The sequence below is a fragment of the Microbacterium sp. SMR1 genome (assembly GCF_003289625.1).
GTDB classification, from domain to species: Bacteria; Actinomycetota; Actinomycetes; order Actinomycetales; family Microbacteriaceae; genus Microbacterium; species Microbacterium plantarum.
In genome coordinates, this window is record NZ_QMBN01000003.1 from 1 (window position 1) to 55371 (window position 55371).

A 55371-nucleotide genomic window follows, 5' to 3' on the forward strand; every position below is an offset into this window, starting at 1 on the left:
ATCGGACGCTCCCCCAACTGACCTCACAGCCAGCCCAGAGGGCAACTTCACAACCATACCCCACCGACGACCTGTTCCAGAACGAGACTCGGAGACCGAGTCAGTTGTGGGGGTGTGATGGGGACCCTGTGGCAGGTCTTGGACCTGCGACGCTCGGAAGCGTCTGTTTCGGGTTGTTCTCCGCTTGAGGGAGGCGGGACCTTCCGGCCCTCTCGCTCTTCCCTGTGGGGCGAACAAGTAATAAGTTACGCGGCTCCCGGCATCGTGGCAAAGCGACGCGACATCCCGGGCGTGTCGCGTCCGCAGATCCGCGTCATTCCGCGGGAAGACGGGGCACGGCGTCGACGAGCTGCGCGGTGTACTCGTTCGCCGGCGAAGTGAGCAGCCGCGACGTCGAGCCCTCCTCCACGACGCGACCGGCGCGGAGCACCGTCATCCGCTCGCACAGCGCCGACACGATCGTCAGGTCGTGCGAGACCAGCAGCATTCCGATGCCCTGCTCTGCCGCGAGCCGCTGGAACAGCTGGATGACATGCATGCGCACAGACGTGTCGAGAGCACTCACGGGCTCATCCGCCAGCAGCAGTCGGGGCCGCGGCGCGAGGGCGCGAGCGATGGCGACCCGCTGGCGCTGTCCTCCGGAGAACGCGTCCGGGTAGCGGCCCGCGGCATCCGCGTCGAGGTCGACCGCCGTGAGCAGCTCGGCGACCCGGGCGTCGAGCTGCGATCGGTCGCGGGTGATGCCGAGGGACCGCAGCGGTTCGGCGATCGACTGCCCCACCGTCATCCGCGGGTCGAGCGACGAGAACGGGTCCTGGTAGACCGGCTGCACCGCTCGGCGCAGCGAACGCATCTGTGCACGGTCCGCGCCGCGAAGCGGCGCGCCCTCGAAGAGCGCGCGCCCCGATGTCGGCGTCGCCAGGCCCAGCAGCAGCCGGAGTACCGACGTCTTCCCCGCGCCCGACTCCCCCACGAGCCCGACGGTCTCGCCGGGAGCGAGCGACAGCGATACGTCGTGGAGCACATTCGCGCTGCGACCGTAGGCGAAGTCGACATGCTCGAGCGCGAGTGTCGCGCGACCGTCGGCCGTCATCGGGTTCCCTTCGCCGGCAGGAAGTCGTCGAGAGCGCGCGAGGCGGCGACCAGTTGCGCGGTGTACTCGTGCTGGGGAGACCGGAGCAGTTGCGCCGTGTCGCCGAGCTCGACCTGACGCCCGTCACGCATGACGAGGACGCGGTCGGCGATACGCGAGACGACCGGCAGATCGTGGCTGATGAACAGCAGCGTCATCCCTCGCTCGGTCACCTCGCGCTGGAGCAGATCGAGGATGCCTGCCTGGACCGTCACGTCGAGCGCGGTCGTCGGCTCGTCGGCGATGAGGATGCTCGGCCCGGCGGCCAGGGCGAGCGCGATCGCGACGCGCTGTCGCTGGCCGCCGGAGATCTCATGGATGAACGATCGCGCGATGCGCTCGGGGTCGGGCAGCTGCACGTCCGCGAGCGCATCGAGCACGCCGCGACGCAACCCGTCACCACTCAGACCGCGGTGCTTGGCGAGCGGCCACGCCAGCTGTCTGCCGACACGCATGAGCGGATCGAGCGAGGCGAGCGGCTCCTGGAAGACCGCCGAGATCGTCCGGCCGCGCACCCGGTCGAGGCGGCGCGAGGCGGTTCCGACAACCTCGACCCGGCCGTCGGGGGTCGCGATCGTCGCCGAACCGAACGGCGTCAGCGGAAACGCGAGCAGACCGAGCATCGCCAGCGCGGTCAGCGACTTGCCCGAGCCGGACTCGCCGATGATGCCCAGACGTTCGCCGGGCTCGAGCGTCACGTCGACGCCGTGCACGAGCGTGCGGTCGTCGCCGATCCGGACGCCGAGACCGGATGCGGTCAGCGCGGCGGTCATCCGATGCTCCTCGTGGTCGGATCGGCGATGTCGCGCAGGCCGTCGGCCAGCAGGTTCGCGCCGATGATGAAGGCGACCAGCAGGACGCCGGGGAGGATCGCCGCCGTCGGTGCGACGAGCACCGTGCTCTGCGCCTCCTCGAGCATCCGGCCCCACGATGCGTTGGGCGGCGGGGAGCCGAGCCCGAGGTACGACAGCGACGCCTCCGCGCCGACCGCGCCGCCGAACTGGAGGGCGAGCGGCACGATGAGGGTCGGCCAGACGTTCCGCAGCACGTGTCGGAACACGATGCCGAGCTTGCTCGTGCCCGAGGTTCGAGCGGCGGTGACGTAGTCCATCGCGAGGACGCGTGTCGCGGCGATGCGGGTGAGCCGGGCGATCACCGCCGAGCCGGCGAGACCGATCGCGAGGATCGCCGAGTCGACCGATGCCCCGCGCCAGGCGACGATCAGCATCGCCAGCAGCAGGGTCGGAAAGGCGATCGCGATGTCGAGCAGGCTCGTGAGCGCATCATCGACCCATCGCCGGGCCACAGCCGCGAGCAGACCGAGCCCGATGCCGACGATGGCCGCGATCAGCACCGACCCGAACCCGACGGTCAGCGCGAGCCGCGCCCCGATCATGAGTTGCGTGAAGAGGTCGCGCCCGAGGCGGTCGGTTCCGGCCCAGTGCTCGGCGGACGGCGGCTGCAGCCGGCCGCCGCTGGTGTCGTCGAAGGTGAACGGGGTCCACAGCAGCGAGATCAGGCCGATCACCGCGATGGCACCGAACAGGATACCGCCGACGGCGAGGTTCACCGAGCGCCGGCGTCGCGGGCGCCCGCGCCCGGGCGCCCTGACGGCACCCGAGTCCGGAAGGGTCGTCGCTGTCATGCCGCCGCCTTCGCTCTGCGATTGCCCGAGATCGTGTCGCGCAGTCGCGGGTCGATGATGCGCTGCGTGATGTCGGCCGCGAAGCCGAGCAGCAGCACGAGGGCGGTCGAGAAGAGCAGCACCCCCTGGACGCTCGGGAAGTCCTGCTCCTTGATGCCGACCAGCAGCATGTCGCCGAGACCGGGGAGCGCGAAGACCCGCTCGATGATGACGGCGCCGACGAAAGTCGTCGACAGCTGGATCGCCAGGATCGAGATCAACGGGACGACGGCGTTGCGCACGCCGTGACGCCAGATCGCCGTGGCGAAGCTCTGCCCCGTGGCCCGAGCCGCGCGCAGATACTGCTGGCCGAGCACGTCGAGCGTCGCGCTGCGGACGTACCGCGCGAGATCGCTGCCCGCCACGAGCGCGATCGTGAGCACCGGGAGCGTGAGCGAGACGAGCGCGGCGCCGGGGTCCTCCCAGTCGCGCCGCGGGAAGCCGCCCGCCGGCAGCAATCGCCAGTTCAGCGCGAACACCGCGACGAGCAGGATGCCGACCCAGAAGACCGGGATCGCTCCGCCGAGCTGCGACACGGCCGAGAAGGCGGTCCCGTACCAGGTGCGTGCCTTCCACGCCGCGATGAACCCCACCGGCACCGCGATCAGCACCGACAGGACGAACGCGATGAGCGTCAGGGGCAGCGTGACGTTCAGCCGACGGAGGATCTCGCCGCCGACCGGCAGGTTGTTCGTGAACGATCGCCCCAGGTCGAAGCTCGCGAGTTGGCCGAGGTAGGCCAGGAACTGCTCCGGGATCGGCCGATCGACGCCGAGCCGCGCGGCGGCGGCCGCGATCTCGGCGTCCGTCGCCCCCACCGAGATGAGGGCGAAAACCGGGTTGCCGAGAACGCGCAGCACGACGAACAGGATCACCACCGCCAGCGCGAAGGCCAGCAGCAGCAATCCTGTCCGTCGAATCAGATACCGGGTGATGGAGATCAGGCCTTCGTGATGTCGGAGACGTAGAACAACGAGTTCAGTCCATTCTTGGGCACGCCCGACACGCCCTCGGCCGCGATGCGCAGCTGCGGGTTGAGGTAGAGCCAGACGCTGGCGGCGTCATCCGAGATCTGCTGGTTCGCCTTCTTGATCAGCTCGGTCTGCTCGTCGACGGATGCGGCCGCCTCGGAGTCCGCGAGCCACGTCTGCACATCGGCGTTGTCGTAGCCCCAGTAGAAGTCGGGGTTGCCGTAGAAGTTGATGTCGCGGTCGTTGACGTGGCCCTGCAGCGTGGCCTCGAAGTTCTTCTCGGTGTAGACCTTCTGGTACCACTCGTCGTCGGTGATGATGTTGATGTTCAGCGTGATGCCGACCTTCGCGAGCTCCGACTTCAGGAACTCCGCCACCGTCGAGTGCACGCCCGAGTCGGGGGTGTCGACGGTGAACGTGAACCCTCCCGGCTGACCGGCCTCGGCGAGGAGCTTCTCCGACAGCGCCGGGTCGTAGGGGTTGTTGTCCGCGAGGTCGATGTACCAGGGCTCGGAGGGCGGCACCATCGAGCCGATGAGTTCGCCGCGGCCGTCCCAGATCGCATCGAGCAGCTTCTCGCGGTCGATAGCCGAGTAGATCGCCTTGCGCACGCGCGCGTCGTTGAACGGAGCGATCCGGTCGTTGAACGCCAGCAGCTCCTTCGTCGTCGAGGTGCCCTCGATGACCTGGAAGCCGGCCGCCTCGAACTCGGCGATGCTGTCGGGGTTCGACTGGCTCGTGACGAGGTCGACCGCCCCGGTCGTCAGGGCGTTGTTCAGGGCCGTCGGGTCGGCGTAGTACTGGTAGACCACTCCGCCGTTCTTCGGCGCGTCGCCCCAGTACGCGTCGTTGACGTCGAGGGTGATCGAGTCGCCCTTGCGGTAGTCACCGAGCTCGTAGGGACCGGTGCCGTCGGCAGTCGCCGTCAGGTCGCCGGCATCGTCGTTGACGATCCAGACGTAGCCCAGGTTGTAGGTGAAGCTGATCGAGGGCTGCGAGAGGGTCACCTCGACGGTCTTGTCGTCGACCGCCGTGACGGTGTCGATGACGCTCAGCTGGCGCTTGCGCGCCGCGATCGACTCGTCGCCCACGAAGCGCTCGAGGCTGTACTTCACGTCATCCGCGGTCAGCTCCTTGCCCGAGTGGAAGGTCGCGTCCTCGAGGGTGAAGGTGTACACCAGCCCGTCGGGCGACACCGTCGTCTCGGCTGCCAGAAGGGGCTCGACCTGAGCGTCATCGGTGATCCGGAACAGACCCTCGTACACGTTCCCCGTGAAGACCTCGGTGACCCCGGATGAGCCGCCGAAGATCTGGTCGAGGTTGGTCGGCTCGTTCTGCGATCCGACGACGATCTCGGCATTCGGGTCGCTCGCGCCGGCGGAACCGGCCGGCTCGGTGGATCCGGAGCATCCGGCCAGGACGAGAAGACCGGCCGTCGCTGCCGCGGTGGCGGCGACGATCCGGGAGAAGCCGCGTGAAGTCACGGGTGTTCCTTTGCTGTGTGGAGGGGGGCGGCGGAGCGCGGTGCGGGCGCTCCGCCGTTTCGAGTGGTGCGGGAGAAAGGTCAGAGCGAGAAGTCGCCGGCGAACCGGACCTTCTTCTCCCCGGCGCGGACCGGGAAGGGCAAGCGGTTCTGCAGCGGCGGGAGGGGGCAGTTCATCTGGTTCGAGAAGCCGCACGGCGGAACGACGGCCCGGTTGAAGTCGACCGTGACCGGCGTGCTGTCGCCCGGAGCCAGGTCGCCGGTCGCGCCGGGGTGGTCGAGGAAGAGGAAGCGACCGGCGCCGTAGGACTCGGCCCCGTTGGTCTGATCGCCGAAGACGAGGTGCAGCTTGGGCCCGCCGTAGTTCGTGTCGAAAGCGGCGAGTCGGTACTCGGTGCCGTCGATCTCGAAGACCAGGTCGCCCGAGACCGGGAGGCCCCGCGTCGCGCCGCCGTCCTTGATGTGCTCGAAGGGGACCACGCGGTCTTCGTCGACGAGCTCGAAGCGGCCCTCGATGACCCAGGCCGGGTCGTACTCCCAGCGCTCGATGTCCTCGAACGCTTCGTTGGCGGGCGAGTCCTGCCGCCAGATGCGGTAGCCCTCCTGCGGAAGACCGGTCTCGATGTCGGTTCGCTGCAGTCGGGTGAGCAGCGCGTCGACCGGATGCCCCGCACGCGCCGTCTCGTCGTCGACGGCGGGCTCGCCCGGAGCCGACCAGTGCGTGAGCACGAGGGCGAGGGACCCTTGCGGAGCTGCGACCGATTCCCGGCGGTAGGCCGCCCAGGCTCGGTAGTCGGACTCAGCCGAAGAGACGGATGCTGCTGCGGATGCGGATGTGCTCACCATGACAGGCAACCAAACGCGGGGCCGTCCCGAGAAATTCCGTGTCCGCGTATTGCGTCGTCAGCGCGACGACGCTGACGTATCGCGCGCGGGGCCGCCCACCCACAGCGCCCAGGCGACGAGCACCGGCTGGAGGAAGAGGCGGCCGAATCGCCGCGCGTCGGTGTCGAGGCCGGGTGCCGCGGCTCCGGTGCGCCATTGGTGGATGTTGCCCGGGAGCACCGCGACGAAGAAAGCGGCGATCGCGGCGGCGATGCGTCGGCGCTCGCGCGGCAGCGCGATGAGCCCGGCACCGAGCATGATCTCGACCGCGCCGCTGGCGACGACGATCATGTCCTTATCGGTGTGCAGCAGCCGCGTCGCCCAGTCGGGCACCGCGATGCGATACCCCCGCCGGAGCACGGTCAGATGCGCGGCTCCCGCGACGATCAGCAGAGCGGCAAGGGCAAAGCGGGCAACGATGCGCAGCATCCGATCACGTTACGCCCGTCCGGGAGGTCCGATCACCAGCAGCACGACGTACGCCGCGATGATGCCGACCGCGAGGATCACGGCGAGCACCGCCGGACGGCGGACGAACCACCGGAGGAATCGGTCGACTGCCCGCTGGTCGCGCGGGTCGTCGGTCGCCTCGGTGCGCCACTCCCCCTCGAGGAGCCCGCGACGACGGAGCACGATCTCCGTCGGCACGGTCGCGTACGGGACCACGGCGGCGGCGACGGCGCAGATCGTCGGGACGAGCGACCACCGGTTGTTCCACGCGACGAGCACCGCGGTCGCGCCGTAGCAGAGGAACACGAAGCCATGGATGCCCCCGCCGATCGTCACGGCGATCGGAAGGTCGAAGGCGGACCGGAGGATGAGGCCCAGGATGAGCAGCGTCCACGAGAATGCCTCGGCGATCGCGAGCGAACGGAATGCGGTCAGCGGGGTTCGGAACACCCTCGAACCCTACCCAGCCGACTCAGACGATTCCTGCGCGGATGCCGTCCATCGACGAGGCCAGCCCCGGCATGTTGTCGCTGAGCGTCGCGTCGAGCTCGAGCAGCCGTTGGTGGGCCTGCTCCATGACTGCGATGCCTTTCGCTGTGATGCGCAGATCGGATGCCGAGCCGGCGTGCGCGGTCGCATCGGCGACGAGCCCCTCGTCGACGAGGGTGCGCACCGCGGTGTGCGCGGACTGCACCGTGATGTGCGACCGGCGGGCGAGCTCGGAGAACGAGATTCCGGGCTCTGACCCGATGTGCCCGAGCAGGCCGAACTTGCGGGTGGAGAGGCCGAGGTCGCGCAGGGCTGCGGAGAGCCGGCCTTCCCACGACGCCGAGACGGCGATGAGCGCGATGACCGGGCTGAAGCGCGGCTCGCGCGTGAGGGCAGGAGTTTCCGACACGGTCACGATTGTAGGAGGCGCGGGCTCTCTCGTGCGGTGATGGCGACCGAGAAAAGCTGTGTCGCGCGCCTAACGCGCCGAGCGTCGTTCGTCAAGGACCGCGCGCCGACGCGAAGGGATGTTCATGATGAGTTCCAGGGAAGAAGCGGGGAGGTCACCATGATCACGAACGAAGAGCAGAACGAGCAACACACCGACATCCGCGGCGAGAAGCCGTTCGGTCAATGGCTCGGGCTGATCAACGGCGGCCGCTGACGCCACGCGAATGCCCCCGGCATCCTCTCTCGCGAGGAGGATGCCGGGGGCTTCGTCATTTTCGGGGGTCGAGCCTTTTAGATAGCTCCTCTATGCATGTTGTATAGTTAAGCTATGCAGTTCTTCGACTCCCCCATCCTCTTGATGTCGGCGTCGAGCCGGTTCAACCGCGCTGTGGCCCGCCGGGTGGAGGTCGCCGCCGCCGCGGGAACGTGGCGTGCGCTCGCCGCGCTCGACGAGCTCGGCCCCACGCGGGTCAGCGACCTCGCCGAGTGGCAGCGCGTGAGCCAGCCCACCATGACGACGCTGGTGCGTCGGATGGAAGCGGAGGGACTCGTCGAGCGCGCAGCCGACCCCGAGGACGGCCGGGCCTCGCTCGTGTCGATCACCGCGGAGGGGCGGCGCCAGTTCGAGGCGTTCCGCTCGCAGGCGCTCGAGGTGACCGGGCCGGCTTGGGCGAGGCTCAGTGCCGCCGACCGATCGACCCTCGCGCGCGCTGCCGAGCTCCTTGCAGGGCTGCTCGAGGAGCCGGAACTGCGATGACCACCACAGACCCCGAAGAGAGGAAGGTGCGCGTGACCAGCGCGATGAACACAGAACGGTCCGCGACCGGCGATCAGACGAAGGCGACAGCCGAGACCGCGAAGGCGTCCATCTGGCGCCAACCCGTCGCGGTATGGGCGATCGCCTTCGCCTGCACGGTGTCGTTCATGGGCATCGGTCTGGTCGATCCGATCCTCCCGGCGATCAGCCGCGAGCTGGATGCAACGCCATCCGAGACGATGCTGCTCTTCACCAGCTACCTCTTCATCACGGGCATCGTGATGCTCTTCGCCAGCTGGGTGTCGTCGAGGCTCGGGGTGAAGAAGACCCTGCTGCTCGGGCTCGCCCTGATCGTCGTGTTCGCCGCGGCGGCAGGACTCTCCGGCGGCGTGGTCGAGATCATCGGCTTCCGCGCCGGCTGGGGAATCGGCAACGCACTCTTCATCGCGACGGCGTTGGCCGCGATCGTCGGAGCCGCGAGCGGCGGAAGCCGTCAGGCGATCGTGCTGTACGAGGCATCCCTCGGCATCGGCCTGGCGGTCGGACCGCTCCTCGGCGGCGCGCTCGGCGAGCTGTCGTGGCGCGGTCCCTTCTTCGGCACCGCCGCACTCATGGCCATCGCGTTGCTCGCGATCCTCGTCGTGTTCCGCTCCCCCACGCCGGCGGCCGGTGCCGCCGCGCCGGCGAAGGTGTCGCTTCTCGCGTCGTTCCGCGCGCTGCGCAACCCGGCCCTGCTGACGCTGTCGCTGACGGCGTTCTTCTACAACGTCGCGTTCTTCGTGCTGCTGGCCTATAGCCCGTATCCCATCGAGTCCGCCGCGGCGCAGGCCGGGATGACGTTCGGAGCCCACGAGCTCGGACTCGTCTTCTTCGGCTGGGGGCTCGCCGTCGCACTGACGTCAGTGCTCGCAGCTCCCGTGCTGACCCGGTGGCTCGGCTTGCGGCCCGTTCTCTTCACGATGCTCGGGCTGCTGGCCGTCGCGGAGGCCGTCCTCGCGATCGGCATCGACAGCGCCACCGTGCTGATCGTCACCGTCATCGTGGCCGGTCTGTTCCTCGGCGTGCTGAACACCGCGCTGACCGAGGCCGTCATGGAAGCCACCGACCTCCCCCGGAACGTCGCGAGCGGCACCTACTCGGGCGTGCGCTTCATCGGCGGCGCTATCGCTCCCGCCGTGGCCGGCCCCCTCGCCGCCGCGATCACCCCGAGTGCGCCCTACTGGCTCGGTGTCGCCGCGCTCATCGTCGCGATCGCGATCCTCGCCTTCGCCGGCCGGACCCTGCGCCACCTCGGCCGCCCGCATGAGACCGCGATCGCCGAGGCCGCCGACATCGGCCAGGGCGACGCCTGACCGGAGGGCATCTGCATGTCGGAGGGTGGATTCCGAGCGAGCCTCCCTCCGACGTGCAGCTTTCCTCCGCTGTGCCGCAGCCGAAGCTGGCGCTCACGGGCGACGTAAGGGAAACGGCAGCCCCCCATGGTGATCATCACCGCGGGCTGCCGTTTGTCGTCACACGAGTTCGTCCGAGCCGATGTCCCGACCGTCCCGCGCCGCCCGCTTTGTCACGGCCCGCTGGTCGACGAACCCCTGTCGAGCGACGTACGCGCCCACGAGCAGCGCGCCGGCTCCGCCGAGGACCGCCCACCAGGGAAAACCCGGGATTTCGGGAGCTGCCCCGATGTTTTCCAGGGCAGACGGCGGCGTCGGTGTGATGCGCTTCCCGGTCACGACGATGCGATGGGAATTGATCCCGAGCGGGGTGCAGGTGATGAGGGTCGCGAGGTCCTCCCCCGGAACCGCGCGCAGCGAGCCGCTGTCGTTCGGGTCGATCACTTGGACGTCGAAGACCTCGTAGACGAAGACGTCGCCGAGCACCTCGATGGTGAACGTGTCTCCGTCCTTCACCTCGTTCAGGTTCGTGAACATCGTGGAGTTCGCGAGCCCGCGGTGCGCGGTGATGACGGTTCTCGTGCCCGCACCTCCAACGGGGAGATGCGATCCCTCGAGGTGGCCCGCTCCGCGGAGCAGGGTCGCCTCGGAAGTGCCGTGGTAGATCGGCAGGTCGACGTCGATGCCGGGGATCTTCACTCTCGCCATGAGCCCGTCATCCCCGGCCTTCAGCATGTCCGCGTAGCGAAGTGCGGAGTCCGTCGAGTTGCCTGACCCGACGGGGACGTTCCCGCCGGGCTCGAGCTTGACCCCGGCGGTGAGCGCGTCGTTGTACTCGTGCGCGAGCTCGAACTGCCGCGCCGGGTTCGGCTCGATGGAATTCAGGTTCGTCTCGGCCTGCACAATGACCTGCGACTGGTTGTAGGAAGACACCCACGCGGCCGTCATCGGATACAGACCGGCGCCGAGACCGGCCATGGCGAGCACCATGATGACGTAAGTGATCAGGCTCGGCTTCCACGTTCGACGCCGCATCCTGCGCAGAGCGGCTCTCGTGGGAACTGCGGTGTCGGTCATGGATTCCTGTCTCAGCAACGGGGACGGACGAACATGCCGCCGGGCGGGGCCGCAACGGAGCTCGTTGCGGCACCGCCCGGCGGCTGTTCGGGTGTTACGCGCTTTCCTTTGCCTGACGCCGGGCCCGCATGAGCACCAGCCCGACCGCGACGGCGAGTGCCGCGACGCCACCGGCGATCAGGAGCACCTGCCCCGAGCCACCCGTGAGCGGCAGCTGAGGAACACCCTGCTGAGTGTTTTCGATCTCGATGTTGTCCGACGTCGTGTCGCCGACGCGAACCGCCACGGGCGTGAACGGGTTCGAAGGCAGGACGTACCCGGCGGGGGCCGCGGTCTCCTTCAGCACGTAGCAGCGCTGGGTGCTGTCGATCGCCGGATTGACACTGTCGCTCACGAAGAGACCGGTGAGGGAGATCACTCCCGAGGAATCTGAGGTGAAGCTGGTCTTCCCGCCCACGGAGATCGGCGAGCCGGCCGCCGTGGCAGCCGAACAGTCCGCTGCGTAGGGATCGGCGGCCGCGTAGATCTCGAACTCAGCGCCAGCGAGGGTGCCGGTCGCCCCAGACGTGCCGACCGCGCGCTTGGTGATCTGAAGGTCGCCCCAGTTGGTGTGGACCACAGGAGAATCCAGCGGCGGGTTGGTGCTCGGGTCGAAGCCCGGGTTGTTCGGCCAGAACTGCGCCGTGTTGGGGATGACACCGTCGACGACCGCGTTCACGACCCCGGCGAAGACGACCTGGATCTCCGCGCCGACGTGGGCGTTGGGGCCCTCGTTCAGCCACGCGATCCCGGCCGCGGTGAAGTTCATCGTGATCTGCTGGCCGGAGACACTGATCGTGTAGAACGAGGGGTCGAGCGCAGTGCCGTCTGCGGTGACCGCGATGTCGGCTGCGGCCGCCGGGGTGAGACGGGTGTCCAGCGTGTCGCGGATCGCGAATCCGGTCCAGGCCTGCGCCATGCGCGACACGGGAACCGTGACCGGGAACTTCACGGTCGACCCGAGACCGTAGTCCTGCTGGGGTTCGATCGTCTTCTCGATCGAGCCCGAGCCGTTCTTCGGGTAGGCGTGCGTGTCGTACACCCAGCCGTTCTCGTACGGGAGGGGGATCGTGACGATGAAGGGCAGCGACTTCTCGATGATGTTGGCCGGCGCCGCGGTCTCGCACACCTGGTAGAGACCGACGGGCAGTGAGTCAGCCGTCGCCGAGCCGTTGGCGGAGGTCAGCGGCATCACCGTCGGCGTGCCGAGCGTGTACCCGGCAGGAGCGGTGCAGGCGGCACCGGGAGTGAGTGCGTCGAGGCCGTTCCAATTGGCGGGGACCGTCAGATCGACGGCGCTCCCGGACTTGAGCAGGGGGTAGACGGTGAACTCGACCCCGGCGACCGGATCGGTGAAGTCCCCCGCGGCGGGGGCCTGGCTCACGTCGCCCGTGGCGCTTCCGGCCTGGTTCAAGTACTTGTGAACGGTGATCGAGCCGGTCCGGTCAGGGTCGATGTTGCCGTAGTCCTGCGGGGCGGCGAACGCAGCCGAGGAGCTTCCGAGGATCGCGGTGATGCCGAGAGCAGCAACACCCGCGATCGTGGTGATGCGGCGTCTGGCCGTAGGTGACTTCATGAGGTGAAGCCCTTTCTTTTGGGTGAATCGAGAATCGATCGGGGTTTTACGACGCCGTCGACCTCCGAGGAAAGTCCTCGTATAGATTTATCCGACTCCAGGTTTCGCCGGTAGGGATATGCGTATGCTCTAAACAGCGCGCTCCCAGCGACGGGCGGATTCGCGACGTCACCAGTCGGCGATGCTTGTCGCGACGACGCGAAAAAGGGCGGATGCCGCAGCATCCGCCCTTTTTGTATGACTAAATCGACGCGAGACCGGAGGGCTTCTGCGCGTCGGAGGGCGGACTCCGAGAAGCCACCCTCCGACGTGCAGTTCTCCTCCGATGAGGATGCGGGTCAGTCGCCCTTCACGTTGACCAACTGACGCAGCGTGTGCCGCACCTCGACGAGGTCGGCGGCATCCGCCATGACGCGATCGATCGGCTTGTAAGCCTGCGGGATCTCGTCGATGAACGCATCCGTGTCGCGGAACTCGATCCCCGCCATCGCCTCCCGCAGCTGGTCGTGCGTGAAGGTCCGGCGCGCGGCCGACCGCGAGTACTCCCGCCCCGCGCCGTGCGGGGACGAGTTGAGCGAGAGCGGGTTGCCGAGCCCCGAGACGACGTACGACGCCGTGCCCATGGATCCCGGGATGAGGCCGGGCCGGCCGGCATCCGCCTGGATCGCGCCCTTGCGCGACACCCACACCTGCTTGCCGAAGTGCCTCTCGCTCTCGGTGAAGTTGTGGTGGCAGTTGATGCGCTCGAGCTCCTCGACGTCGACGCCCATCGTCTCGGACAGCTGACGAGCCACCCGGTCCATCATCTCCTCGCGGTTCAGGAGCGCGAAGTGCTGCGCCCACCGGAGCTCGCGGATGTAGCGCCGGAACTCCTCCGTGCCCTCGACGAGGTACGCCAGGTCGGGGTCGGGAAGGTCGATCCACCACTGCTTCGCGAGCCGCTGCGCGACCCCGATGTGGTACGTCGCGATTTTGTTGCCCACTCCCCGCGAACCGGAGTGCAGGAACATCCACACCGCGTCGGTCTCATCGACCGACACCTCGATGAAGTGGTTGCCCGAGCCGAGCGACCCGAGCTGGTTGCGCCAATGCCCGGCATAGCGGGCGGGGTCGAACTCGTTCTTCTCGGCGAGCTCCTCCAGCTCGGCGACGCGCGGCTCAGCCGTCGCGACGATCCTGCGGTTGTCGCGACCGGCCGACAGCGGAATCGCCCGCTCGATCTGCTCACGCAGCGCCCCGAGGTCGCGGCCGAGCAACTGCGACTTCGTGAACTGCGTGCGGACGGCGATCATGCCGCATCCGATGTCGACGCCGACGGCAGCCGGCATGATCGCCCCGAGCGTCGGGATGACCGACCCGACGGTCGCTCCCTTGCCGAGGTGTGCATCGGGCATGAGCGCCAGATGCGGATGAATGAACGGCATGCCCGACGCGGTGCGAGCCTGATCGAGAGTCTTCTCGTCGATGATGCTCGCCCACGAGAGCAGCCTGTTCGAGAGCTTCTCCATGGTTCCTTTCCTTGTGATGACGGTCCGGGAACGGGCGCATGGAGAGGAACACACGAACGCCCCGGACCTGTGCGGTGCGGGGCGTTCTGACAGTGGCGGTGTCAGACGTCTCGCACCGGAGGGTACGACTCATTGCGGAGCTGGAACTGGCCCAGGTCCGCTGCGATCAGGCGCTCGTTGCGCGTGGTCATGTCGTTCCTCCGGTGATGCCGTGCGGATTCGCGCGGCGTCGCAACCCTATGCGTGGGCGCGGCGCGGCGTCAACGAAAAAGCGGCGCGTGCGCCGGGAATCGCCGGAGCGATCCCGTCACACGCGCCGCTTTCGTGCGCGAGTCGGCTCAGAAGTCCCAGTCCTCGTCTTCGGTGGCCTCGGCCTTGCCGATGACGTACGACGAGCCCGACCCCGAGAAGAAGTCATGATTTTCGTCGGCGTTCGGCGACAGGGCCGAGAGGATCGCCGGGTTCACGTTCGTGACCGTCGCCGGGAACATCGCCTCGAAGCCGAGGTTCATCAGCGCCTTGTTGGCGTTGTAGTGCAGGAATTTCTTGACGTCCTCGGTCAGGCCGACAGCGTCGTAGAGGTCCTGCGTGTACTGCACCTCGTTGTCGTAGAGCTCGTAGAGCAGCGAGAACGTGTAGTCCTTGATCTCGTCGCGCTCGGCCTGCGTGAGCTGCTCGTAGCCCTTCTGGAACTTGTAGCCGATGTAGTAGCCGTGCACGGCCTCGTCACGGATGATGAGGCGGATGATGTCGGCGGTGTTCGTCAGCTTCGCCTTCGCCGACCAGTGCAGAGGCAGGTAGAACCCCGAGTAGAACAGGAACGACTCGAGCAGGGTCGAGGCGACCTTGCGCTTGAGCGGCTCGTCGCCACGGTAGTAATCCATGACGATCGAGGCCTTCTTCTGAAGGTTCGGGTTCTCGACCGACCAGCGGAACGCGTCGTCGATCTCGGGCGTCGAGGCGAGCGTCGAGAAGATCGACGAGTAGCTCTTCGCGTGCACCGACTCCATGAACGCGATGTTCGTGTAGACGGCCTCCTCGTGCGGCGTGATCGCATCGGGGATGAGCGAGACGGCGCCGACGGTGCCCTGGATCGTGTCGAGGAGCGTCAGCCCCGTGAACACGCGCATGGTGAGCGTCTGCTCATCGGGCGTCAGCGTGTTCCACGACTGGATGTCGTTCGACAGCGGCACCTTCTCGGGCAGCCAGAAGTTGTTCACCAGACGGTTCCAGACTTCGAGGTCTTTATCGTCCTGGATGCGGTTCCAGTTGATCGCCTGCACGTGGTCGACGAGCTTGAGCGGTTCGGGAGTCATGTCGCTTCAGTTCCTGGTTCGGGTTCCGGCATCCGTCACAGCATGCAGCTGACGCACTCGGACATGTCGGTGCCCTCGAGCGCCATCTGCCGCAGGCGGATGTAGTAGATCGTCTTGATGCCCTTGCGCCAGGCGTAGATCTGGGCCTTGTTGATGTCGCGCGTGGTCGCGGTGTCCTTGAAGAACAGCGTGAGCGACAGCCCCTGGTCGACGTGCTGGGTCGCGGCGGCGTAGGTGTCGATGACCTTCTCGTAGCCGATCTCGTACGCGTCCTCGTAGTACTCGAGGTTGTCGTTCGTCATGAACGGCGCCGGGTAGTAGACGCGGCCGAGCTTGCCTTCCTTGCGGATCTCGATCTTCGACGCGATCGGGTGAATCGACGACGTCGAGTTGTTGATGTACGAGATCGAGCCGGTCGGGGGCACCGCCTGCAGGTTCTGGTTGTAGATGCCGTACTGCTGGATGGATGCCTTCAGCTCGCGCCAGTCGTCCTGCGTCGGGATGTGGATGCCGTCGAACAGACCCTTCACCTTGTCGGTCTGGGGCGCCCACTCCTGCTCGATGTACTTGTCGAAGAACTCGCCCGACGCGTAGGTCGAGTCGGGGAAGCCCTCGAAGTACGTGCCGCGCTCGATCGCGATCTTGTTCGAGGCCCGCAGCGCGTGGAACAGCACGGTGTAGAAGTAGATGTTCGTGAAGTCCAGGCCCTCTTCCGAGCCGTAGTGGACGTGCTCGCGCGCCAGGTAGCCGTGCAGGTTCATCTGACCGAGACCGATCGCGTGCGAGCGGTCGTTGCCGTCCTCGATCGAGCGGACCGAGGCGATGTGGCTCTGATCGCTGACCGCAGTGAGGGCACGGATGCTGGTCTCGACGGTTTGGGCGAGGTCCTTGCCGTCCATCGCGAGCGCGATGTTCATCGACCCGAGGTTGCAGGAGATGTCCTTGCCGATCTGGGCGTACGAGAGGTCCTCGTTGTACGTCGTCGGGGTGTTGACCTGGAGGATCTCCGAGCACAGGTTCGACATGTTGATCCGACCCTTGATCGGGTTGGCCTTGTTCACCGTGTCCTCGAACATGATGTACGGGTAGCCCGACTCGAACTGGATCTCGGCGAGGGTCTGGAAGAACTCGCGCGCGTTGATCTTCGTCTTCTTGATGCGCGCGTCGTCGACCATCTCGCGGTACTTCTCGGTGACCGAGATGTCGCCGAACGGAACGCCGTAGACCTTCTCGACGTCGTAGGGCGAGAACAGGTACATGTCCTCGCCGTTCTTGGCGAGCTCGAAGGTGATGTCGGGGATGACGACACCCAGCGACAGCGTCTTGATGCGGATCTTCTCGTCGGCGTTCTCGCGCTTGGTGTCGAGGAACTTCAGGATGTCGGGGTGGTGCGCCGACAGGTACACCGCGCCGGCACCCTGACGCGCGCCGAGCTGGTTGGCGTAGCTGAAGCTGTCTTCGAGCAGCTTCATGACGGGGATGATGCCCGACGACTGGTTCTCGATCTGCTTGATCGGAGCACCGGCCTCACGGATGTTCGACAGCAGCAGGGCCACGCCGCCGCCGCGCTTCGAGAGCTGCAGGGCGGAGTTGATGCCGCGGGCGATCGACTCCATGTTGTCTTCGATGCGGAGCAGGAAGCACGACACGAGCTCGCCGCGCTGCGCCTTGCCGGTGTTGAGGAACGTCGGGGTGGCGGGCTGGAAACGACCCGAGATGATCTCGTCGACGAGCTGCATCGCGAGGTTCTCGTCGCCGTCGGCCAGGCCGAGGGCGGTCATGACGACGCGGTCCTCGAAGCGCTCGAGGTAACGCTTGCCGTCGAAGGTCTTCAGCGTGTAGCTCGTGTAGTACTTGAATGCGCCGAGGAAGGTCTCGAAGCGGAACTTCTTGCCGTAGGCGAAGTCGTTGAGCTTCTGGATGAACTCGAGCGAGTACTTCTCGATGACCTTGGGCTCGTAGTACTCCTTCTCGACGAGGTAGTCGAGACGCTCCTTGAGGGAGTGGAAGAAGACCGTGTTCTGGTTGACGTGCTGGAGGAAGTACTCCCGCGCGGCGCGCTTATCGGCGTCGAACTGGATCTTGCCGTCCGCGCCGTAGAGGTTGAGCATCGCGTTGAGGGCGTGGTAGTCGAGCCCGTCGAAGCGCGCGTCGACCTTGAAGCCGTTATCGGTCAAGGCTGTTTCCAGTGCTGATTCCACCATCGTTCCAATCCTGCGCTCACGCGCTCGACGTCTTCGGGCGTGCCGAACAGTTCCACCTTGTCCAAGTGCGGCACGGAGCACTTGCGGCTGATGATGTCGCCGGCGAGGCAGTACGACTCGCCGAAATTCGTGTTGCCGGTGGAGATGACTCCCCGGAGGAGGGTGCGGTTGCGCACGTCGTTCAGGAAGCGAACGACCTGCTTGGGCACCGCACCCTTCTCCTCACCGCGCCCCTGTCCCCCGCCGTAGGTGGGGGTGACGAGCACGAAGGGCTCGGTCATGACGAGGGGCGTCGGTGAGGAGTGAAGGGGGATGCGGAGCGCCGGCAGTCCGAGCTTGTCGATGAATCGCGCGGTGTTGCCGGAGACGCTCGAGAAGTACACGAGCAGAGGCGCCCGCGTCGCGACCGCCGTGCTCATGGCTCAGGCGAAGCGAGCGGCCAGCTCGTCGATCTTGTCGGGACGGAAGCCCGACCAGTGGTCCTCGTCGGTGATGACGACGGGGGCCTGCAGGTAGCCGAGCGACTTGACGCGCTCGAGCGCCGCCGGGTCCTCGGAGAGGTCGAGGACGTCGTATTCGATGCCCTTCGAGTCCAGCGCACGGTACGTCGCGTTGCACTGCACGCAGGAGGGCTTGGTGTAGACCGTGATCGCCATGTCGAGTGTGGTTTCCCTTCGCTTCTTACGCATCTCCGGCTGAGAACCTGCCGGAGCCTCAATACTACATATGGGTGCCGACATCGGGGGGCACCACAAGGGGTAGTAGTTACAAGTCTGTAGTTTTGCACCGCTCTCCCCAGGTACAACACATCTTGTCCACCGTTTCATCCACAGATCAGCGACTCGATCGAAGCCCGGTTCGACGCGTGATTCCGCGCTTCCGGGCGACGTCGCGCGAGTCTGTCCACAGGTCGGACGCTAGACCGACCCACCGACATCCGATTCGGGCGGATCTCGTCGCATCGGCGTGTCGCGGGCGTGTCGCCGCGGCAGCCGCCTGGGCGTCGCCGACCGGGCTTCGGAATCGCTACCGTTGAGGGGTGGCGGGATACAGAGAACTGCTGCGCGCACCGGGTGTCGCGCGCATCATCGCCGCACAGTTGACCGCTCGCTTTCCGAGCGGGATGACGAGCCTCGCCATCCTGCTCCACATCGAGCACGTGACCGGGTCCTACGGGTCGGCCGGTTTGGTCCTGGCGGCGACCTCAGTCGGACAGGCGATCGCAGGCCCGGTGACGAGTCGATGGATGGGCGTCTGGGGCATGCGGCGGGTGCTGACGCTGACGCTCGCCGTGTGCGCGGCGTCGATCGCTCTGCTCGCGGTGCTCGACGTGCCGCTCTGGGTCTACATGGCGCTCGGTCTCATCGCGGGCCTGTCGACCCCGCCGGTGCAGTCGGCCGTGCGCACGATCTACCCGAAGATGGTGACGTCGCGGCAGCTCACCCCCCTCTTCTCCCTCGACGCATCGCTGCAGGAGATCATCTGGATCATCGCGCCGGTGCTCATCACCTTCGTCGCGCTGCAGGCCGGCACGGTGCCGGGGCTCCTGCTCGTCGTCGTCATCCTCATCGGCGGCGGCGCGTGGTTCATCTCTTCGCCGGAGCTCGGACGCGTCCGCATCCCGCGCAGCCGGCGCAGCCTGGGCCGCGTGCTGCTCAAGCCGCCGGTCATGCTCGCGACCGCGACCGGCTTCCTCCTCATCGGCGCGTGCTCCGCGGTCGAAGCGGGCGTTGTCGCGTCGTTCGGTCACGGCGGACTCGAGTCCGGCCTCGTCCTCGCGGTCTTCGCCGTCGGCAGCCTGGCAGGCGGCCTGTCGTTCGGCCACATCCCGATCGGACGGTGGGCCATGGCTCGCCGCTTCCTCATCGTCACCGTCGGGCTGGCGGCGACCATCTTCTCGCTCAACGCCTGGTGGCTCGGCGGCTCGCTGCTGGTCGCCGGCATCGGCATCGCGCCGGCGCTGGCGGTCATGTTCGCCATCACTTCGGCGAGCGTGAAGTTCAGCGAGACGGCCGAAGCCTACGGCTGGATCGGCACTGGGCAGCTCATCGGAGCCGCGGCGGGTTCCGCCATCGCCGGTTTCCTCATCGACGGCGTGGGCCCGCAGGGCGCATATGTGGCCGCTACCCTGTTCGCCGTCGTCGGCCTCGTCGTCGCGGTGACGTGCGTGCAGTGGTTCCCCGACCTCCGCGGGCGTGACGCGTCACCCATTCCCGACACCGCACCGGTCCACACGATCACGTGAGGCTGGTTCCGCGCAGACGGTCGCTCAGTCGTTGACGCGCTGCAGCATCGCGAGGACGGCCGCCGCGTAGGCATCCTCGGGCTGCGGATGCTCGAACGCCAGCTCCTCGCCGGCGAACTCGATCTCCACGCGGTGAGTGTCTGCGAGCCGGCGCAGACTCCGGAAGCCGCCGCGGAGCATCTCACGCAGCTGGTCCTCACGGGGAAGCCATAGCGCCTCGTCGAGCGCGACGGAGTCGAGCGCCCACTCCGTCGTGCCGTTGAACGCGAGGATCGTCCCGGTCGGATAGCGCCGCGGTTCGATCGTCATCTCGCTGACGGTGAAGACGTCGGCCTCGAACTCCGGCTCGTTGAGCTGGAAGCGGTCTCCAGATGCCGGGCGCCAGACGAGCCCGGCCTCGCGCAGGGCGAGCGCGGCGTCGGTCGAGATCATGCCCCCATCCTGCACCAGGCGGCCCGCTGAGGAGGGCGGGAGCAGAATGGATGCCGTGAGCGACTTCGACCCGGCCCGATACCTTCCCGACAGCCTCATCGAACGGATCCGCGGGCGAGCCGCGGGCGTCGACGCGGACAACGTCTTCCCCGACGAGGATCTCGCCGAGCTGCGAGAAGCCGGCTACCTCGGCATCCTCGTTCCGGAAAAGCTCGGCGGCGCGGGCTTGTCGCTCGCGCAGGCATCGGTTATGCAGCAGCGGCTGGCCGGTGCCGCGCCCGCGACAGCGCTCGCGATCAACATGCATCTCGTGTGGACCGGGGTCGCCAAGGTGCTCTCCGACCGCGGCGACGATGCCTTGCGCTTCGTGCAGGAGGGCGCCGCGGCCGGCGAGGTGTTCGCGTTCGGCATCAGCGAGGCGGGCAACGACCTCGTCCTGTTCGGCAGCGACACCGTGGCCGAGCCGCAGTCCGACGGCGGGTACGCCTTCACGGGCACGAAGATCTTCACCTCGCTCGCTCCGGTGTGGGACCACCTCGGGCTGCACGGCCTCGACACCACGAGCGAGGACGCGCCGAAGATGGTGTTCGCCTTCGTCGACCGCACCGACGCGGTGCGCACGCGCGACGACTGGGACACCGTCGGCATGCGGGGGACGCAGTCGCGCACGACCGAGTTGCACGGCGCCATCGCATCACCCGACCGCGTCGTCCGTCGGCTCTCCCCCGGCCCGAACCCGGATCCGCTCGTCTTCGGCATCTTCTCGGTCTTCGAGCTGCTGCTCGCGTCGGTGTACACCGGCATCGCCCGACGCGCTCTCGACGTCGCCGTCGTCGCCGCCCAGTCGCGCACCTCGAAGAAGACGGGGCTGGCGTACAGCCAGGATCCCGACATCCGCTGGCGCATCGCCGAGATGGCGCTCACGTACGACGGAATGCTGCCGCAGCTCGAGGCGATCGCGCGCGACATCGACGAGCGGGCCGATCACGGCGGCCTCTGGTTCGCGAAGCTCAGCGGGCTGAAGCACCGCGCCGTCACCTCGGCGAAGGCCGTCGTCGACGAGGCGATGCTGGTGGCGGGCGGGTCGTCGTACTTCTCCCGCTCCGAGCTCGGTCGCCTCTACCGTGACGTCGTAGCAGGGATGTTCCACCCTTCGGATCCGGAGTCCGCCCACAGCACCGTCGCCGCCGCCTGGCTCGGCCCTCTCACCCCCTGACCGGTCGCCCGCTCGGCCCGTGCCGGTCGAGTCGCCACAAAACGCGGATGCCGCGGCCCCCGGATCCGCACTTCCTGGCGACTCGACGGTAGGCGGAGGGACGGATGCGGTCAGCGGGTCTCGAGGTCGTAGGCCTTGAGGAGCTCGGCGACGGCCTGCTCGCGGTCCGCGCCGCCGTTCTCGAACATGTGCGTCACGTGGGTGCGGAGGTGGTTCTCGATGAGGAGCTTGTCGAGCGACGCGAGGGCCTTCTGGATGGCCCGTGACTGGGCGATGATGTCCATGCAGTAGTCCTCGTTCTCGATCATCCGGGCCAGCCCGCGGACCTGGCCTTCGAGGATGCTCGTGCGGCGCAGGGCTCGCTTCTGGATGTCGTCGATCACGCGGTCAGGATACGCCGAGACCGGCCCCGCTCGGCGAAGCCCCGTGGGAGGATGACCGGATGGCACGCACGCCGACCTCCCTGCTCTCCCCCGCCGACCAGGCTCGACGCCAGGGGCTGCGGCGGATGAAGGCCGTCGCCCTCGGCGCGTTGATCTTCATGGCGATCGTCTTCGCGATCTCCTTCCCCCTGCAGCAGACCGTCCCCGCGTTCGGCTATGTCCGCGCCGCCGCGGAGGGCGGCATGGTCGGAGCCCTCGCCGACTGGTTCGCCGTCACGGCGCTCTTCCGGCATCCGCTCGGCCTGCCCATCCCGCACACGGCGATCATCCCGCGGCGCAAGGACGAGATCGGCCACACCCTCGGCGAGTTCGTCGAGACGAACTTCCTCGAAGCGGGCGTCATCCGCGGCAAGCTCGAATCGATGGGCATCGCCGCCCGGCTCGGCGCGTGGCTACGGCGTCCCGAGAACGCGGAGCGCGTCTCCGCCGAGGCATCGGCGGCGGCATCCGGCATCCTGACGGCGCTGAGCGACGACGAGGTGCAGGACCTGATCGAAGACCTGGCGCGCGAGCACCTCCTGGCCCCCTCCTGGGGGCCCTCGATCGGGGGATGGCTCGAGCGCGTCGTCGGCGCCGGCGCCCACCACGGAGCCGTCGATCTCGCCATCGACAACATCGAGACCTGGCTCGTCGCCAACCGCTCGGTGTTCACCGGGCTCGTCTCCCGCCGCCTGCCGTCGTGGTTGCCGTCGGTGGCAACACGGCTCGTCGACGACACCGTCTACCGCGAGGCGCTGACGTTCGTCGCGGCCGTGCGAAACGACCCCGAGCACCCGGCACGGAAGGCCATCGACGGCTACCTCGCTCGTCTCGCCGGCGATCTGCAGGGCGAGACCGAGACTGCGGCGCGGCTCGAGGCCGCCAAGGCGGCGGTCTTCGACAGTCCTCGCGTTCGCGCCCTGGCCGCCGAGGCGTGGGGCACGGCGAAGGCCGGTCTCGTCCGCTCGCTCGGCGACGCCGAGAGCCCGCTCCGCCGTCGCATCGCTGCCGCGCTCACCGAGGTCGGCGAACGCCTGTCGACCGAGACGGCACTGCAGCAGCGGATCGACGCGCGCGTCATCGACGCCGCCGCGACGCTCGTGGCCCGGCATCGGGCCGACATCGCCTCGGTGATCACCGAGACGGTCGAGCGCTGGGACGCTCAGGAGACGACCGAGAAGATCGAGCTCATGGTCGGCCGCGACCTGCAGTACATCCGACTCAACGGCACGATCGTGGGATCGCTCGCCGGACTCGTCATCTACACGATCGCCCACGCGGTCTTCGGCGCGGGAGGATGATTCCATGACGACGCTCATCCTCGCGCGGCATGCCAAGAGCGACTGGGGCTCGCCCTCACTCGACGACCACGACCGTCCGCTGAACGACCGCGGCATGCGCGACGCCCCCGCGATGGCTGAGCGGCTGGCGAGCACGGGCGTCGAGGTCGAGCGCATCCTCGCCTCGACCGCGCTTCGCGCTCGCACGACGGCGGCGGCCTTCGGTGCCGTGCTCGGGCTCGAACCCGAACTGCGCGACGAGCTCTACGGCGCCTCGGCGCGCGTGCTCCTCGACGCGGCGAGCGGCAGCGGTGCGCGGTCGGTGCTCGTGGTGGCGCATGACCCGGGGATGACGGTGCTCGCCGAGCGCTTGTCGAACGGCGGCATCGGCGGGATGCCGACGTGCGCGGTGGCCACTTTCACGTGGCGGACCGACGACTGGGATGTCGCGACCGCGACCAACCCCGACGAATGGACCTTCGACAGCCCGAAGGGCTGAGCCCGCGCTGGCGGCTCCGGCTCAGGCGACGGCGACGACCGTTCCGCCGGTGAGGCGCACCAGCTCGTCGAAGGTCAGCGGGAAGACGGTGTGCGGGGTGCCGCCGGCCGCCCAGATCTCGGCGTACTGCGCGAGGTCTTCGTCGATGAGCGTCGCGAGAGGTGCCGGGTGTCCCGTCGGCGCGACCCCGCCGATCGCCTGTCCCGTCGCGGCGCGGACCTGCTCGACGCTCGCGCGCGTGATCGCGCTGCGCCCGGTGCGCTCGGCCAGTGCGGCCGTGTCGACGCGGTGCGCCCCGCTGGTCATGACCAGCAGCGGCTCGCCGTCGGACCAGAAGACCAGGCTGTTGGCGATCGCCCCCACCTCGACGCCGAGCGCCGCCGCGGCGAGGGCGGCCGTGGATGCGGCATCCGGCAGAACGACGATGTCGCCGAGGATGCCGGCAGCGCGCAGGGAGTCGTGGACGATTCGGCTTCGTGGAGGCAGATCGGTGGTCACGCTCACACTCTAGAAGGGGCACAATGGGCTGGATGCCGCAACGCCGCGGCACGGAGAGCATGAGCCCACAAGGCTCCGCCGAAAGAGGATCGCGATGACCCACGCCCTGCCCTTGCCCGATTTCACGCACGAGCGCGTGGAGGTGATCACGGGGCGGCGGAGCGGCCTCTTCATCGCCGCCGCGCTGCACTCCTCGGTGCTCGGCCCCGCCCTCGGTGGCGCCCGGGTGTGGACGTACCCGCACTGGAGCGACGCCCTCGGCGACGCCCTGCGCCTGTCGGCGGCGATGACGCTGAAGAACGCAGCCGCGGGTCTGGATGCCGGCGGCGGCAAGGCCGTGATTGGACTGCCTCCGGGAACCGTGCTCGACGCCGAGCGGCGCCGTGCCGCATTCCTCGACCTCGGTGACGCCGTCGAGTCGCTGGGCGGCCTGTACCGCACGGCCGAGGATGTCGGCTCGACCACCGACGACATGCTGACCGTCAGCGAGCGAACGGCACACGTCGTCGGTCTGCCCGACCGCGTGGGAGGCTCGGGCGAGCCTGCTGGCCCGACGAGCATCGGCGTGCACGCGTCGCTGCTCGCGACGCTCGAGCGCGCGACCGGTTCTCGCGAGGTCGCGGGACGGCGGGTCACGATCGCCGGGCTCGGCCAGGTGGGCAGCCGGTTGGCCGTGCAGCTCGCCGCCGAGGGAGCAGAGCTGACCGTGACCGATGTGAACCCGGCCAAGCGCGAGCTCGCGACGAGCCTGGGTGCCACGTGGATCGAGCCCGCGGAGGCTCATCTCGCCTCGGCCGACGTGTTCGTGCCAGCGGGCATCGGCGGGGTGCTGACCGACGAGGTGATCGACGCCCTCGATGCGCAGGCGGTGTGCGGACCGGCGAACAACCCGCTGGCGCACCGCTCCGGCGCCGACCGCCTGGCCGCCCGCGGCATCCTGTACGCCCCCGACTTCGTCGTGAACGCCGGCGGTGTCATCTACCTCGACCTCGCCGCGAAGCAGCGCGATCGCAGCGAGATCGCGACGCGCGTCGAGGGCATCGGCGACGTGCTGCGGCGCATCTTCGACGAGGCCGACGCGCGCGGTGTCACGCCGCTCGCCGCCGCGGAGTCGCTCGCCGCCGAACGCCTCGCCGCCGGGGCCGCCCGCGACGCCCTGGTCTGACCGCGTAACCGGGATGCAAGGGATCGTGGCCGACACGTCGGCGGAACGGCATCCGCACCGGCGCGCCGCGCCCGATCCCTTGCATCCCGGCACCATCATCCACGGGGCAGGCGGGGGCTCAGATCTGCAGGATGGCGCGCGCGATCAGGAAGTACAGGATCAGGCCGCTGGCGTCGACGAAGGTCGTGATGAACGGGTTCGAGAAGACAGCGGGGTCCACCCGGATGGCCCGTGCGAGAAGGGGCATGACTCCCCCGACCGTCGCGGCCATCGTGCACACCGCGATCAGGGTCGCCCCGATGACGAGTCCGATGCGCGGCTCGTACACGAGCGACGTGACCGCGAACCCGACGAGCCCCAGGATGCTGCCGAGGAAGAATCCCACCCGCACCTCGCGGCTCAGCACCCGCACGACATCGCGGGGTCGCACATCCCCCAGCGCGAGCGCACGCGTGACCGTCGTCGCCGCCTGGTTGCCGGTGTTACCGCCGGTTCCGATGAGCAGCGGGACGAACAGCGCGAGCACCGTGATCTGGGCGAGCGTCGCCTCGAACGCAGACAGCACCTGCACGGTCAGGGTCGCTCCGACAGCCAGCACCAGCAGCCAGACGACGCGTGACCGCACGATCTGCAGGATCGGCGTCGAGAGGTAGGGCCGGCGCAGCGGCTCGGCGCCGCCCTGGCGCGCGGCATCCTCGCTCTCCTCGTGCTCCAGGATGCGGGCGGCGTCGTCGACCGTCAGGATGCCGACGAGCCGCTCCTCACTGTCGACGATGGGCAGCGCGAGCAGGCCCCGCTCGGTGCAGCGACGCGCGGCGGTCTCGGCGTCGTCGTCCACGCTCGCGGTCTGCGCGCTCTGCATGATGTCGCGGACGCCGGCGTCGGGGTCGGCGGCGAGCAGGTCGCGCAGGCTGACGACCCCGGCGACGCGACGACCCGCGTCGACGACGGGGAGCGTGTACACCGTCTCGGCGTCGTGCAGACGCGCCCGCACCCGGTCGAGCGCGCCCGCGACCGTGCTGCCGATCGGAACCGACACGAACTCCGGGCTCATGCGGCGCCCGATCGAGCCGCGACGGTAGCCGAGCACGGCGGCGGTCATCTCGCGCTCGTGAGCGGGAAGCCCGCGCATCAGCCGGGATGCGAGCGATGCCGGCAGCTCGTCGACGAGCCAGGCGCGGTCGTCGGGGTCGAGGTCGCCGAAGATGTGCGCCACCTCGGCGTCGCGCAGGTCTCCGATGAGCTCCCCCTGCATGTTCGGCGAGAGCGCTTCGAAGACCTGCAGCGCGTGGTCCTTCGGCAGCAGCCGGTAGGCGACGGCGCGGCGACGACCGTCGAGTCGCTCGAGCACCTCGGCGAGACGCTCGGGCTCGACGTCGGCGAGAGCGGCCGCGGCCGACGGCAGATCACCGCGCGACAGGGGCGCGGCGATGCCGTCGACGACGATGGTCAGTTCGTTGATCTGCTCCGGAGTCATGGGAGCCCTCCTCATGTGGACGCGCGCACATCCGTGGCATCGTCACGAAGACGACGGCACGGAGAACATCGCGAAGCCTGCTGGCGCGTCGCACCGCGGCTCGTCCGCTCAGGAGTCGATTCGGTCGACGAGCGGGCCGGCAGCGGGCACGGCGCTGATGATCTCGCGATGGCAACTATCACCGCTCATTGAGCACCTCACCTCACTTCCTTTTTCTCGCAGGTCGACGACGGGCAGATGAGGATCTGCCGTCGATCACGGGCCGGGCGGCGGCACATCGGATGCCGCGGGCCGAACCCCGCCGACCATGCTACGCCTCGCACCTGAACGAACCCGACCATCGCCGGAGAACCCCCTCCGGTCTCGCGTCACGAGAGCGTCAGGCGGGCCCGTGGCTCCTCGGGCGGCACAGCGGCCAGGAGTCGCCGGGTGTACTCGTCCGACGGCTCGGCGAAGATGCGCCGGGCAGGGGCCGACTCGACGACCTTGCCGTCCCGCAGCACGACAACATCGTGACTCATCTGCTGCACGATCGCGAGGTCGTGGGCGATGAAGAGGTACGTCAGTCCCAGCTCGCTCTGCAGGTCGCGCAAAAGGTCGAGCACGTGCGCCTGCACAGACACGTCGAGCGACGCCGTCGCCTCGTCGAGGATCATCAGCTCCGGTTCGAGGGCGAGGGCGCGAGCGATCGAGATGCGCTGACGCTGCCCGCCCGACAGCTCGTGCGGGAACCGGGTAGCGAACGCCGCGGGAAGACCGACCATGTCGAGCAGTTCTGCGGTGCGCCGCTCTCGCGCGGCGGCGGTCGGCCCGCCGAGCCGGTGCACGGTGAGCGGCTCGATGATGGCGTCGCCGACGCTCCGCCGAGGGTCGAGCGAGGCGAACGGGTCTTGGAAGACCATGGAGATCCGCCGGCGGTCGCGCCGCCCGGAGCGCAGCACGTCGCGTCCGGCGAGCGTCGCGGTGCCCGAGTCGGGTCGCACGAGACCCGTCAGCGCATTCGCGATCGTCGATTTGCCCGACCCCGACTCGCCCACGAGAGCCGTCGTGCAGCCGCGCCGCACCGAGAACGACACCCCGTCGACGGCGTGGATGGTACGGCGTCCGGTGGGAGTCGGAATCGTGAACGACACATCGAGATCTGTCACCTCGAGAAGGGACTCGGATGCCGCGGGCTCGGGCGGACCGGCATCGGCCACGATGCGCGGCCGCGCGCGGAGCAGCTCGCGCGTGTAGTCGTCTTCAGGGGCGGCGTAGACGTCTTCGACGGGTCGGTGCTCGCGGGTCCGTCCCTCGCGCAGCACAAGGACGTCGTCGGCCACTTGCCCGATGACGCCGAGGTCGTGGCTGATCCACACCACGGCGGTACCGCGCTCGTTCTGGAGCTCGCGCACGAGGTCGATGATCTGGGCCTGGGTGGTGACGTCGAGGGCGGTCGTCGGCTCGTCGGCGATCAGGAGCGCCGGATCGCAGGCGAGCGCGATCGCGATCATCGCGCGCTGACGCTGCCCACCGGAGAACTGGTGCGGGTAGGCGTCGACACGCTCGTCGGGTCGGGGCAGGCCGACGGCGTCGAGCAGGTCGATCGCACGCGTGCGCGCCGCGCGGCGTGACAGACGGCGATGGGTCTCGAGCGACTCGGTGATCTGCCGACCCACGGTCAGGAACGGGTTGAGCGACGTCGACGGGTCCTGGAAGACGAAACCGACGCGGTCGCCATGCACGCTGCGCAGCGTGCGCTCGGATGCGCCGACCAGCTCCACGCCCGCGGCATCGATGCTGCCGTCGTCGTTCCGGCGGCGCAGCACGCTCGATCCGCTGACGCGGGCCCCCGGGGCGTCGATGAGTCCGGTCGCTGCCAGCACCGACATCGTCTTGCCCGACCCCGACTCGCCCACGATGCCGAGCGTCTGGCCGGCGATGACGTCGAAGCCGAGGCCGTGAACGATCTCCTTCGTTCCGATGGCCACGCGCAGATCGCGCACCGAGAGCACCGGGTGAGCAGCGGCGGTCATCGCGCCCTCCTCGCTTCGATCAGGGTCCGCTGACGCGGATCGAGGATGTCGCGCAGGCCGTCGCCCACGAGGTTGAAGGCGAGCGCCGTGACGAAGATCGCGGCCCCCGGGAAGACGCTCATCCACCAGGCCTGGCCGAGGAAGCCCTGCGCGGTGAACAGCATCCCTCCCCACGATGGCGCCGGAGGCTGCACCCCGAGCCCGAGGAACGACAGCGCCGCCTCGGAGAGGATCGCGAAGGCGAGCGACAGCGACGTCTGAACGACGACGGGACCGGCGATGTTCGGAAGCACATGGCGGGTGAGGATCCACCACCCGGGCGTCCCCATCGTCTGCGACACCTGGACGAACGCAGAGGTGCGCACCGACAGCGCGCTGGCTCGGGCCACCCGCGCGAAGATCGGGGTGTAGACGATGCCGATCGCGATCGTCGTCGTCACCTGGCCCGGCTGGAAGATCGCGACGATCGCGAGCGCGAGCAGCAGCACCGGGAACGCGAACATCACGTCGACGACCCGCATGAGGGCGGCATCCACCCACCCGCCGCGGTAACCCGCGACGGCGCCTATCGCGAGGCCGAGGACGAGGGCGAACAGCACGGCGACCACCGCGATCGTGAGCGAGGTCGACCCCGCCACGAGCACGCGCGAGAGGACGTCGCGACCGAGTTCATCGGTGCCGAACCAGTGGTCGGGGCCGGGGGGCTGCAACGCGCGCGAGACGTCGATGTCGTTGATGCCGAAGGGGGCGATCCAGCCCGACAGCACCGAGAGCAGCACGATGGCGAACAGGCCGGCACCACTGACCACCGTCGTCGGGTTGGACAGCAACAGACGCCAGGCGGGCGTGCGGCCGCGGTCGGCGACGGCGGGTGCCGTGGCGGGCTCGGGGGTGGCGGAGGCATCGATGGTCATGAGACTCGGATCCTCGGGTCAGCGATCGCGTAGAGCACGTCCACGATGAGGTTGACGGCGATGAACATCACGGCCACCAGCAGGACGGCTCCCTGGATGAGCGGATAGTCGCGGGCAGCCACGGCTTCGAAGACGAGACGTCCGAGACCCGGCCAGGCGAAGACGACTTCGACCACGACGACTCCGCCGAGGATCGTCGCGAGCTGGATACCGGCGATCGTCAGAACCGGCACCAGGGCTCCGCGCACGATATGCCGGAATGTCACGACCCGGCGCGGAAGCCCCTTCGACACCGCGGTGCGGACGTATCCTGCCGACGCCACGTCGATGACGGCCGCTCGGATGTAGCGGGTCATGATCGCCCCCGCGACCAGGCCGACGGTGAGCCCCGGCAGGAACACCTGTCGCAGCCATCCGCCGGGATCCGTTCCGAAGGCGACGTAGCCGCTCGCCGGCAGCCAGCCGAGCGTCACGGAGAACAGCGAGATGAGCAGCATCCCGAGCCAGAAGTCCGGGATCGAGACGCCGAATTGACTGGTGAGCCGCACGATGACATCACTCACGCGTCCTTCGCGCAGCGCCGAGTGGATTCCCGCGGGGACGGCCAGGACGAGGGCGATGACGAGACCCACCAGAGCCAGCGAGACCGTCGCGGGCAGGCGGTCGAGCAGCGTTACGGTCACCGGCTGCCCGTTGCGGAAGCTCACCCCGAGGTCACCCGTGACGGCGCTGCCGAGGTAGCCGAAGAACTGTTCCCACAGGGGGCGATCGAGGCCGGATGCCGCGCGCAGGGCCTCGTAGGCCTCGGGCGTGTACCGCGTGCCGAGGGCCAGGCGCACCGGGTCGCCCGGCACGAGCTGGATGAGGGCGAAGACGACGACGGCGACCCCGAGCAGCACGAGCGCCGACGAGAGCAGGCGCACGCCGAGGAACCGGGCGATACGCGCGGGGCTGATTCTCATGAGGCCTCCTCTCGGACGGACCGTGCTGCTCGAGGTCGTCACCTCAGTCGCCGATCGATGCGTCGTCGAACCGGATGGCGCGGTCGGCACGCGTCTCGTAGCCCGAGACCTGCGGCGACCACACCTGGATGACCGACGGGTTGTAGAGGTAGATGTAGCTGGCCTCGTCGGCGATGATCGTCGCGGCCTGGGCGTAGAGGCCCTTGCGCGCGTCCTGGTCGACCTCGACGCGAGCGGCGTCGAGCAGTCCGTCGACCTCGCTGTTGGAGTACTTCTGCGCGTTGCTGGCCCCGTCGGTGTGGTGCTGCGAATAGTAGAAGTCGTCGGGGTCGATGTTGCCGAGCCAGCCCATCATGAGCATGTCGAAGTTTCCGGAGTTCTGCTCGTCGAGCCAGGTGGAGAAGTCGGGCTGGCGGATCTGCACGTCGATGCCGAGCGGCTCGAGGTTCGCGGCGATGATCTGCGCGGCCGTGACGGTCTCGGGATAGTCCGACGTCGCGAGCAGGTCGAGCGTTCCGCCGGTGAAGCCGGCCTCGTCGAGCAGCCCGCGAGCGGTGTCGAGGTCGGTCGAGTACCGGTCGTAGGAGGTGTACCAGACGCTCTGCTCGGGGATCGCGAGCTGGTTCTGCGCGGCGGTTCCGTAGCTGACCGCCTGGACGATCGCGTCCCGATCGATCGCATACGCGATCGCCTGCCGCACCCGCACGTCGCTCCACGGTCCCCGCGCTTCATTCAGGGCCAGGTACCAGTAGTCGCTCGAGGGGGTGAGGCCGAGCTGCACGGCGTCGTCGCCCTGCAGGTCGGAGACCTGCTGCGTCGGGACGACATCGGTCCATTGGATGTCTCCGGCGCGAAGTGCGGCGAGAGCCGTGGCCGGCTCCGAGATGAAGCGGAACTCGACACCGCCGAGCTCGGGTGCACCACCCCAGTAGTCCTCGTTGGCGGCGAGTTCGATGCGGTCGCCGGCCGTGTAGCTCGCGACCGAGAAAGGCCCGGTGCCGATCGGCGCGGTGGTGATGTCGCCCGACTCGACGTTCTCCTTCTTCACGATCGCCATGCCCTTGAAGCCGCCGAGGTTGCTCAGCAGGTTCGGCGTGGGCTGCGAGACGGTGATGACGACGGTGACGTCGTCGGGAGCGGTGACGTCGGTGACCGCGCTGAACTTCCACGCGTTGGCGAGTTCTTCGTCGATGATGCGGTCGTAGGAGTAGACGACATCCGCACTCGTGAAGTCGGAGCCGTCGTGGAAGGTGACGCCGTCGCGCAGATCGAAGGTCCATGTCAGCTGGTCATCGCTGACTTCCCAGCTCTCGGCGAGGGCGGGCTGCATCTCGAGATTCTCGTCGGGGGCGACGAGTGTGTCGAAGACGTTCTCGAGCACCTCGAACGCGAAGTACGAGCTCGTGCGATGGGGGTCGAGCTGGTCGGGTTCACCGCCGATGGCCGCGACGAGGACGTCGCCTTCGACGCCGGCGGCGCCGTCGATATCGACGCCTTCGCCCGCGGAGCAACCGGCCAGGGTGAGCGCCGCGACGAGGGTCACGGCGCCGAATGCGGTGCGCTTGTTCATGGTCTGCCTATCGGGTCATCGGTCGGGGCATCATCGCTGGTGCATCATTTTGATGATGATTCGATCAGTATGTGCCACCATGAGGGAGGGCGACAAGCGCACGCCCAACTCGAAACAGAATCTTCACAATCGCCCCGCGAGAGGAATCGCATGACCTTCACCGTCCTGGCACGCGATGGTCGTACGGACCTGATCGGCGCTGCCACGGCGAGCAAGTCGCTCGCCGTGGGCAACGCCGTCATCGATGTGCGGCGGGGTGTCGGCGCGGCGGCGAGCCAGGCATGGACCAATCGGGCGCTGCGGGGCCGACTTCTCGACGCGGTCGCGTCGGGATCCGCAGCGGATGCCGTCGCACTCATCCCCCGCTGGGACGACGAGCCGGCACTGCGCCAGGCCGCCGTCCTGCCGGCGGCGGGCGCGGGGGCAGCGCACACGGGTGCGGACACGTCGCCGTGGAGCGGCCACCTCGTCGAGAGTGACCTGATCGTCGCCGGCAACCTGCTGACGGGCGAAGACGTGCTCGGCGCCATGCGAGACGCATGGCTGGCTGGCGACGAAGACCCGACGATCACGCCCGCCCCCGATGCGGCCGCTTTCGCTGCGCGCCTCGTCGCCGTCCTCGCGGCGGGTGAAGCGCAGGGCGGCGATCGCCGGGGACGCCAGAGCGCCGCGGTCATGGTGACGTCGTCGGGTGTCGCCGGCGACGCGTGGGTCGACCTCCGGGTCGACGACCACGACGACCCGCTCGCGGAACTCCGCCGGCTCGTGGAGCTGCGCGCGAGCGATCTGCGCCTGGATCTCAGCGCTCGAAAGGCGTGACGGCGCCGAGCACGACCGTGACGTCGTCGTGGCCGTTGGCCCACCAGTGCGCCTCGGAGCAGCCGTAGGTCACCGTGTCGCCGGTTTCGAGCCGCACGCGACGCTCGCCCTGCGCGACGATGAGCACCCCGCGCTCGACCGTGACGGTCTCGGTGCCGATGTGGCGGAACGGACGGCTTTCATTGCTGAATCCGACCGGTAGGGTCGACCGGATCAGCTGGAGCATCGATTCGCCCCGCGGCGTCAGCAGCTCGCGGACCGACTGCTGATCGGCGGGGATATCGGCGATCGGCGGCATCCGGTGCCCCTGGCCGGCGGCCACGACGGCGAGCTCCCCCGCCGGCTCGTCGAGCAACTGGCCGACCGGCACACCGAGGGCACCCGCGAGTCGATGGATCGACTGGAGCGACGGATTGCCCATTCCGCGCTCGAGCTGGCTGACGAGCCCGAAGCTCACTCCCGCCTTCTCCGCAAGGGCGTGCACGCTCAGCCCGAGGCGCTTACGCGAGTCACGGACGGTCGCGCCGAGAGCGCGCACCACTTGGGCTTCGTCGGTCTCGGGAGGGCGCGTCACGCCTGTCACCCTACCGGCGACGACACCATGCGCCGGGGTGCATCACGACGACAGGGCGCCCGACCGTGCGGTCGGGCGCCGTGTCGAGAGGGGTCTGCTGATCAGCTGGCGGCAGCGAGGTTCTTCGCGACGTGCGCGTGCACGGCCTTCAGCCACGAGAGCAGGAACTCGGACGTCGACTCGTTGGTGACGGTGCCGTCGTCGTCGATCAGCCCCTCGGTGAGCTGCAGGTAGCCCTCGGGCTGCGAGAGCTCGGGCGACGCGAGGAACGAGAGGATCGAGCGCAGGTGCTGCTGCGCGACGGCGGTGCCCACCGCACCGATGGAGATGCCGATGACAGCGGACGGCTTGCCGGCGAAGCTGTTGTCGCCCCACGGACGGCTCGCGGTGTCGAGCGCGTTCTTGAGGACGCCGGGCACCGAGCGGTTGTACTCGGGGGTGACGATGATGACGCCGTCGGCCTTCTCGACCGCAGCCTTGAACTCGGCAGCCTCGGCGGGAATCGACGCGTCGTTGTCAGCCGAGTAGAAGGGCAGCGGTGCGATCGGGATCTCGGTGAGCTCGAGCCCGGCCTGCGGGGCCAGCTTGGTGAGCGCCTTCGCCAGACGACGGTTGATCGAGGTCGACGAGATGCTGCCGACGATGACGCCGACGTTGTAGGTGGTCATGGACGAAACCTCCCGGGGGATCGATTCAGTTGCATGCATTCTACGCCCCCTCGCCGACCGGCTCGCGACGCGCACGGCTGCCGCCGTACGCGCCCGGATCCGTCAGAGCGAGAACGGCACGACGAGCGCAGCCCAGGCGAGGAACGGCCCGATCAGCACGATGACCCCGGAGTACCGCAGAATCCGCTGGTAGAACGCGGGCGGGTCGACGTTCTGGGCGTTCGCGAGGACGAGCGCGCCATTGGTCGAGAACGGTGAGACGTCGACGACCTTCGCGGCGATCGCGACCGCAGAGATCGCCATCCCGCCGGCGACGGGGCTGTCCTGGATGAGCGGCAGGAGCATCGGGATCGAGATCGCGATGACCGCCGTCGACGAGGCGAACGCCGAGACGACACCGGCCATGACGCAGAGCACGAGCACACCGATGAGGGGCGAACCGAGGCTGCCGATCCCGTTCGCGACCCACTCGATCGCGCCGGCTTCTTCGACGATGCTGATGTAGGTGATCATCCCGGCGACGAGGAGGATGGTCGACCAGCTGATGCCCTCGACCGCCGCGGTGAGGTGCTTCTTTTCGATGAAGGCGATCAGGGTGCCGGCGACGAGCGCGAGGATGCCGATGTCGAGGTGGAACACCATGGCCCCGACGGCCAGCCCCAGCAGGGCGAGCAGCGTCAGAACCTGAGCCGGCGTCGTCCGCACGCGAGGGGTCTGGAGGGTCTGCGTGAGAGTGAGGACCGAGCCCTGCTCAGCGCCGCCGACGGAGATGTTCCCCGTTGCGGGCACGCGGGGTCCGGGCACCGCGCCGCCATCACCGGTGCTGCTGTCCGCAGCGCCCGGGTACGCTCCCCCGCGAAGCCGGTTCTTCCACGAGAAGAACAGCTGTGTCAGGATCGCGATCAGCGTCGAGTAGACGAACGCCGTCACGAAAAGCACCATGGGCGAGAAGCCCGGGGTGTCGCCCACCATGCCGCTGACGAGCAGACCGAGCACCGAGATCGGCGAGAGCGAACCCGCCAGCGCTCCGTATACGACGGTCATTCCCACCGGTAGGGGGTCTAGGCCGTGCTTGGCGGCGAAGCTGAGCGCGACGGGGGCAACGAGGGCGACGGCGGCCGGCGGGAACGTGCCCATGGCCGTGAGGATCGCGGCGACCCCGAACAGCACCCACGGCACCAGCGCCGTCCGGCCCCGCACGAGGCGGACGCCGCGGTCGACGATGAGGTCGACGGTGCCGTTGAGCTTCGCGACGGCGAACAGATAGGTGACGCCGACGATCGTGAGGAAGAGGTCGGCGGGGAAGCCCGCGAGCATCTGCTTCTCGTCGAGGCCGAGCACGAGCGTTCCGACGAGGAAGGTGCCGATGAATCCGAGGATGCCGATGTTGATCGGCCGCACGGTGGCGATGATGACCATCGCGAACAACGCGAGTATCGAGATGAGTTCTGGTGACATCGTTGTCTCCCAACGGGGGTTGGCGGCAGCCGGCTGCGCCTCGGCGAGGCCGGCCGCCTATCTGATCATCGGACGAGGAGGGCTTCCTCGACCAGTCCCGATGCGTGATCGGGCAGCTGCTCCAGCGGCACGGTGACGGAGGCATCCGCCAGCCGCCGCGCCGAGCGGGTGATGCCGACCGCGGCCAGGGCGCCGTGTCGGCCGATGCGGGTGCTGACGACACCCGACGGCGTGCGAAGCGAAGTGACGTCGGCGGCGCCTCGCGCGGCCATCCTCGACACGACGGTGCCGGGCGTCGCCGCCGCCAGCGTCAGCGCGACGCTGCCGGTGATCGCAATGGCCGGGTGGGCCTTGCCCATCGACATCATCGTGACCCCGAAGTCGTGATCGTCCGCGCTGCGGGGCGACACCAGAGCGACCTTGGGCACCGCTTTGAGCGCGGCGGCGGCGGTCGCCGCGAGCCCCATGCGGACGGCGCCTTCTCGACGGATACCGTCGATGCGGGCGAGCAGCTCGGGTCGCGCATCGATCTCGGCGGGCGTCTCGAGGCCGGTCAGGCCCAGCGCCGCCGCCTCGGCGATGACGACGGGCGCGCCGCCGTCGATCAGGGTCACCGGAACACCGTCGATCTCTTCCAGCGCGACGCCGGAAGGAAGCAGCCGTCCCGTGGTCCGGCCGGCCGGGTCGACGAACCAGAGCACGACCTCGAGGCCCGCGAACGGGACGCCGACGATGTGCGTGTCGCCCGACTCGTCGAACATGCCTCCGGGCGTCGGCACCTCGGCGACGATCAGCTGACCCGTGTTCGTGTTGAAGATGCGCACCGCGGTCCGATCACCGCGCGGCGCGAGCCACCCGGCGTGGAGGGCGTAGGGCGCGACGGCGGCCGAGCAGTTGCCGCAGTTGCTCGACCAGTCGACCCGGCCGTCGGCGAGACCGATCTGGGCGAAGGTGTAGTCGACGTCGGCGTCGTCTCGCTGGCTCGGCGCCAGGATGACGGCCTTGCTGGTGGTCGAGGTCCCCCCGCCGAGGCCGTCGATCTGGCGCTCGTCCGGGCTGCCGTACAGACGCAGCAGGATGTCGTCGACGGGCGCGCCGACACGCTCCAGCTCGTCGCGGCGGAACACCCAGCACTTGCTGGTCCCGCCCCGCATGAGTGTCGCCGGAATCTCCAACATGGGCGCCTCCTGAGGTGTCGGCATCCATGCTCGCTCCGAGTACCGTGCAGCGAAATTGCCGATCACTTCACACCTGTGAAGGAAAGCTTCACAAGCGGCAACGCTGAGATCCTGGCCATCTCCTGAGTATCCAAGCCTGGCGTGTCATATCGATGAGCCGCGATCGTGAAGTCCCGCTTCATCCGCTTTCAGTATGCGAATCCTCGCCTGTACGGTGAAGGCGGAAAGCGAGGCCCCCCATGCTCGATGTGCGACGAATGGCTGTTCTGGTGACGATCCTCGACCACGGATCGCTGACCGCAGCAGCGAAGACGCTGGGGTACTCCCCCTCGGCGCTGTCGCAACAGCTGCAGCGCCTCGAGCAGGAGGTCGGCCAGCCGCTGGTGCGGCGCCAGCCGCGCGGCGTCACGGCCACCGAGGCGGGCGCGCTGCTCGCCGGGCACGCCCGCTACATCCTGCGCCGGCTGCGGGCGGCGGAGTCCGAGCTGGGCGAGCTCGCGGGTCTGCGGCGCGGCCGCATCGCGGTCGGCACGTTCCCGACGATCGGCACTACGCTCATGCCGGTCGCGATCAGCCGCTTCCGGCGCGACTACCCCGATGTACGCCTCGACGTGCACAGCGCTCGGTTCGACGAACTCGTCGCCGCTCTGCAGGAGAACACGATCGGCCTGTCGCTGCTGTGGGACTACGAGTGGAACCGCATCGACGAGCCCGACCTCTCGATCACTCCCCTGTTCGAAGACCCGACAGTACTGGTGGTCTCGCAGGACCACCGCCTCGGGCGCACCCGCCACGTGACGATGTCGATGCTCCGACACGAGGAGTGGATCGTCCGAAAGCGCGACCACCCGGTCGCCGAGGTCCTGGAGCGCAGCTGCCGGGCCGCCGGATTCAGCCCGACCATCGCGTTCGAGGCCAACGACTACCAGGAAGCCCTCGCGATGGTGAGCGTCGGCCTCGGCGTCGCCCTCGCTCCGCGCACGGCGGTGCAGTCCGCACGGCCGGACGTCCGTATCGTCAGCCTCGGCCAGGACGCACCCTCGCGGCGCGTCGTCGTCGCGCATCGCAGCGACCGCGTCCGCCCGCCCGGGGAGCGCGCGATGCACCAGATCCTCGTCGACGTCGCCCGGGAGCAGCTCGTCGCCGGCTGACCGCCCCCCAGATGCGAAAAACGGCATCCTGATGGATGCCGGTTTCTCGTTTCGGTGGACCTGAGGGGATTCGAACCCCTGACCTCTTCATTGCGAACGAAGCGCGCTACCAACTGCGCCACAGGCCCGGAACTCCCCCACACTATCACGCAGTCGGGGCTGGTCCGTGCGCGCACAATGGAAGGATGCTCCACCCCGCGGCATCCGTCATTCGCAACGTCCGTGTCTCCGACGCCTCCGCCGTCGACATCCGCATCGCCGATGGCGTGATCGCCTCCGTCGAGCCGGCGACGCCGCAGGTGCCGTCGGCAGACGCGGGCGACACCGGCCTCGAGATCGACGGGCGCGGGATGCTCGCGCTGCCCGGCCTCGTCAACGCCCACGCCCACGTCGACAAGTCGTGGTGGGGGCTCCCGTGGCAGTCGTACGGCGGCGAGGGCGGCACCGACGGCCGCATCCGCCACGAGCGCGCCCGTCGCGACGAACTGGGAATCCCGAGCGTCGCGACGACGGCACACGTTCTCGAGCAGTTCGTCCGTCACGGCACGACCGCCATCCGCACGCACGTCGATGTCGACCTCGGCGTCGCCCAGCGCGGCATCGAGGCCGTGCGCGAAGCGGTCGCCGCGTACGACGGAGCGCTTCAGGTTCAGATCGTGGCCTTTCCCCAGGACGGCGTGCTGCGCCGCCCCGGCGTCATCGACCTGCTCGACGAGGCGGCCGCCGCCGGCGCGGACTTCATCGGCGGGCTGGATCCCGCATCGATCGATCGCGACCCGGTCGGCCAGCTCGACGCGCTCTTCCGCGTCGCCGCCGACCGCGGCGTCGGAATCGACCTGCACCTGCACGACCCCGCCGAGCTCGGCGCGTTCCAGATCGAGCTGATCATCGAGCGGACCGAGCGGTTCGACCTCGCGGGACGCGTCAACCTCGCGCACGGGTTCGCGCTCGCACAGGTCGGCGCGTCGCAGCGACGTGACCTGCTGCAGGCGATGGCCGCACTCGACATCACGATGACGACAGTGGCGCCCCTGCGCCTTCCCCAGCTGCCGCTTCACGAACTGGATGCCGCGGGCGTGCGCTTCGGCTTCGGCACCGACGGCATCCGCGACCTGTGGAGCCCGTACGGCACCGGCGACCTGCTCGGCATCGCCTGGCAGTACGCCCGCGCCTCGAGCATCGTCCGCGACGACGACCTGCGCCGTGTGGTCGACATCGCGACGGGCGGATCGGCCCCCTTCGCGGGACTGCCGGTCGGGCGGATCTCAGCGGGCTCTCGCGCCGACATCATTCTCGTCGACGCCGAGAACCCGATGGACGCGCTCGTGCGCACACCCGAGCGCGAGCTCGTCGTCGGCAACGGGCGCGTCCTGTTCCAGCACTGAGCCGCAGGCGCGGCGCCCGTCGCTCGGGGATCAGCCTGCTGCGCGCTGCGCGAGAAGTCGCCGGACGTGGTCCTCGATCTGCGCGTCGTCGACCTGACCCGTCGGCACGAACGCCGGGGTGGGTGCCTTGGCCGCGCGGCTGGCGGCGAGGGATGCCGGCGCGCGACGCGCGGCCTCTCGCTGGATCGCCTCACCGACGGCGGCCTGACGGAGAGCTTCGCGGGCGTCGACCTCGTCGAGCACGGCGGCGGCACGCGACCCGGCCGAGGCCGTGAGCGGGCGGGGCAGCTCGCGGGGAGTCCAGGTGGCACGCGCGTCGGCGAACTCGAACTCGGGCACCACGGCCGAGGCCGGCTGGACGGTAGCGGTGACAGACGGCGCGACGACGGCCGAGCGAGCGGCGCGTCGAGCCACCGCAGCCATACGGTTGAGCACGACGGTGGCCACGAGCAGGGTCGCGATGCCCGCGATCAGCAGCGCGGCCGATCCGGACGACGCCAGCATCCAGCCGCCGGCGCCGCTCGCGCCGACAGCCAGCAGAGCGACGATCGTCGTCGCCAGGCGAAGACGGCGACGGACACGCGCGCGGTGCTCGGGCGACGTCATGCGTGCGGAGCGCGCGACACGCACTTCGCGGCGCGCTTCGATGAGCCGGCGGCGCTCGCTCTCGAGTCGCAGCTGCTCCTTCTCGTGCTGCACCTGACGCGCGAGCTTCTGCTGCGCCAGCGCGGTGCGCGTCGAGAGCTCGACCCGCACCTCCTCCGGCGCCTCAGCCGTCTCGGCGAGCACGCGCAGCGCCTGGTTCAGGCGGACGGCGTTGCGCTCGGCGGCGTCGTAGCGGTAACGACTGTGCCAGGACGGAAGCAGATAGACCATCCACAACGCGACCGCGACGAGGACGATCACGCCACCGCCGAGAACCTGCCCACCCATGGGGACAACCGTACGTGGCATCCCGCGTGGTGACACCTCAGACACACGCGTGTCTGAAGTTCTTGTTCAACTTTAAGCTTCGAGTCCCGCCGCGCGCCGGTCGGCACGGGGGATGGCCGCCGCATCAGGCGGCACTGCGCCCTCGAGCCAGCGCCCGAGGACGCCGCGCGGCACCTCCTCCGCGACGAGCGCGAAAGCGAAGTGATCGCGCCAGTCGCCGTCGATGTGGATGTAGCGACGGCGGAGTCCCTCGTAGCGGAATCCGAGCTTCTCGACCACCCGCAGGCTCGCCCGGTTCTCCGGCCGGATGCAGATCTCCATCCGGTGCAGCCGCAGTTCCTCGAAGCAGAGGTCGGTCGCGAGGGCGACAGCGGTCGGCGTGATGCTCTTGCCGGCGAACCGCTCGCTCACCCAGTACCCGATCGTCGCCGACGACAGTGAGCCGCGCGCGATGCCCCAGACGTTCAGCTGCCCCGCGATCTGCCCCTCGTGCTCCATGACGAACGGCACACCGGCGCCATCACGGTACTGCTGCAACAGACGCCGGATGCCGAGCCGCATGTCGAACGACACCGGCCCGTCCGGGCTCGTCGCCTCCCACCGCTGCAGCCAGGAACGGTTCGCGAGCAGCTCTGCCTGCAGGGTGCGGGCGTCGCGCGGCCTGATCAGCCGAATGGCCACCGGTCCGTGGTGGCGGGGTGCGGTGGCATCCACGCGCGTTCCGGTTCTCGTGTCAGAGGTTTCCGACGAAGTCCTTCAGCCACGGGCGGAGCTCGGGCCCGAGGTCATCACGGTCAGAGGCGAGCTGCACGATGGCCTTGATGTAGTCGAGTCGGTCCCCGGTGTCGTAACGGCGTCCGCGGAAGACGACACCCAGGACTCCCTCGGTCGTCGCGAGCTCCTGCAGCGCATCGGTCAGCTGGATCTCGCCGCCCTTGCCCGGCTCGGTGCGCTCGAGGATCTCGTACACGTTCGGCTTGAGGACGTAACGCCCGATGATCGCGTAGTTGGAGGGGGCGTCCTCCTTCTTCGGCTTCTCGACGAGGCCGGTGACCTTCACGACATCCGGATCGTCGGTCGGCTCGACGGCCGCGGCGCCGTAGAGGTGGATCTGGTCGGGGTCGACCTCCATGAGGGCGACGACCGTGAGACCCGAGCGCTCCTGCTCCGCGAGCATCTTCGGCAGCAGCGGGTCGCGCTCGTCGATCAGGTCGTCGCCGAGCATGACGGCGAAGTTCGAGTCACCGACATGCGCACGCGAGCGCAGCACGGCGTGCCCCAGGCCCTTCGGCTCGCCCTGACGGACGAAGTGGATGTCGGCGAGGTCGGACGACTCCTGCACCTTGCGAAGCTTGACGTCGTCGCCCTTGCGGGTGAGGTTGTGCTCGAGCTCCGGGACGGAGTCGAAGTGGTTCGACAGGTTGTTCTTATTGCGACCGATGATGATCAGGACGTCGTCGATGCCGGCCTGCGTCGCCTCTTCGACGACGTACTGGATCGCCGGCTTGTCGACGACGGGCAGCATCTCCTTCGGCATCGCCTTCGTGGCGGGAAGGAAGCGGGTGCCGAGGCCTGCGGCGGGGATGACCGCCTTGATGCGCTGCTGAGACATGGGTCCACCATATCGATCAGGTGGCGCAGGCGAGTGGTTTGACGCCCACCCTTTACAATCGGGGGCATGTCCGACGCGATCGACAACGCCAAGCGCGCTCTGCGGGCGGACCTCCGCGAACGCCGGTACGGGATGTCGGATGCCGCTCGCGCAGCTGCGGCCGACGGCATCCGCACACAGCTCCGCGAACTCGTCGCCAGCACCGGTGCCCGCTCGATCTCGTGCTACCTCTCGGCGCCGACCGAGCCCGGCACGCGCGCCTTCATCGACGAAGCCGTGGCCGCGGGCGTCCGGGTACTCCTGCCCATCAGCCGCAACGACGGTCTGCTCGACTGGGTCGTCGCCGAGCCGGGCGCCGCCGTTTCGGACGGACTGTTCGGCATTCCCGAGCCCATCGGCGAAGTGCTCAGTCCGATCTCCGTCGGAGAGGTCGATCTGCTCGTGATCCCCGCCGCGGCGGTCGACTCCGCCGGCATGCGTCTCGGCTGGGGCCGCGGCTACTTCGACAAGACCCTCGGTTCGATGGAGAACCGCCCGCCGGTGTACGCCGTGCTCTTCGACTCCGAACTCGTCGAGGAGGTGCCGCGCGATCTGCACGATCAGCCGGTCACCGGCGTCGTCACTCCCACCCGAACCGTCGTCCTCGCCCCCGAGGCGCACTGAACACCGAGGAACCATGCCCACCTACGCCTACGCCTGCAAGTCGTGCGGGCACCGCTTCGATGCGGTCCAGTCCTTCGCCGACCCCGCTCTCACGGTCTGCCCCGAGTGCTCGGGCGAGCTGCGGAAGCAGTACGGGTCGATCGGCGTGACCTTCAACGGCGGCGGCTTCTACCGCACCGACTCCCGCGCGAGCGGCTCGGGGGCGGGCACGTCAACCGGTGGCGGCGACTCGTCGTCTTCGGCATCATCGAAGTCCGAGGCGAAGTCCTCCCCCGCCGCGGCGGGCTCGTGACACCCGGCGCGTCCGGAGAGAGGAGAGCCATGATCAAGGGCTTCCGCGACTTCATCATGCGCGGCAACGTCATCGACCTGGCGGTCGCCGTGGTCATCGGCGGTGCGTTCACCGCCATCGTCAACGCGATCGTGTCGAGCATCATCAACCCACTAGTCGAGCTGTTCTACCAGCCCAACGAAGAGGGCATCGCCGGCCCGACGCTCACCGGTATCTACGGTCAGCCGGTCCCGTTCCCCCTGGGGGGACTCATCAGCGCGATCATCAGCTTCTTCGCCGTCGCTCTCGTGGTCTACCTCGTGTTCGTCGTTCCGATGAACAAGTGGAAGGAGCGTCAGGCCGCCAAGGCCGGCGTCGTCGAAGAGGCGGCGAAGCTCCCGACCGAGCAGGAGCTCCTCATCCAGATCCGCGATCTGCTGGAGAAGAACAACGCCGCGACCTCTGCTTCGAGCGCCGCAGCCGCGACCACCGACGCCCCGCTGCGCCGTTCGCAGAACACTCCCCCGGCGGCGCCGTCCGCCTGACCGGATCAGTAGTGCGGCGGAACCTCGTTCCGCATCCGCGCATCATTCGGACCGGATGCCCCGGCCGCGCCCTCGGCGCCGGCCGGGGCATCCGTCGTCTCATCGGCCGATGTCGGCTCGGCCGTCGTACCCGGAGCGGCGGTCAGTCGAGCTCGGCGGCTGCCGACCCGCTCGACCCGCTGTCGGTCACTCGATGACATCGAGCGGCTCGGTGCTCGCGTCCGCGGTCGGCGCCTCGGGCTCGACGCCCAGGATCGCAGCGACACGCGCGGCCACACCGGCGGGGTCGCTGTAGAGGTCGAACGAGTGCACGCGGATGTAGTGCCATCCCAGCCGCCGCAGAATCTGGGGACGCAGCCGCAGCGACTCCCGGAGCGACTGCCCGATCGTCTCGGGGTCGCCCTCGACGACGACGGCCTTGCCGTCGCGCTGAGCGACCAGCGGCAGCAGCCCGCGGTACGCGACGTCGACCGCCACGCCCAGACGGCGGAGGTTCTGCGCGAGGGCCAGAGTCAGCGGGTCGGCGAGGTCTTCGAGGCGGGCCTCGCGAGCGCGTGCCGCGATTCCCCCGAGGATCGACATGAGCGTGGCGGCGCCGTTCTCGAGGCGTCCGTCGTCGAACGCCGACGGCCGGATCGACGACACGATCACCATCGAGCGACGGGCGCGCGTCATGCCGACGGTCAGCAGCCGCTCACCATCCGGCCCCGACAGCACACCGAAGTCGCTCAGCACGCGCCCGTGGCGCGTCAGACCGTAACCGAGCGAGAACACGACGCGGTCACGACTCTCGGCGACCGACTCCTCGAGCCCGAGCACGGCGAACGGCTCAGCCGTCTCGCGACCGACGAACTCGGCGACATCCGATCTTCCGGCGAAAGCGGCCTCGACGGCGGCGCGGATGCGCAGGGCGTGCTTGGTCGACGCGGTGACGACCATCAGCGACTCGTTCGGCCGGTTGACGGCGTGCTCGACGACGAGCGTCACGACGCGGGCGACCTCGGCATCGGGGCTCTCGACCGCTCCCGAGTCGGGGTCCGGTGCACCGACACCACCCTCGACGTAGTCAACGCTGAGGCTGCCGCGTCCGAGATACGAGCCGGCCCAGGGGAACGAGACGATCTCGCCGCCGTAGAAGGCCTCGTTGACGAGTTCGGCGAGGTCTTCGCCGCCTGCGCGGTAACTGCGGGTCAAGGTCTCGACCGGAACGATCTCGGCGAGGCGCTCGAAGACGCTCCGCTCGTCGGGGTCTGCGATCGGCTCGTCCGACGGATCGCGGTCGGCGGCGATCTCGAACGGGGTCGGGCGCTGCGTGACAGGGTCGCCGAACGCGACGATCTGCCGCGCGCGGCGAAGGGCCGAGGCCGATTCGGCGACGCTCAGCGCGCCGGCATCCGCCAGGATCACGACGTCGAACGCGGGCCGGGCCGGCAGGGAGGCCACCTCGTAGGGCGACGCGATCCAGACGGGCGCGAGCGTGCGCAGGAGCTTCGGCGCGACGGCGAGCAGTTCGGCAGCCGACGCTGTGCCCTCGCGCAGCGCGGCCTTGAGCGCCGCGGTCTCGTCAGCCTCGTCGACGATCGCGATCTTCCATCGCGTCGCGAGCTCGGCCGCCAGCTGCTGCCCCGCCGAGGCGGCGTGCGCCTCGTCGACGAGGCGGAAGTCGCGTTCGAGACGATCGACGACGCTGGTGTTGGCTCCGAGCAGTGCACGGTCGCTGCGAAGCATCGCCTCGAGGGCGGACTGCCACCAGGCGAACTCGAACTCCGCCGCGACGCGCTCCTCGGGCACATGGCGCACCGAAAGCTCGGTGAGCAGGCCCTCGAGGCCGAGGGAAGCGAGTTCACCGCGCAGCGTCGCTCGTTCGACGAGGTTGTCGAACACGTCGGACTCCGCGGCGAGCCCGGCGAGGATCCGCACGAGCTCGGGGATCGGCGTCGCGAGCAGATCGTGCCCCGGGCCGAGCACGCGCGAGAGCTCGGCGAGGTCGGCGTCGACGCGCTGCCACGAGGTCGCGACCGCGTCGAGACCCGCGGGGATCTCGGGGACGACGCCCACTTCGGCCAGACGCTGCCACTGCTCGCGCTGCTTCTGCACGCGCACGAGGGCGTCGTGCATGTCGGTGACGTGCATGCCCGGCCGGACGTACTCCTTCGAGAGCCGTCGCAGGCGACGCCGTGTCGCACCGTTCATCTCGGGAGTGTCGCGGCGGGTGGAGTGCGCCTCGATCAGATCGCCCAGCGGACGCTCGAAGACGGTCAGGCTGAAGCGGTCGAGCGACGCGCGGATCCCCTGGAGAAGGCGGATGTACGCACCGAGCTCGGCGAGCGTCGTGAACGGCCGCATCCGGGTCTGCCCGATGAGCTCGTACCCGCGCTCGAGGATCTCGGGGATCTCGGTGCGATGCAGGCGGCCTGCCAGAGCGTGTGCCGCGCGTGCCTGCTCGGTCGTCTCGAACGCGACGCCGTACCACGGCGAGTCATCGGGCCCGAAACGGAACTCGCCCAGCCGAGCGGCGGTCGCGAGCGATGCGGCCGCTTCGGCGCGACGCGTCGAGAGGCGCTGGAGGGTCGCGGCATCGAAGCGCGTGGCTGCCGACGGCTGCGGCGACTCGGCCGCGATCGTCGTCAGCTTCTGCAGCACTTCGAGCGGCGAGACGCCGAGCATGGGATGCCGCTGCGTCAGCGAGACGCGATAGTCGCGCAGAACCGTGCGCAGCCGAACGAGGGCGTCGTCGATCTCGCCCATCTTCGGGTGCTGCGCCTTCTCGTTGCGGGCGATCGCGCGAATGAGGTCGCGGTGGACGCCCCGGGGCGAGACGGCCAGCCCGGGCAGCCCGATGCCGGCGAGGCGGTGACGGACTCCCTCCAGAGTGGAGCGGCGAGCGCTGACGACGAGGACGCGCTTGCCGCGGCGGACCAGCTCGCCGACGGCGTTGATGATCGTCTGCGTGCCCCCTGTGCCCGGCAGCGTGTGGACGACGAGCGACTGCCCGGCGACGATCCGGTCGAGGACGCCTTCCTGCTCGGCGTCGGCGTCGAGCAGCAGTCGGTCGGATGCCGGCGGGCGGTCGTCCGAGGGAACGGCGTCGGGAACGGGGTAACGAGTAGCCACGAGCGCGCGGTCGTCCTCATGGCCGGCGAGAGCGTTGAGCACGGGGACGTCGAGGTCTGCCGCATCGCGCTCGGCGCGAGCGGCGACATCCGCGAACGTCGAGACGATCAGCCGTGGCTGAACCGTGAAGGTGTCGACATGGGCGGTCAGGGCGCGCAGATGGTCGATGACGGGCTGCGGCTTGAAGACGCCGCCGTCGTACGCGAGCGCGGCGAGCCCGCGCCGGTCGAGGTCGATTCCGAAGTGCGCACGCGCGATCTCGACGAGCTCGGGATTGACGGAGAACGAGCCGTGGAGTTTGAGATCGAAGTCGCCGTGATGGCGGCGGATGGCGAGCGGGCGGAGAAGGACCGGGGCGTTGTAGGTGAGACCTCCGGCCCGCCACGAGGCGAATCCGACGCCGAGGTGGACGGTGTCGAGGCCGCGCGTGGTGCGGAGTTCGACGTCCTTCGCGGTGATGCGCCCGGCGGCGAGGCGGGCCGTGCGCAGCGCCACCTCGTCGCGGAAGAGGTTCGACAGGAGCGTCGAACGGCCGGTGATGAACTGCGGGAGGCTGCCCGGATGCGCCTTGGTGATGTCGATGCCGACATCGTCGGAAGCGATGTAGTGGAGCAGCGTCGAACGGCCGCCGAGGCGGGCGGCCTGCACACGGATGCGTTCGCGCTCGGGGTCGGCCACGTGGGCGACGGCGACGTCGTCTTCGGCGACATCGAGTTGCGCCGGGGTCACCGAATCGACCCGAACCTCGTCGGCTGCGTCCGGACGGACGGCTCCTCGATCTCCTCGCCACACAGCACACACCCTAAGCGGCGCGCCTGCATCCGACCCTCAGGCGCCGCCGAGTTTCGCGCTATTTCCGACACGCCGGACGATCGGCGGTTCCTCCCCCGGCGCCTGTCGCCGCCGCCCATCCCCCGCATCGTCGCCGCGCACGGGGCGCAGCGGGGCCGCCCGGGATGATGGAGCCATGACCGACGCAGCATTTGCGGTGCACCCCACGCCGATCGGCGATGCCCTCCTGGTCGTGACCGAGACCGGCCTCGCCCACCTCGACATCCTCGACCGCCCCGCGGACATCGCCCTCGTCGACCTCGCCCTCAGCCTCGGCGCGCTCCCGGTCCACGACCCGGGCGCGGCTGCCGACGTGGCCGCCGAACTCGACGAGTACTTCGCGGGCCGGCTGCGGCAGTTCCGGACGCCGATCGACTGGCTCCTGGCCCCGCCGGGATTCGCCGGCGCCGCACTGCGCGCGGTTTGCCGCGTTCCCTACGGCGAGGTGGCGACCTACGGCGAGATCGCGATCACCGCCGGCTCACCGCGAGCGCACCGAGCCGTCGGGTCTGCGTGCGCGCGGACGCCGATCTCGATCGTCGTGCCCGCACACCGTGTCGTCCGCAGCGACGGATCGATCGGACAGTATGGCGGCCATCCCGAGCGCAAGCGATTCCTGCTCGACCTCGAGAGCAGAGCCGACTCCGGCCGCGTGTAGGCCGCGCCGGAACGGCGACGGCCCCGGGCAGCGCGCCCGGGGCCGTCGTCTCGATCAGCGAGGTGTCGCGGCCTAGTGATCGACCGCCTTCTCCGCGCCGTGACCGGTCAGAGAACGCACCTCCATCTCGGCCGCCTTCACCGGGTCCTCCCGCCGCCGCTCGGTGACCGAACCCAGCCAGCCGAGGAAGAAACCCAGCGGGATCGACACGATGCCCGGGTTGTTGAGCGGCCAGATGGCCGTGCCGACGTTCTTGAACACGCTGGTCTCGGTGCCCCAGAACACGGGCGAGAGGATGATGAGGATGATGGCTGCCGCCAGGCCGCCGTACATGCTCCACACCGCGCCACGCGTCGTGAACTTCCGCCAGAAGAGCGAGTAGATGATCGTCGGGAGGTTCGCCGAAGCCGCGACAGCGAAGGCGAGGGCCACCAGGAACGCGACGTTCTGTCCCTGCACGCCGATGCCGCCGACGATCGCGAGGATGCCGATCACGATGACTGTGCGGCGAGCGACCTTGACCTCGCCGTCGGGCGGCACGTTCCCCTTCTTGACGACGTTCGCGTAGATGTCGTGCGCGAACGACGCCGCCGCCGTGATCGTGAGGCCCGCCACGACCGCGAGGATCGTCGCGAAAGCCACCGCCGAGATGAAGCCGAGCAGCAGGGGGCCGCCCAGCTCGAGCGCGAGCAGCGGAGCAGCGGAGTTGACCCCGCCGGGCGCCGAGGCGATGCGCTCCGGACCGACGAGCGCGCCCGCACCGTACCCGAGCACGAGGGTGAGGAGGTAGAAGAGGCCGATGAGCCAGATCGCCCACACCACCGAGCGACGGGCCTCTTTCGCGGTGGGCACCGTGTAGAAGCGCATGAGGACGTGCGGCAGACCCGCCGTTCCCAGCACGAGCGCGACCGCGAGCGAGATGAAGTCCCACGGGTTGGCGCCGTACTGCAGGCCCGGTCCGAGGATCGCCTCTCCCTTCGGCGAGGCGGCGACCGCGCTCTCGAGGAGCGTGTTGAGGTTGAACCCGTTGATCGCCAGCACCCAGATCGTCATGACGAGCGCGCCGCCGATGAGCAGGAACGCCTTGACGATCTGCACCCACGTCGTGCCCTTCATGCCGCCGATCAGCACGTAGACGATCATCAGCACGCCGACGACGGCGACCACGATCGACTGGCCGACCTGCTCGGTGATGCCCAGCAGCAGTGAGACCAGACCGCCCGCTCCCGCCATCTGCGCGAGCAGGTAGAAGAAGCACACCGCGAGCGTGGTGATGGCGGCCGCCATCCGCACCGGCGTCTGCTTCAGCCGGAACGACAGCACGTCGGCCATCGTGAACTTGCCGGTGTTGCGCATGAGCTCGGCGACGAGCAGCAGCGCGACGAGCCAGGCCACGAGGAATCCGATCGAGTACAGGAACCCGTCGTATCCGTTGATCGCGATCGCGCCGCAGATGCCGAGGAAGGATGCCGCCGACAGATAGTCGCCCGCGATCGCGAAGCCGTTCTGCGGCCCGGTGAACGAGCGGCCCGCGGCGTAGTAGTCGGCCGCGGTCTTGTTGTTGCGGCTGGCACGGATGACGATGAACAGCGTCACCGCGACGAATGCGCCGAAGATCGAGATGTTCAGCACCGGGTTGTTGTCGACGGTCTCTCCCGCCGCGACGACGGCCGCCCCCAGGCCGTTCACCGCTTCCCAGAATCCGTTCACGATCCGGCCTCCTGTCGCTCGAGATCGTTCCGGATCGCCGACGAGATCGGGTCGAGCTTGTGGTTGGCGTACCAGACGTAGCCCATGGTGATCGCGAAGGTCGTGACGAACTGGCCGAGCCCGAACAGCAGACCGACGGTGATGTCACCCCAGACACGCTGCGCCATGAAGTCGGTCGCGAACGACGACAGCAGCACGTAGACGAAGTACCAGACGAGGAAGACGATCGTCAGCGGCCATACGAAGCTGCGGTGCTTGCGCTTGAGTTCCCGGAACGGCGCCGACTCCTCGACGGCGACATAGTCCACTCCGCCGGGAGGCGGCGAGTGGGTGGGCGATGCGGTCATGTGGCCTCCTTGCCTCATGGTGAGCAGCTCTCCAGCGGTCGTCGTCGTCGAGCGACCGCGATGGTAGGGTCGACGCTACGAAAGGCGGCAACGAGGCCGTCACCCCCGGAAGTAGGTAGTGCGTGACGGCACTGGCGGCACCCGAGAACGACGCGCAGCTGGTCTCCCGCGCGGTCGATGACCTCGCGCGCAGCACACGCTTTCCCGTCGTCTTCGGCGGCCTCGAGAGCCAGGGCTCGGTTCACGTCACCGCGATCGCCGGAGCGCGGTCGCATTCCATCGACGATCTGGTGGTGCGCGTCGGCCGCGGGCTGGGCGGCGCAGCGATGGTCGAACGGCGTCCGCGGCTCGCTCTCGACTACCGCACCGCGCGCACCATCACGCACGACTACGACCGGGCCATTCTCGGCGAGGGCATCGCCACCCTCTTCGCCGTACCGATCGTCACCGAGGGCCGGGCGCGCGGGGTGCTGTACTGCGGCTCCTGGTCGCAGGCTCCGGTGGGCGACCTCGTGGCGCGTCCGGCGTTCCGAGCGGCTGACGCGATCAGCACCGAGCTGCGCATCCGCGACGAGGTGCAGCGCCGGCTGACGCTGGCGCCGGCACCCGAGTCCGCGGCCGGCCTCTCCCCCGCCGCGCGAGAGGACCTGCGCGAGAGCTTCGCCGAGCTGCGCAGCATCGCCGCGACGATCGACGACGCCGACCTGCGGGCGCGGCTGGCGGCGATCGAGCGCCGCCTCACCACAGTCGCGGGCGACGGGGCGGCGTCGGCGAAGGATGCCGAGGTGCAGCTCTCTCCGCGGGAGCTCGACGTTCTCGCCTGCTGCGCCCTCGGCTCGACGAACGCGGAGATCGGGGCGGCGCTGAGCCTCAAAGAGGGAACCGTGAAGTCATACCTCCAGGCGGCGATGGCCAAGCTCGACGCGTCGACCCGTCACGCGGCCGTCGCGCGCGCGCGGCGTCTCGGCCTGCTGCCCTGACCGCGGGTTCAGGCGGCGATGCGCAGGCCGGCGACCTGCTCGGCGATGACGGCGCCGTACTCCGTGATCATCCGGTCTCGACCCAACCGGTCCCGAGCGGCGAGCGCGGCGCCTCCGAACGCGACGCGCTCCTCGACGGCACGACCCCAACCGGCCGCGATCGCATCCGGGTTGCGCGGGGTGACGATGCCGATCCCCTCGACGAGGCGGGCCGCGTCGCCGACATCCGTCGTGACCGGTACCGCACCGCTCGCCGCCCCCTCCAGCAGGCACAGCGGGGCCGCCTCGCCGAACGCGCTCGTGAGTGAGACGACGTCCGCGGCGCGGTAGATCGCGGGCATGTCGTCACGGATGCCGAGAGCATGGATGCGGTCGCCGCCGATGACCTCCAGCAGCTCCGTGAGACGGGGGTTCTCGCGCGTCATCCCCGCTCCGCACATGACGTAGTGCGCATCGGGCACGAGCGCTCGATGCGCGGCGACCGACCGCAGGAACAGCTCGGGATCCTTCATCGCGTCGAACCGAGCCGCGTAGGCGACGACAACCGCCCGGTCGGGGATGCCGAGCTCACGCCGCACGCGGTCACCCCCGCGGGTGACCGACGGCTCGAAGCGCGAGAGGTCGATGCCGTTGTCGACGACATGACGCTGCGTGTCGCCCAGGACCGACGCGTAGGCGGCATCCGTCGACCGCGCGCATGACACCGCCGCCGTGACGATCCCACGACGGACGCTCTCACCCAGCCACTCCAGAGCATCGCCCGAATGCTCCGGGTCGGACCGGTGCAGGCATGCCACGACAGGCCGGTCGGGCAGCATCATCGCCTCATCGAGAGCGAGCAGGAGTCCGAGCGGCTGCTCTTTGAGGGTGAGCACGACGTCGGCCGCGGCGATAGCGCGCGCCGCGGTGCGCAACTGCCGCGAGGAGAAGGCGTGCGGCGCGTGCGGCACCGGCCCCGCCGTCTTTCCCAGAGACGTGATCCCGATGCCCGAGGCGCGCAGCGCCCGATACCGCGGGTCGCCGGCCATGTGCTGGACGGTCGACTCGCGCCGCGCCCGCGACGCGATGGCGAGCACGCTGTGGTGCTGTTCGCCCCGCGCGTGGAGGCCGGCGACGACATCGCTGTGCAGGATTCGAGCCCCGCCGGCGAAGAAGCCCTCGGTGAGGGAGAGGACGCGAAGCGGAGCGCTCATTCAGGACCTTCGGGATCTACGCGGCGGGTGCGATCCATCGTGCGGCAACGCCCGCCCGCGGCGAGTGAACCGCGGACGAGCGTTGCGTGAACGAACGGCGCCGGACGCCGGTCCCGAGAGCCGGGCTCAGAGGATGGGCTTGCCTCCCGTGACCGCCAGACGTGCGCCCGAAATGTACGACGCTTCGTCCGACGCCAGCAGCACGTAGGCCGAGGCGAGCTCGGCAGGCTGCCCGGCGCGTCCCAGCGGCGTCTGCTCGCCGAAGCTCTCCACCGCATCCGCCGGCAGGGTCGCCGGGATCAGCGGAGTCCAGATGGGCCCCGGGGCGACGCTGTTCGCGCGGATGCCGCGCTCGCCCAGCATCTGCGCGAGCGATGCCGTGATGCTCGCGATGGCCGCCTTCGTCGCCGCGTACGGCAGGAGGTTGGGCGAGGGCTGGTCGGACTGCACCGAGCTCGACCCGATGATCGACGACCCCGGCCCCATGTGCGGCAGCGCAGTCTTTGTCAGGTGGAAGTACGCGTCGACGTTCGTCGCCCACGTGAAGTCCCACTCCTCGTCGGGGATCTCCTCGAGCGTCTCGCGGTTCATCTGGAAGGCGGCGTTGCTGACCAGGATGTCGATCCCGCCGAGCTCTTCCACGGTGCGGCGGACGACCTCACGGCAGTGGGCCGGGTCGGAGATGTCACCCGGGATGAGGACGGCGCGGCGCCCGGCCTCTTCGACGAAGCGCTTGGCCTCTTCGGCATCCTCGTGCTCCTCGAGGTAGCTGATGGCGACATCCGCTCCCTCGCGGGCGTAGGCGAGCGCCACAGCCTTGCCGATGCCGCTGTCGCCGCCGGTGATGAGCGCGCGCTTGCCGGCAAGCTTCCCGGAGCCGCGGTAGGTCTCCTCGCCGTAGTCGGGCTTCGGCACCATCGCCTGGTCGGTTCCCGGGACGTTCTGCTGTTGGGGTTCCATGGTCATCCCTCTCTGTCGTCGAACGGTGCTTCTACCCGATCCCCCTCCGCCGTCGGATTCACGGGGCTTGACACGAGAGGGCCGAGTCCGGCATCGCGCGACCGTGCGGGGCCGCCTCAGTCGACGCCCCGCGAGCGGGCGATGGCCGCAGCGGGGGCGATGCCGCCGTCCCGCCAGACCGCGCCGTGGCCGGGCAGCACGAGGTGTGCACCCGTCTCGGCGAGCAGCGAGAGCGAGTCCAGCGCCTCGTCGCTGTGCGCTGTGGCCGCGCGAGCGACGACCCGCGGACCGGTGCGTCCCGTGTACGGATCGAGGGTGACCAGTGCGTCTCCGGTCAGCAGGATCCCGGCCGATTCGAGCAGGAACGCGCAGTGCCCGTCGGTGTGGCCGGGTGTCGCGATCGGGAGGATGCCGCCCGCGAGCGGGATGGAGTGTCCGGGCACGATCGACGGATCGGTCCGCACGCCCTTCACCCCGAGCGCTCCCGCGCCAACCATCCTCGCCAGGATCGGGAGCGCCGCCGGGTAGCGGAAGGGATACGGGAACCGGGCGGCCTCGTGCGCATAGCGGTATGGATGCCGCGCCAGCTCCTCGTCGCCGGGGTGGACGTCAGCGACGAGGTGGTGCTCGTCTGCGAGGCGCTCGCACATCCCCACGTGGTCGAAGTGGCCGTGGGTGAGCAGCAGCGCGTCGATGTCGGACGGGTGGGCGCCCACAGCCGCGAGGGCCTGTTCGAGGAGCGGCCACGTGCGCGGAAGTCCCGCGTCGATGAGGACGAGCCCGTCATCGGACGCCACGAGGTAGGCGTTCACGCCGCCGCGGGCGAGTTGATACACACCCTCGGCGACCTCGGTTACGCGCGGTCGGTGATCGGTCATGGCTCCCCCTCCGGTCCCGCCCGATGATCCGCGGGGGCTAGGGGGAGCGCGCGGGGCTTGACAGATCGATCGACCGTCACCCGCCGCGCGGGCGTGATGTTTGCACCGAGCCCGGGAGGAGTCAAGGCCCGTGGCGTGCGCGGCGGGCCCGACGTACGTTCGCCGCGCCGGCGCACTCGGCGTTCGGCCGATCCCCAGGAGGCGAGATGTTCTTTCATCGACAGGAACTGCAGTTCGAGGCCCGTCCGGAGAAGCCCGACGCGATCTTCGCGCGACGGATGCAGGAGGTGCTCGGCGGCCAGTACGGCGAGATCACCGTGGCCATGCAGTACGGGTTCCAAGCGTGGAACGCCCACATCCCGGGCAAGTACCGCGACCTGCTCTACGGCATCGGGGCGGAGGAGTTCGGCCACGTCGAGATGCTCGCGATCATGATCGCGCAGCTGCTCGAGAAGGCCCCGGCCGAGCAGTCCGAGGCTGCGGCGAAGTCCGACCCCGTCCTCGGCGCCGTCATGGGCGGCATGGATGTGCAGTCCGCGATCGTCGCCGGTGCCGGTGCGCGCCCGGTCGACTCGAACGGCAACCCCTGGCAGGGCTCGTACATCACCGCGAGCGGGAACCTGCTTGCCGACTTCACGGCCAACGCCAACGCCGAGATGCAGGGCCGTGTGCAGGTCGCGCGGATCTACCACATGACCGACGACAAGGGGGTCCGGGACATGCTCTCGTTCCTCCTGGCGCGCGACACGATGCACCAGAACCAGTGGATCCGCGCGGCGCAGGAGCTGCGCGAAGAGGGAGTGGAGGACATCCCCGTGCCGTCGAACTTCCCGCTCTCGAACGAGGCGCGCGAGCACGCGTACAAGTACATCAACTTCTCCGACGGTGCCGCGGCAGCCGAGGGCTCGTGGGCATCGGGTCCCACCCCCGACGGCAAGGGCGAGTTCACGTACCTCGACGGACCCGACACCTCGGTTCCGATGCCCCCGCCCACGCAGCCGGACCCCCGGTTCTACGGCACCGACGCGAAGCCGAACCTCCTCGACAAGGCCGAGGGCGTCATCCGCGACAAGCTCTGATCCTCGGCGGGGCACGGTCGCGGGCGCCGCGGCCGTGGCCCGCCCGTGCGGGCGCGCGCTTAGTCGGCTCTGAAGCCCGAGAGCTTGTGCGTGCCGTCGCAGAACGGCTTGATCGCGCTCACGCCGCACCGGCAGAGAGCCATCGTGCGCCGGTTGCGCGGGATCGGGTTGCCCGCGTCATCGAGCAGCTCCACGTCGCCCCGCACGAGCAGCGGCCCGTCGGGGCACGCGGTGATGGTCACGGATGCACCGCGGTG

The 55371-nt window shown here is 69.2% G+C and carries 56 protein-coding genes and 1 tRNA gene (1 of these 57 only partly in view); 17 read left to right on the plus strand and 40 right to left on the minus strand.

The genetic code is table 11. The features are described 5' to 3' along the window. Positions 1–313: 313 nt before the first annotated feature. The 9 genes from DO944_RS09635 to DO944_RS09675 form a co-directional block, all read right to left on the minus strand. Positions 314–1093, minus strand: a complete 780-nt coding sequence (locus DO944_RS09635) for an ABC transporter ATP-binding protein (RefSeq protein ID WP_112616996.1) — start codon at positions 1091–1093, stop codon at positions 314–316. Further along, positions 1090–1905: an ABC transporter ATP-binding protein gene (locus DO944_RS09640; RefSeq protein WP_112616997.1), complete on the minus strand. Its 816-nt coding sequence runs from the start codon at positions 1903–1905 to the stop codon at positions 1090–1092. Before DO944_RS09640 ends, DO944_RS09635 begins: the two co-directional genes overlap by 4 nt. Next, positions 1902–2777 (minus strand): ABC transporter permease, encoded by an 876-nt coding sequence (locus DO944_RS09645; protein ID WP_112616998.1) that lies wholly within the window; start codon positions 2775–2777, stop codon positions 1902–1904. Before DO944_RS09645 ends, DO944_RS09640 begins: the two co-directional genes overlap by 4 nt. Beyond that, complete coding sequence (locus DO944_RS09650; RefSeq protein ID WP_378719056.1) at positions 2774–3721, minus strand: ABC transporter permease; 948 nt, start codon at positions 3719–3721, stop codon at positions 2774–2776. The genes DO944_RS09645 and DO944_RS09650 overlap by 4 nt, the downstream gene beginning before the upstream one ends. 35 nt (positions 3722–3756) lie before the next feature. Continuing rightward, a complete protein-coding gene (locus DO944_RS09655; RefSeq protein WP_258524661.1) occupies positions 3757–5271 on the minus strand; it encodes an ABC transporter substrate-binding protein in 1515 nt (504 codons plus the stop codon). Positions 5272–5351: 80 nt separating this feature from the next. Continuing rightward, positions 5352–6116, minus strand: a complete 765-nt coding sequence (locus DO944_RS09660) for a DUF1684 domain-containing protein (RefSeq protein WP_112617000.1) — start codon at positions 6114–6116, stop codon at positions 5352–5354. 57 nt (positions 6117–6173) lie between these two features. Beyond that, positions 6174–6584: a hypothetical protein gene (locus DO944_RS09665; RefSeq protein WP_112617001.1), complete on the minus strand. Its 411-nt coding sequence runs from the start codon at positions 6582–6584 to the stop codon at positions 6174–6176. A gap of 9 nt (positions 6585–6593) precedes the next feature. Next, positions 6594–7055 (minus strand): DUF3817 domain-containing protein, encoded by a 462-nt coding sequence (locus DO944_RS09670; protein ID WP_112617002.1) that lies wholly within the window; start codon positions 7053–7055, stop codon positions 6594–6596. 22 nt (positions 7056–7077) lie between these two features. Beyond that, positions 7078–7503, minus strand: coding sequence for a MarR family winged helix-turn-helix transcriptional regulator (locus DO944_RS09675; protein ID WP_112617533.1), 426 nt, complete (start codon positions 7501–7503; stop codon positions 7078–7080). 39 nt (positions 7504–7542) lie between these two features. Between DO944_RS09675 and DO944_RS15550 the strand changes: the two genes are divergently transcribed. From DO944_RS15550 to DO944_RS09685, 3 genes are all read left to right on the plus strand, one after another. After that, the gene (locus DO944_RS15550) at positions 7543–7758 is read left to right on the plus strand and encodes a hypothetical protein (protein ID WP_146752029.1); all 216 of its coding nucleotides are present in this window, start codon (positions 7543–7545) and stop codon (positions 7756–7758) included. A gap of 114 nt (positions 7759–7872) precedes the next feature. Then, positions 7873–8301: a MarR family winged helix-turn-helix transcriptional regulator gene (locus DO944_RS09680; protein WP_112617003.1), complete on the plus strand. Its 429-nt coding sequence runs from the start codon at positions 7873–7875 to the stop codon at positions 8299–8301. Positions 8302–8345: 44 nt separating this feature from the next. Next, on the plus strand, positions 8346–9653 hold the full coding sequence (locus tag DO944_RS09685) for an MFS transporter (RefSeq protein WP_112617534.1): 1308 nt from the start codon (positions 8346–8348) through the stop codon (positions 9651–9653). Between the two features lie 159 nt (positions 9654–9812). Here DO944_RS09685 and DO944_RS09690 read toward each other — a convergent pair whose 3' ends face one another. The 7 genes from DO944_RS09690 to nrdH form a co-directional block, all read right to left on the minus strand. Further along, a complete protein-coding gene (locus DO944_RS09690) occupies positions 9813–10769 on the minus strand; it encodes a class C sortase (RefSeq protein ID WP_181574205.1) in 957 nt (318 codons plus the stop codon). Between the two features lie 94 nt (positions 10770–10863). Next, positions 10864–12384: a SpaH/EbpB family LPXTG-anchored major pilin gene (locus DO944_RS09695; protein WP_112617005.1), complete on the minus strand. Its 1521-nt coding sequence runs from the start codon at positions 12382–12384 to the stop codon at positions 10864–10866. A gap of 338 nt (positions 12385–12722) precedes the next feature. Next, a complete protein-coding gene (locus DO944_RS09700) occupies positions 12723–13892 on the minus strand; it encodes an RtcB family protein (RefSeq protein ID WP_112617006.1) in 1170 nt (389 codons plus the stop codon). 338 nt (positions 13893–14230) lie between these two features. After that, complete coding sequence (gene nrdF / locus DO944_RS09705; protein ID WP_094259728.1) at positions 14231–15208, minus strand: class 1b ribonucleoside-diphosphate reductase subunit beta; 978 nt, start codon at positions 15206–15208, stop codon at positions 14231–14233. Positions 15209–15243: 35 nt separating this feature from the next. Next, complete coding sequence (gene nrdE, locus DO944_RS09710; protein WP_112617007.1) at positions 15244–17412, minus strand: class 1b ribonucleoside-diphosphate reductase subunit alpha; 2169 nt, start codon at positions 17410–17412, stop codon at positions 15244–15246. Continuing rightward, positions 17382–17831 (minus strand): class Ib ribonucleoside-diphosphate reductase assembly flavoprotein NrdI, encoded by a 450-nt coding sequence (gene nrdI / locus DO944_RS09715; RefSeq protein WP_023954602.1) that lies wholly within the window; start codon positions 17829–17831, stop codon positions 17382–17384. The genes nrdE and nrdI overlap by 31 nt, the downstream gene beginning before the upstream one ends. Before the next feature lie 3 nt (positions 17832–17834). Beyond that, positions 17835–18068, minus strand: a complete 234-nt coding sequence (nrdH, locus tag DO944_RS09720) for a glutaredoxin-like protein NrdH (RefSeq protein WP_023954603.1) — start codon at positions 18066–18068, stop codon at positions 17835–17837. Positions 18069–18451: 383 nt separating this feature from the next. Between nrdH and DO944_RS09725 the strand changes: the two genes are divergently transcribed. After that, on the plus strand, positions 18452–19657 hold the full coding sequence (locus DO944_RS09725; RefSeq protein WP_112617008.1) for an MFS transporter: 1206 nt from the start codon (positions 18452–18454) through the stop codon (positions 19655–19657). A 24-nt stretch (positions 19658–19681) separates the two neighbouring features. Here DO944_RS09725 and DO944_RS09730 read toward each other — a convergent pair whose 3' ends face one another. Then, entirely contained in the window at positions 19682–20089 is a 408-nt protein-coding gene (locus tag DO944_RS09730; RefSeq protein ID WP_112617009.1) for a pilus assembly protein CpaE, read from the minus strand. A 46-nt stretch (positions 20090–20135) separates the two neighbouring features. Here DO944_RS09730 and DO944_RS09735 point away from each other — a divergent pair, with 46 nt between their 5' ends. Then, positions 20136–21305, plus strand: coding sequence for an acyl-CoA dehydrogenase family protein (locus tag DO944_RS09735; protein ID WP_112617010.1), 1170 nt, complete (start codon positions 20136–20138; stop codon positions 21303–21305). Between the two features lie 110 nt (positions 21306–21415). Here DO944_RS09735 and DO944_RS09740 read toward each other — a convergent pair whose 3' ends face one another. Then, positions 21416–21688 carry a metal-sensitive transcriptional regulator gene (locus tag DO944_RS09740; RefSeq protein WP_023954607.1) on the minus strand — a complete coding sequence of 91 codons (273 nt, stop codon included), beginning with the start codon at positions 21686–21688 and terminating at the stop codon, positions 21416–21418. A gap of 59 nt (positions 21689–21747) precedes the next feature. Here DO944_RS09740 and DO944_RS09745 point away from each other — a divergent pair, with 59 nt between their 5' ends. Continuing rightward, entirely contained in the window at positions 21748–23028 is a 1281-nt protein-coding gene (locus tag DO944_RS09745; RefSeq protein WP_112617011.1) for a DUF445 domain-containing protein, read from the plus strand. 4 nt (positions 23029–23032) lie between these two features. After that, positions 23033–23506: a histidine phosphatase family protein gene (locus DO944_RS09750; protein WP_112617012.1), complete on the plus strand. Its 474-nt coding sequence runs from the start codon at positions 23033–23035 to the stop codon at positions 23504–23506. A 21-nt stretch (positions 23507–23527) separates the two neighbouring features. Here the strand turns inward: DO944_RS09750 and DO944_RS09755 are convergent, their stop codons facing one another. Further along, positions 23528–24004: a YbaK/EbsC family protein gene (locus tag DO944_RS09755; protein ID WP_112617013.1), complete on the minus strand. Its 477-nt coding sequence runs from the start codon at positions 24002–24004 to the stop codon at positions 23528–23530. Between the two features lie 94 nt (positions 24005–24098). Between DO944_RS09755 and DO944_RS09760 the strand changes: the two genes are divergently transcribed. Beyond that, entirely contained in the window at positions 24099–25169 is a 1071-nt protein-coding gene (locus tag DO944_RS09760) for a Glu/Leu/Phe/Val dehydrogenase family protein (RefSeq protein WP_112617014.1), read from the plus strand. Positions 25170–25287: 118 nt separating this feature from the next. On the opposite strand, the gene mgtE is transcribed toward DO944_RS09760, so the two are convergent. The 5 genes from mgtE to DO944_RS09785 all read right to left on the minus strand — a co-directional run bounded on the left by mgtE (position 25288) and on the right by DO944_RS09785 (position 32107). Then, positions 25288–26646 carry a magnesium transporter gene (gene mgtE / locus DO944_RS09765; protein WP_112617015.1) on the minus strand — a complete coding sequence of 453 codons (1359 nt, stop codon included), beginning with the start codon at positions 26644–26646 and terminating at the stop codon, positions 25288–25290. 368 nt (positions 26647–27014) lie between these two features. Next, positions 27015–28661, minus strand: a complete 1647-nt coding sequence (locus DO944_RS09770) for an ABC transporter ATP-binding protein (protein ID WP_088380081.1) — start codon at positions 28659–28661, stop codon at positions 27015–27017. Then, on the minus strand, positions 28658–29575 hold the full coding sequence (locus DO944_RS09775) for an ABC transporter permease (protein ID WP_023954614.1): 918 nt from the start codon (positions 29573–29575) through the stop codon (positions 28658–28660). Before DO944_RS09775 ends, DO944_RS09770 begins: the two co-directional genes overlap by 4 nt. Continuing rightward, entirely contained in the window at positions 29572–30537 is a 966-nt protein-coding gene (locus tag DO944_RS09780; protein ID WP_064954928.1) for an ABC transporter permease, read from the minus strand. Before DO944_RS09780 ends, DO944_RS09775 begins: the two co-directional genes overlap by 4 nt. A 43-nt stretch (positions 30538–30580) precedes the next feature. Next, positions 30581–32107: an ABC transporter substrate-binding protein gene (locus DO944_RS09785; protein WP_112617016.1), complete on the minus strand. Its 1527-nt coding sequence runs from the start codon at positions 32105–32107 to the stop codon at positions 30581–30583. 150 nt (positions 32108–32257) lie between these two features. Here DO944_RS09785 and DO944_RS09790 point away from each other — a divergent pair, with 150 nt between their 5' ends. Then, positions 32258–32926, plus strand: a complete 669-nt coding sequence (locus DO944_RS09790) for a DUF1028 domain-containing protein (protein ID WP_064954930.1) — start codon at positions 32258–32260, stop codon at positions 32924–32926. On the opposite strand, the gene DO944_RS09795 is transcribed toward DO944_RS09790, so the two are convergent. The 4 genes from DO944_RS09795 to DO944_RS09810 form a co-directional block, all read right to left on the minus strand. Next, complete coding sequence (locus DO944_RS09795) at positions 32907–33500, minus strand: helix-turn-helix domain-containing protein (protein ID WP_112617535.1); 594 nt, start codon at positions 33498–33500, stop codon at positions 32907–32909. The genes DO944_RS09790 and DO944_RS09795 overlap by 20 nt on opposite strands. Before the next feature lie 101 nt (positions 33501–33601). Further along, complete coding sequence (locus DO944_RS09800; protein WP_023954623.1) at positions 33602–34168, minus strand: NADPH-dependent FMN reductase; 567 nt, start codon at positions 34166–34168, stop codon at positions 33602–33604. Positions 34169–34270: 102 nt separating this feature from the next. After that, positions 34271–35626: an SLC13 family permease gene (locus DO944_RS09805; protein ID WP_088380084.1), complete on the minus strand. Its 1356-nt coding sequence runs from the start codon at positions 35624–35626 to the stop codon at positions 34271–34273. Between the two features lie 65 nt (positions 35627–35691). Continuing rightward, on the minus strand, positions 35692–36804 hold the full coding sequence (locus tag DO944_RS09810) for a PrpF domain-containing protein (protein WP_112617017.1): 1113 nt from the start codon (positions 36802–36804) through the stop codon (positions 35692–35694). A 239-nt stretch (positions 36805–37043) separates the two neighbouring features. Between DO944_RS09810 and DO944_RS09815 the strand changes: the two genes are divergently transcribed. Next, positions 37044–37955, plus strand: a complete 912-nt coding sequence (locus tag DO944_RS09815; protein ID WP_112617018.1) for a LysR family transcriptional regulator — start codon at positions 37044–37046, stop codon at positions 37953–37955. A gap of 55 nt (positions 37956–38010) precedes the next feature. Here the strand turns inward: DO944_RS09815 and DO944_RS09820 are convergent. Further along, positions 38011–38083 (minus strand) — tRNA-Ala (locus DO944_RS09820). A 57-nt stretch (positions 38084–38140) separates the two neighbouring features. On the opposite strand from DO944_RS09820, the gene DO944_RS09825 reads away from it, so the two are divergent. Further along, complete coding sequence (locus tag DO944_RS09825; RefSeq protein WP_112617019.1) at positions 38141–39340, plus strand: amidohydrolase family protein; 1200 nt, start codon at positions 38141–38143, stop codon at positions 39338–39340. A gap of 30 nt (positions 39341–39370) precedes the next feature. Here the strand turns inward: DO944_RS09825 and DO944_RS09830 are convergent, their stop codons facing one another. The 3 genes from DO944_RS09830 to galU all read right to left on the minus strand — a co-directional run bounded on the left by DO944_RS09830 (position 39371) and on the right by galU (position 41885). Next, positions 39371–40273 carry a large exoprotein gene (locus DO944_RS09830; protein ID WP_112617020.1) on the minus strand — a complete coding sequence of 301 codons (903 nt, stop codon included), beginning with the start codon at positions 40271–40273 and terminating at the stop codon, positions 39371–39373. A gap of 72 nt (positions 40274–40345) precedes the next feature. Continuing rightward, entirely contained in the window at positions 40346–40987 is a 642-nt protein-coding gene (locus DO944_RS09835) for a GNAT family N-acetyltransferase (RefSeq protein ID WP_112617021.1), read from the minus strand. Positions 40988–41006: 19 nt separating this feature from the next. Then, complete coding sequence (gene galU / locus DO944_RS09840; RefSeq protein WP_112617022.1) at positions 41007–41885, minus strand: UTP--glucose-1-phosphate uridylyltransferase GalU; 879 nt, start codon at positions 41883–41885, stop codon at positions 41007–41009. 66 nt (positions 41886–41951) lie between these two features. Here galU and DO944_RS09845 point away from each other — a divergent pair, with 66 nt between their 5' ends. The 3 genes from DO944_RS09845 to mscL are packed head-to-tail and all read left to right on the plus strand — an operon-like array spanning position 41952 to position 43364. Further along, positions 41952–42548: a 5-formyltetrahydrofolate cyclo-ligase gene (locus tag DO944_RS09845; RefSeq protein WP_112617023.1), complete on the plus strand. Its 597-nt coding sequence runs from the start codon at positions 41952–41954 to the stop codon at positions 42546–42548. Positions 42549–42561: 13 nt separating this feature from the next. Then, entirely contained in the window at positions 42562–42840 is a 279-nt protein-coding gene (locus tag DO944_RS09850; protein ID WP_112617024.1) for an FmdB family zinc ribbon protein, read from the plus strand. 29 nt (positions 42841–42869) lie between these two features. Next, positions 42870–43364 carry a large conductance mechanosensitive channel protein MscL gene (gene mscL, locus DO944_RS09855; protein ID WP_112617025.1) on the plus strand — a complete coding sequence of 165 codons (495 nt, stop codon included), beginning with the start codon at positions 42870–42872 and terminating at the stop codon, positions 43362–43364. A 5-nt stretch (positions 43365–43369) separates the two neighbouring features. Here the strand turns inward: mscL and DO944_RS09860 are convergent, their stop codons facing one another. Together DO944_RS09860 and DO944_RS09865 are read right to left on the minus strand one after the other, a co-directional pair. Next, positions 43370–43564, minus strand: coding sequence for a hypothetical protein (locus tag DO944_RS09860; protein WP_112617026.1), 195 nt, complete (start codon positions 43562–43564; stop codon positions 43370–43372). Beyond that, positions 43551–47279: an ATP-binding protein gene (locus DO944_RS09865; RefSeq protein ID WP_112617027.1), complete on the minus strand. Its 3729-nt coding sequence runs from the start codon at positions 47277–47279 to the stop codon at positions 43551–43553. Before DO944_RS09865 ends, DO944_RS09860 begins: the two co-directional genes overlap by 14 nt. Positions 47280–47445: 166 nt before the next feature. On the opposite strand from DO944_RS09865, the gene DO944_RS09870 reads away from it, so the two are divergent. Then, on the plus strand, positions 47446–47967 hold the full coding sequence (locus tag DO944_RS09870) for a methylated-DNA--[protein]-cysteine S-methyltransferase (RefSeq protein WP_112617028.1): 522 nt from the start codon (positions 47446–47448) through the stop codon (positions 47965–47967). 72 nt (positions 47968–48039) lie between these two features. On the opposite strand, the gene DO944_RS09875 is transcribed toward DO944_RS09870, so the two are convergent. Together DO944_RS09875 and DO944_RS09880 are read right to left on the minus strand one after the other, a co-directional pair. Next, positions 48040–49656, minus strand: coding sequence for a cation acetate symporter (locus tag DO944_RS09875; RefSeq protein ID WP_240309741.1), 1617 nt, complete (start codon positions 49654–49656; stop codon positions 48040–48042). Positions 49657–49673: 17 nt separating this feature from the next. After that, positions 49674–50024, minus strand: a complete 351-nt coding sequence (locus DO944_RS09880) for a DUF485 domain-containing protein (RefSeq protein WP_112617029.1) — start codon at positions 50022–50024, stop codon at positions 49674–49676. A gap of 122 nt (positions 50025–50146) precedes the next feature. Between DO944_RS09880 and DO944_RS09885 the strand changes: the two genes are divergently transcribed. Beyond that, positions 50147–51004 carry a LuxR C-terminal-related transcriptional regulator gene (locus tag DO944_RS09885; RefSeq protein ID WP_112617030.1) on the plus strand — a complete coding sequence of 286 codons (858 nt, stop codon included), beginning with the start codon at positions 50147–50149 and terminating at the stop codon, positions 51002–51004. Positions 51005–51012: 8 nt separating this feature from the next. Here the strand turns inward: DO944_RS09885 and DO944_RS09890 are convergent, their stop codons facing one another. The 3 genes from DO944_RS09890 to DO944_RS09900 all read right to left on the minus strand — a co-directional run bounded on the left by DO944_RS09890 (position 51013) and on the right by DO944_RS09900 (position 54035). Next, the gene (locus tag DO944_RS09890; protein ID WP_112617031.1) at positions 51013–52197 is read right to left on the minus strand and encodes a glycosyltransferase; all 1185 of its coding nucleotides are present in this window, start codon (positions 52195–52197) and stop codon (positions 51013–51015) included. 126 nt (positions 52198–52323) lie between these two features. Beyond that, entirely contained in the window at positions 52324–53163 is an 840-nt protein-coding gene (locus DO944_RS09895) for an SDR family oxidoreductase (RefSeq protein WP_112617032.1), read from the minus strand. 110 nt (positions 53164–53273) lie between these two features. Next, positions 53274–54035, minus strand: coding sequence for an MBL fold metallo-hydrolase (locus tag DO944_RS09900; RefSeq protein WP_112617033.1), 762 nt, complete (start codon positions 54033–54035; stop codon positions 53274–53276). Between the two features lie 206 nt (positions 54036–54241). Between DO944_RS09900 and DO944_RS09905 the strand changes: the two genes are divergently transcribed. Further along, on the plus strand, positions 54242–55114 hold the full coding sequence (locus DO944_RS09905) for a manganese catalase family protein (protein WP_112617034.1): 873 nt from the start codon (positions 54242–54244) through the stop codon (positions 55112–55114). A 59-nt stretch (positions 55115–55173) separates the two neighbouring features. Here DO944_RS09905 and DO944_RS09910 read toward each other — a convergent pair whose 3' ends face one another. Next, a protein-coding gene (locus DO944_RS09910) for a CDGSH iron-sulfur domain-containing protein (RefSeq protein WP_112617036.1) crosses the window boundary here: on the minus strand, positions 55174–55371 show its 3' portion. The gene runs 9 nt beyond the window's last position; 198 of the gene's 207 nt are visible here — the last part of the coding sequence; the start codon falls outside the window, past its right edge; its stop codon occupies positions 55174–55176.

Bases quoted from the DNA above. Each gene is read 5' to 3' on its own strand.
- DO944_RS09635 (WP_112616996.1), bottom strand. From the start codon at position 1,093: ATGACGGCCGACGGTCGCGCGACACTCGCGCTCGAGCATGTCGACTTC.
- DO944_RS09640 (WP_112616997.1), bottom strand. From the start codon at position 1,905: ATGACCGCCGCGCTGACCGCATCCGGTCTCGGCGTCCGGATCGGCGAC.
- DO944_RS09645 (WP_112616998.1), bottom strand. From the start codon at position 2,777: ATGACAGCGACGACCCTTCCGGACTCGGGTGCCGTCAGGGCGCCCGGG.
- DO944_RS09660 (WP_112617000.1), bottom strand. From the start codon at position 6,116: ATGGTGAGCACATCCGCATCCGCAGCAGCATCCGTCTCTTCGGCTGAG.
- DO944_RS09665 (WP_112617001.1), bottom strand. From the start codon at position 6,584: ATGCTGCGCATCGTTGCCCGCTTTGCCCTTGCCGCTCTGCTGATCGTC.
- DO944_RS15550 (WP_146752029.1), top strand. From the start codon at position 7,543: ATGGCGACCGAGAAAAGCTGTGTCGCGCGCCTAACGCGCCGAGCGTCG.
- DO944_RS09680 (WP_112617003.1), top strand. From the start codon at position 7,873: ATGCAGTTCTTCGACTCCCCCATCCTCTTGATGTCGGCGTCGAGCCGG.
- DO944_RS09685 (WP_112617534.1), top strand. From the start codon at position 8,346: ATGAACACAGAACGGTCCGCGACCGGCGATCAGACGAAGGCGACAGCC.
- DO944_RS09690 (WP_181574205.1), bottom strand. From the start codon at position 10,769: ATGACCGACACCGCAGTTCCCACGAGAGCCGCTCTGCGCAGGATGCGG.
- DO944_RS09695 (WP_112617005.1), bottom strand. From the start codon at position 12,384: ATGAAGTCACCTACGGCCAGACGCCGCATCACCACGATCGCGGGTGTT.
- DO944_RS09700 (WP_112617006.1), bottom strand. From the start codon at position 13,892: ATGGAGAAGCTCTCGAACAGGCTGCTCTCGTGGGCGAGCATCATCGAC.
- nrdF (WP_094259728.1), bottom strand. From the start codon at position 15,208: ATGACTCCCGAACCGCTCAAGCTCGTCGACCACGTGCAGGCGATCAAC.
- nrdE (WP_112617007.1), bottom strand. From the start codon at position 17,412: ATGGTGGAATCAGCACTGGAAACAGCCTTGACCGATAACGGCTTCAAG.
- nrdI (WP_023954602.1), bottom strand. From the start codon at position 17,831: ATGAGCACGGCGGTCGCGACGCGGGCGCCTCTGCTCGTGTACTTCTCG.
- nrdH (WP_023954603.1), bottom strand. From the start codon at position 18,068: ATGGCGATCACGGTCTACACCAAGCCCTCCTGCGTGCAGTGCAACGCG.
- DO944_RS09730 (WP_112617009.1), bottom strand. From the start codon at position 20,089: ATGATCTCGACCGACGCCGCGCTCGCCCTGCGCGAGGCCGGGCTCGTC.
- DO944_RS09735 (WP_112617010.1), top strand. From the start codon at position 20,136: ATGGATGCCGTGAGCGACTTCGACCCGGCCCGATACCTTCCCGACAGC.
- DO944_RS09745 (WP_112617011.1), top strand. From the start codon at position 21,748: ATGGCACGCACGCCGACCTCCCTGCTCTCCCCCGCCGACCAGGCTCGA.
- DO944_RS09750 (WP_112617012.1), top strand. From the start codon at position 23,033: ATGACGACGCTCATCCTCGCGCGGCATGCCAAGAGCGACTGGGGCTCG.
- DO944_RS09760 (WP_112617014.1), top strand. From the start codon at position 24,099: ATGACCCACGCCCTGCCCTTGCCCGATTTCACGCACGAGCGCGTGGAG.
- mgtE (WP_112617015.1), bottom strand. From the start codon at position 26,646: ATGACTCCGGAGCAGATCAACGAACTGACCATCGTCGTCGACGGCATC.
- DO944_RS09770 (WP_088380081.1), bottom strand. From the start codon at position 28,661: ATGACCGCCGCTGCTCACCCGGTGCTCTCGGTGCGCGATCTGCGCGTG.
- DO944_RS09775 (WP_023954614.1), bottom strand. From the start codon at position 29,575: ATGACCATCGATGCCTCCGCCACCCCCGAGCCCGCCACGGCACCCGCC.
- DO944_RS09780 (WP_064954928.1), bottom strand. From the start codon at position 30,537: ATGAGAATCAGCCCCGCGCGTATCGCCCGGTTCCTCGGCGTGCGCCTG.
- DO944_RS09785 (WP_112617016.1), bottom strand. From the start codon at position 32,107: ATGAACAAGCGCACCGCATTCGGCGCCGTGACCCTCGTCGCGGCGCTC.
- DO944_RS09790 (WP_064954930.1), top strand. From the start codon at position 32,258: ATGACCTTCACCGTCCTGGCACGCGATGGTCGTACGGACCTGATCGGC.
- DO944_RS09800 (WP_023954623.1), bottom strand. From the start codon at position 34,168: ATGACCACCTACAACGTCGGCGTCATCGTCGGCAGCATCTCGTCGACC.
- DO944_RS09805 (WP_088380084.1), bottom strand. From the start codon at position 35,626: ATGTCACCAGAACTCATCTCGATACTCGCGTTGTTCGCGATGGTCATC.
- DO944_RS09810 (WP_112617017.1), bottom strand. From the start codon at position 36,804: ATGTTGGAGATTCCGGCGACACTCATGCGGGGCGGGACCAGCAAGTGC.
- DO944_RS09815 (WP_112617018.1), top strand. From the start codon at position 37,044: ATGCTCGATGTGCGACGAATGGCTGTTCTGGTGACGATCCTCGACCAC.
- DO944_RS09825 (WP_112617019.1), top strand. From the start codon at position 38,141: ATGCTCCACCCCGCGGCATCCGTCATTCGCAACGTCCGTGTCTCCGAC.
- DO944_RS09830 (WP_112617020.1), bottom strand. From the start codon at position 40,273: ATGGGTGGGCAGGTTCTCGGCGGTGGCGTGATCGTCCTCGTCGCGGTC.
- galU (WP_112617022.1), bottom strand. From the start codon at position 41,885: ATGTCTCAGCAGCGCATCAAGGCGGTCATCCCCGCCGCAGGCCTCGGC.
- DO944_RS09845 (WP_112617023.1), top strand. From the start codon at position 41,952: ATGTCCGACGCGATCGACAACGCCAAGCGCGCTCTGCGGGCGGACCTC.
- DO944_RS09850 (WP_112617024.1), top strand. From the start codon at position 42,562: ATGCCCACCTACGCCTACGCCTGCAAGTCGTGCGGGCACCGCTTCGAT.
- mscL (WP_112617025.1), top strand. From the start codon at position 42,870: ATGATCAAGGGCTTCCGCGACTTCATCATGCGCGGCAACGTCATCGAC.
- DO944_RS09860 (WP_112617026.1), bottom strand. From the start codon at position 43,564: ATGTCATCGAGTGACCGACAGCGGGTCGAGCGGGTCGGCAGCCGCCGA.
- DO944_RS09870 (WP_112617028.1), top strand. From the start codon at position 47,446: ATGACCGACGCAGCATTTGCGGTGCACCCCACGCCGATCGGCGATGCC.
- DO944_RS09880 (WP_112617029.1), bottom strand. From the start codon at position 50,024: ATGACCGCATCGCCCACCCACTCGCCGCCTCCCGGCGGAGTGGACTAT.
- DO944_RS09890 (WP_112617031.1), bottom strand. From the start codon at position 52,197: ATGAGCGCTCCGCTTCGCGTCCTCTCCCTCACCGAGGGCTTCTTCGCC.
- DO944_RS09895 (WP_112617032.1), bottom strand. From the start codon at position 53,163: ATGACCATGGAACCCCAACAGCAGAACGTCCCGGGAACCGACCAGGCG.
- DO944_RS09900 (WP_112617033.1), bottom strand. From the start codon at position 54,035: ATGACCGATCACCGACCGCGCGTAACCGAGGTCGCCGAGGGTGTGTAT.
- DO944_RS09905 (WP_112617034.1), top strand. From the start codon at position 54,242: ATGTTCTTTCATCGACAGGAACTGCAGTTCGAGGCCCGTCCGGAGAAG.